Raw genomic sequence first — 48,490 nt, forward strand, 5'->3', positions numbered from 1 at the left:
GGCCATAGTGAATCAGGTCGGCGCTTCAGATGCCAGGGTTTTTCGAGCCGTCCAGATGACCCCCATGTTTCCAACCCGATTCCTCACTTAGGAGCGCATCGGGCGCAGCTTAATCGATCGGTGGCAAGTGAAACGGCACCCCACAGCTTTCTCGATGAAATTGGAACTGCGACACGTGAAATAGTCCGTGCCCACATATTTGCAGTCGAGTCCGAGGCATGGGGGAGTTCGGTAGGCCCGGCAGCGCCCGAATGTTCTGACGACGGACAGGCGGCTTGTCGAATCGTGCTGTTTCGCGTACGGACTGGTTCGGATAATAGATTGAGGTGGGATGCGGATGATGACGGCTTGTTTTGCGACTTCGCGGCGGCATGAAGGCCTTACGTGGTGAGGCGGCTGGCCATCCTCGCGCTGCTTCCGCTCGGCAGCCTCGCCCTTGCCCAATCCCAGCCCCAACCGGCGCCGGCCGCCCCGCCCCCGCCGCTTGACCCCGCCCAAGCGCTGGCTGCCTTTGCGCCCGGTGAGGGCCGCGAGGTGACGGCGACCACTTGCGGCGCCTGCCATTCGCCGGTCATCATCACCAGCAAGAAGCTGGATGGCCAGGGCTGGGCCCAGATCGTCGACCAGATGATCGACAAGGGCGCGCAGGTGCAGGACCAGGATTACAACACCATCGTCACCTACCTTGCGAAAAGCTACGGGCCCTGAACCGGTGCGGCGGGGCGAACCGCTCGCCCCGCCTTCGCGCCGCTAGTGGATTGATTTTGACATTTGCATCCCGCCATCCGGATAGCACGGCCGCAAATGTCGAAATCGTAAAATCCACTAGAATCATAAAGTTGCTAGTGGTCCGAAAAGATTCTGACATTTGCGCGCCACCTAGCCGATAGGGATGCAAATGTCAGAATCGGACCACTAGGTGCAGAACGGGGCGGCGCCCATGACCGACTTGATCGCGCCCACGAGCATGGCCTGGAATTCGGCCGCGCCGGGCTGTCCGTTCTTCTCGAACGCCTTGGCATCGTGGCCGAGCGTGGTCGCCCAGACCTTGCCGCCATCGTAATACTGGCACCATGCCACGGGATGGAAGGTGCCGTGGCCCGGGCTGCGCCCCACCACTGATGGATAGCGCGACATCGGCGGGAGGTTGGGCGGACTCGGTCCCGACGGAGGTGGCCCATCGCCTTCGCGCCGGTCCTGCGCCGGATCCCACGACTTTTCGTCGATCGTGGCGAGGAAGCGCACCTGGGTGGGAAAGGGGACAAGGTTGTACCACTCGTCATGGAACCGCCATCGACGCGGCAGGGTGCTGGTCGAGGCATCCTTGCCGTCTACCACCACCACGTCGCCATCGCGCGCCGGGCCGTGATCGAAGAAATTGGCGTTGCCCAGCAGGCCTTCGTAGTAGGGCCAGTTGTACAGCGTGCCGAAGGCGTTGTGGACCGCGACGAAGCCGCCGCCCGCGCGCATGTATTGGCGCAGCGCGGTCTTGCCGCCATCGTCCAGCGCCTCGCGCGAGGTGGAGATGAAGATCACGGCGTTGTAGCCGCTCAGGTTCAGCATCTGGGCCGGGTCTTCGGTGTAGTCGATCGCCCAGCCGTTTTCCTGAGCGATTCGTAGCATCTCGCGCTGCACGACGTTGCTTTCGGCCAGCGCGGGGTCGAGGCCGGGCCCCAGCGGCGTGCCGAGGTTGGCATGCCGGGGGCCGGCGGTGCGGGTATATAGCAGCACGCGGTATTGCTTCACCTGCGCGCGGGGCCAGGCATGGAAGCAGCGCGGGTCGGTGCCGCGGCAGACGCCGTAATCGGGATTGCCCAGGCGATCGTTGATCGCGCCGCCCGGATTGCCGACTTGCGCCAGCGCCGTTCCGCCCGCGGCGAGCAGCGCCAAAAACAGGGCTTTCTTCATCGGCGGCCTCCTTGTTCAAGGGTATAGACGATCAGGCTGTCGCTGCTCACCGGCGAGCCGAGGAAACTGCCGCCGGTGGCCACGATCGCCACGTACTGACTGCCCCTGGCGGCATAGGTTATCGGAACGGCATGCGCCGCCGCCGGCAATTTATCCGACCACAGCTCCTTGCCGGTGCGTGTATCGAACGCGCGCAGGCGCGCATCGTCCGTCCCGGCAATGAAGGTGACGCCGCCGGCTGTCACGGTCGGTCCGCCGGCCGATGGCCGGCCGGTCAGCTGGAGCCGGGCCGGCAGGCTGTCGGTCACGCCGAGCCGGCTGCGCCAGGCGATCTTGCCGGTGTTGATGTCGACCGCGACCAGATCGCCCCACGATCCTTCCTGGCAGAGCATCCGGTTCTTCGGATCCCAGAACCGGCCGTTGAGCGGGCCGTTGTTGATGAAGCCGCCGCTGCCATTGGGGCTGATCTGCTGGATCTGGCCGAGCGGGGTGGTGTTGACGATGTAGAGCCCGCGCACCGGATCGACCGCACCGCCGAACAGCGCCCCGATCGTGCCGGGCATGTAGACCATCGGGCGATTGAAGGTGGGCGGATTGTAGGGGCCGCCCAGGCTGAGATTGTTGTCGGCCACCAGCTTGCGGCAGAACTCGGCGTGTTCCGGGGTGATCGTGGACAGTTCGGCCGCGCTCATCGACATCCTCGCCAGGGGCTGCGGCAGGACCGGGAACGGCTGGGTGGGCGAGGTGATCTCGCCCGGGACCTCGCTTTTCGGGACCGGGCGTTCCTCGACGCCGAATATCGGCTTGCCGGTCACCCGGTCGAGCACGAACAGCAGCTGGTTCTTGGATTCGATGCCGACGGCGGGGATGAGCTTTCCGCCCTTCCGGACGTTGAACAGCGTGGGCGGCGTTTCGGCGTCGGTATCCCAGATATCGTGGTGGACCACCTGGAAATGCCAAAGGTAGCGCCCGGTCTTCGCGTTCACCGCGACGACCGAGGTTCCGTAGAGATTGTTGCCGGGGCGGTCCACGCCGACCCGGTCGTCCGCCGGGGCGCCGAAGGGCAGGTAGACGATGCCGCGCTGCACGTCGGCGGTCATCATGCCCCACACGTTCACGCCCGACCGGTTGTGATCGCTGCCCGCGGCCCAGGTGCCGGTATTGGGTTCGCCGGCGCGGGGCACGGAATGGAAGGTCCACGCCAGCTTGCCGCTGCGCACGTCCCAGGCGCGTACGTCGCCGGTGGCGCCGCCGATCGATTCGCCTACAGCCGCACCAGTGATGACGAGGTTGCCCACCACGAGCGGGGGCGAGGACATCGAATAAAGCTTGCTCTGCCCGGTCACCATGACGTCCGGGGTCTTGAGGTTTATCGAGCCGTTCTCGCCGAAGCCGGGCGATGGCTGGCCATCGGCCAGGCGGACCGAGTAGAGTCGGCCGTCGCTGCCGCCGAACAGGAGCGCGGCGCCCTTGCCGCCCACGCCCGCCCAGTAATCCATCCCGCGCCGCGCGGGCTGCACGCCCTTGGGCAGGTCGCGCGTCCAGATCCTGCGCCCGGTCGCCCCGTCGAGCGCGACGACCTGGTTGTAGGGCGTTGCCACGTACATCACGCCGCCGATGACCAGGGGGGTGGTTTCCGAGGCGCTGAACCGGTTGCTGCGGAAGAAGTTGGGGAACCGCGGCGCGGCCGCCGGCCCGGCGCCCGGTACGCCAGCAGGCCCGGCCCCCGGCGCGCCAGCAGGTGGGCCGGCCTGCTCTGCGGCGGCCTGCGCGCGCTCGGCCTCGCTCGGCTGCGCGGGGGGCGCCTCGGCTGGCGGCTTCATGTGGAATACCCAGGCCTGCTTCAGCCGGTTGGCATTTGCGGGAGTGATCTGCGCCTGGGTGGAATAGCGCATGCCGCCGGCATCGCCGTTGGGTCGCGCCCAATCGCCGTCCGGCGCCGCCAGCGCCACCGTTGCCCCGGTCATGAACAGCGCACTGGCACCGCCCAGCAAGACCCGCTTCATCCTGTTCTCCCGCAAGGTTGGCCCGGGCGCGGCGCGCCGGGCGATCTGGTTTTCCGGTTCAGTCTTCAAGTTCGAGACGCTTCACTTCGCCGATGACGAAGACGTAAGAGGCTGCGCCCAGCAGCGCCACACCGCCGATATAGAGCAAGGCGCCGCGGAACGATCCGCTGGCCTGCACCACCACGCCGATCACCATCGGAGTGACGATGCCGGCCATGTTCGCGCAGAGGTTGAAGATGCCGCTGGTGAGGCCGACCTCCCCTTCCGGCGCCACGTCGGCCACCAGCGTCCAGCCCAGGTTGCAGATTCCCTGCCCGAAGGCGGCGACCGACATGACGGCGATCAGCACGGTGTTGTCGGTAATCCCGGTCAGCGCCACGATGGTGGAGATCAACAGCAGGCCGGCAACCACCGGCGCCTTGCGCCCGATCGTGGCCGAGCCAGTGCGCCGAACCAGCCAATCGGAAATCACGCCCCCCGAAAGGACCCCCGCCGAAGCCGCGATATAAGGCAGGGCGACGTAGAAGCCGGACTTGAGGAAATCCATGTGCCGCTCGGCCGACAGGTAGGTCGGAAACCAGGTGATCAGGAAGACCAGCGCGGAATTGCTGCAGAACTGGCCGAGCGATGCCCCCCAGATCTGGCGGCGGCGCAGCAGGCGGGCAATCTTGGCCCAGAAAAACCGGGTGGGCGGCTTGGCGGCCATGCCGCCGCCGGCCGCTATCAGGGCAAGCTCCGCCGCGTTGGCGCGGGTGCTGTCCTGCGGATCGCGGTAGACCGCATGCCAGCACAGCCCGAAGGCGATGCCGATCACCCCCATCAGGATGAACAGCGACCGCCAGCCCCAGGCCGAAACGATCCAGAACAGGACCGGGCTGAGAAAGGCGAGGCCGAAATACTGGCCGATCGAATAGACCCCCGTGGCCCGCGCCCGCTCGCCCTGCGGAAACCAGGTGGCCAGGATGCGGCTGTTGCACGGATAGCAGGGCGCCTCGGCCACGCCGAGGCCCATGCGCAGGCAGATCAGCGTGGCGATATTGGCAGCAAAGCCGTGAAGCAGGGTGAACCCCGACCACAGCGTGAGCGACAGCGCATAGGTGAAACGCGTGCCCAGCCGGTCGAGCAGCAGGCCGCCGGGGATTTGCGTGACCGCGTAGGTCCATGAAAAGGCGGAGAAGATCGCGCCGAGCATGACCGGGGAGAGGTGCAGCTCGCTGCTCATCGGCGCGGCTGCGACGCTCATCACCGAACGGTCGAGATAGTTGAGCATGGTCGCGCCCGTCACCAGCGCGAGGACGCCGGCGCGGGCCCGCGTCGCTCCCGCCTGCGGGCCGTGGGGCCGGCCGCCCATCACCCTTCGGACCGCAGCCGCATGATGTGCCGCACGGCAAGGCCATAACCGTCCACCCCAATGCCGCTGATCATGCCCGTGACCACCTGGGTGATGATCGATTTCGACCGCCACTCCGCCTCGCGGCGGTGAATGTTGGTGATGTGCACCTCGACGATCGGGCATTCGCACATCTTCAGCGCATCGAGCATCGGATAGCCTGCATAACAGAAGGCGGCAGGGTTGATGACGATGCCCGCCGCACCCACGCGCGCCGCGTGGAGGAAATGGACCATCTCGTGCTCGGCGTCGGTCTGGCGAAACACGATCTCGAAGCCGGCCGGCTCGGCGATGGCGCGGCATTCCCGCTCCACGTCGGCCAGTGTCGCGTGCCCGTAGAGCGCCGGTTCGCGCACCCCCAGGAGGCCGAGATTGGGGCCGTTGAGTACATGAATGGTGTTCGTCATCAAAATATCCCGTCCGTCCGTTCGCAGCGCGCTGCGCATTGTTCCGGGGGCTGGACGGCGGCAGGGCAACAGGCCCGGGGCGCAGGCGGCGCCGCACAGGCCCGCCTTGATCCCGGCTCTCTCCCTTCCGCCGGACATGCCGTGGTCCGCGCGCTGCACCAGTCCTGCCTCAACCAATCTTGTCTGGCAAGATGTGATATTCACGGCGCCCACATTGTGCATTGCGGCATTATGGCAAAGGCACCGGCCCATATTCTGGAAGTTTTAGGCTCAAATCACATTTGTTTTGACATCATCGTCGCTATGTCGCAAATCTGGTCAGACAAGATTACAAAAGGGAGAGGGTAAGCATGACCAAGTTCCGCTTTGCGGCGTGCAGTTCCGTATTTGCGCTTTCACTGGCCTGCGCCACCGCCGGCCTCGCGCAGACTCAAACCACTGCCGCGACCGACGATGCCGAGTCGGAGGAAATCATCGTCACCGGTTCGAGCATCAAGGGGGTGGCTCCGGTGGGCTCCAACCTTGTCACCGTCGGGCGTCAGGACCTGGAATCGACCGGCGCGCAGACGGTCCAGCAGGTGCTCAAGAGCGTTCCTTCGGTCGTCGGCCTGCAGAGCGCCGGGCAGGGGGCGTTCGGTTCGGCCGACGGTTCGGGCACCAATGCGCCGACCATTCACGGCCTCGGCGCCTCGGCCTCGAACTCGACGCTGGTGCTGATGAACGGCCACCGCATCCCCACGAGCGGGATCAATCACGTGCTGGCCGATCCCAACATCATCGCCCCGCTGGCGCTGGAGCGAGTCGAGGTGCTGGCTGACGGGGCCTCGTCGGTCTATGGCTCGGACGCGGTCGCTGGCGTGATCAACTTCATCACCCGCCGCAATTACAACGGCGCCGAAGTGACCGCGCAGAAGGGTTTCGGCGACAGCTACAACAGCTTCACCGCGGGCGCGCTGTGGGGCCACACCTTCGATACAGGCAGCATCCTGCTGGCATACAACTATTCGAACCGGTCGGCGCTGTCCTCGGCCTCGCGCAGCTATTTCCGCTCGGACCTGCGTGCCTTCGGCGGCACCAACCAGACCCCGACGCGCTGCACCACCCTGCCGACCACGACCACCGGCACGGCCACCGGCTGCGACCCCACCGGGACCTGGGACGTGCTGCCGTCCGAACGGCGGCACAACGTCTATGCCCAGTTCACCAAGGACTTCGGCGACAAGCTGCATTTCTACAGCGACTTCGTCTATTCCAACCGCAGGAACGTCCAGAATGTGAGCCGCGGCGGCGCCTCGGGCACGATCTATGCCTTTGCCCCCAGCGGCACCGGCACCACGCCCCTGCCCGCGGGCCGTTCGGTCAACCCTTACGCGATCGCCGCGCTCGCCAGCGCCACCACCGGCGGATATACCGTGAACTGGGATGCCGACGCGATGTTCGGCCCCGGCGCCACCATCGCCGGCACTGCGGAAGACACCTATTTCCACGCCGACTTCACCTATGACCTGACCCCGGCCTGGCAGGTCAATCTCGGCGGGATCTACGGCATCGATACCTCCACCCAGACCAACCAGGGCCAGCTCAACGCCTCGACCTTCAACCTCGCGCTGAACGGCTTTGCCTCGGCGGCGATCAACGGGGCGACGCAGAGTGTGACCCAGGCCCTGACCACGGCCAATGCCATCGACCTTTATGGCAGCGGCACTTCGGCCGCGACCAAGGCGGGGCTGATCGACAATCGCCAGTTCCAATATGCCCACCAGACCATCGCCAATGCCTATGCCAAGGTTTCTGGCGACCTGGTCGAGCTGCCGGCCGGCGCGGCCAAGCTTGCCGTGGGCGGCGAGCTGGTGCGGTACCGGATGGACCAGTACAACATCCGGGCCAACAACCTCGGCCCGGCAAGCGCGGCCTCGCAGGCCTTCAACGCCAACTACAAGCGCGAAGTGCAGTCAGCCTATGCCGAGCTTTACATCCCGCTGGTCAAGGGCAGCGTGTTCGAACTGCTCGACCTCAACATCTCGGGCCGTTACGACCATTACAGCGATTTCGGCAGCACGACCAATCCCAAGATCGCAGCCAACTTCGAACCGATCCGGGGAATTCGGTTCCGCGGCAACTGGGCCAAGAGCTTCGTTGCCCCTGCGCTGACCTCGATCGGCTCGAATGCCTCGGGCCTGACCGGCGAATCCGGTTTTTCGGGGATCGTGCCGGCCGGCATCCCGGGCGGCTCGCCCACCATCCTGATCGCCAACTTCCCGGCGATCACTCAGCTTGCCGCCCTTGGCGTGGCAAGCTGCGGGACGACCAGTTGCACGCTCAAGTCGTCAACCAACGGCGTGCTCGTCCAAGGCGGCAACAGCCAACTCAAGCCGCAGCGTGGCACGGCCTGGAGCGTGGGGGTCGACATCACGCCGGTCCAGGTTCCGGGGCTGCGCCTCAGCGCGACGTACTGGAACAACAAGCTGCGCGGGGGCATCACCGCTCCGCAGGCGCCGCTGGCGCTGGGTTCTGCCGACCTGTCGTACCTGCTCCAGCTTTACCCGGCGGGCGCCACCGGCGCCCAGATCGCGGCGCTGGGCGCCGGGCTGCCGCAGACCGGGGTGATCAATTCGCCGGTCTATTTCAGCTACAACTTCCAGCAGCAGAACATCCTCAACCTCGATGTCGCCGGCCTCGACGTTTCGGCCAATTACCGGTTCGATACCGGGATCGGCCGCTTCAACCTGGGCGGTTCGTTCACCCGCAAGCTGAAGTTCGACCAGTTCTTCGGCGCCAACGGCACCAAGTTCTCGGTGCTCGGCACGTCGGGCTTCAACACCACATTCCCGAGCGTGAAGTTCGAAGGCCGCTTCAACGTGGGCTTCGAGAGCGGCGGCTTCTCGGGCGATGTGTTCGTCAACCACCTCGGCAGCTACAAGTACTGGGGCTCCTCGGTGGTCAACGCACTGGTTCGCACCAACGGCGTGCCAACCAGCGGCGGCGATGACGTGAAGGCTTTCACCACAGTGGACCTCCACCTTGGCTATACCTTCAAGAACCTTGCCGGCCTGAACGAGGCGCAGGTCTATGTCGACGCGACCAACATGTTCGACAAGGCGCCGCCCTTCGTGAACGTGTTCAACGTCAATGGGTCGGTTGGCTACGACAACCTGAACGCCAATCCGCTCGGCCGGATCGTCAACATCGGCCTGCGCACCAAGTTCTGAGCAAGATCATGCTGCCCGCCTCGGCCAGGCCCGGGACGGGCAGCATTCCTTCGGCAGCCGCACGGATGCGGACTTGCCGATGAAGCCGAATGGCCCGGACTTGCCGGCGATACCGTCCAAACGGGACAAGCGCCTTGATCGCGCGCTCAATCTGTCGAACATAGCCAGCATGGACGACACCGACGATTTCGCCGAACTTCCCCGCACCGAGCACGGCGGCAGCGCCGAACTGCTCCACGCCACGGTTGCGCGCGAACTGGGGATCGCGATCATCCAGGGCCGCCACGTGGCCGGCGAATTGCTGCCCAGCGAATTGACCGCGATCCAGACGCTCAAGATCTCCCGACCCGCCTACCGCGAGGGCATCCGCATGCTGGCCGCGAAGAACCTGGTGGAAATCCGCCCCAAGTCGGGCACGCGGGTCCTGCCGCGCAGCCAGTGGAACCTGCTCGACCCCGACGTGCTGGGCTGGATCCTGCAGAACAACCCGCCTGAGGTGTTCCAGACCGCCCTGTTCGACGTGCGCATGATCATCGAGCCGGCGGCCGCCGCGCTGGCCGCCCAGCGCCGCACCCAGAGCCATCTCGACCAGATGGCCGAGGCGCTCGAAGTGATGCGAAATCAACACCATGACAGCCCCGAAGGACAGGCCGCCGACGAGATGTTTCACCGGGTGCTGCTCGACGCGGCCGATAACGAAATACTCTCCAAACTCGCCTCGCTGATCGGTGCGTCGGTGACCTACATCGCCGAATACAAGCGCGCGCGCGAGGTGCGCCGCGATCCGACCCCCGACCACGAGGCGCTGTTCCGTGCGATCGCCGCGCGGCGCAGCGAGGCGGCAAGACTGGTCGTGTCCAACCTGATCGAACACGCCCGGCAGGATACCGAAGGGCTGTTCGGCGAAGGCGCCGCAGCGGGCGAGTAAGGCTGTCACCCGGCCCGCAGGCCGGGCGCGCTTGCACAATGGCGGCGCGGGCGTTGCTTTCTGCATCATCGCCATGCATCGGGCGCCATCTGCGCCATCGCCGCCGTCATTTTGACTTCGGGCACGGGCAGATGCGCAGGATCGGACGCGAAAGCAACCTCCTGGCCCAACAGGCCAATCAACGCTCCGAAGAGCATGAGCAAGGAGAAGAACCGTTTCACTGTCGTACCGAATATCTCAACTGCCCCATCGCATCCATATCCGTCTATTCCCTAACCCCAACCCGCTGATCCAAACGGGATGCACAGCCCCGCAATTTGTCCAGTGAATGGCAGTTACGCTTTCGCAAGACCTTGAATGCAACAGGTCAAGATGGCCCATTTCCGTGGGTTTCGACCCTTAATGATCATACAGCGCCGATTTCGCAGTTACCGGGACCAGACCGTCCGCTTCCTCATATGGTTTGCGGCGAGGCCTCGCCTGGAGAGTCCATGACCCAGCGCAGGTGGGTTCGCCGGAACGCTTTCGCCACGCATTAAAAGCTGTAACTCTAAGTCGCCCGGCCCCTTCGCGCCCGCCATAAATACAACCACCGAAACTCCACTCGTCAGCGCACGATAAAGTAATGAATCCGGTTCCCGGCCGGAATCTTTTCGCCTACGCCCACGAAAACATGCCGCGTCAGCCAGTCATGCTTGCCAACCTGCACCTCGAACTTGGGCGAAACGCGCATGTAATAGTCTTCAAATGGCACCTCCTCCCGCCGCGCCTGCTTCGCCATCGCCTCTTGCGAGGCCCAACGGTAGCCCCGGTTCTGCATGTAGACGATGGCACCGTCATCAAGTTCGAGCATGTATCGGGCATCGAAGTCGATGGTCCCGTCAGGGCGAAGCTGCGCCCAATCGCCGCCGGTCATCGGCAGGACGCGACCATTGAGCAATGGTCCCTCGATCCTGCCCTCGCGGATGTAGACGGCAACGCGCGAATAGCCGGTGGGCGAAGGTTCTACCCGGATGGACGGGTCGAGGGTGATCTCGATCGAGAAGGCGTGTTCAAGGCTGGGCAGGAAAGGGTGCGGCGCATCGGCCATCGTCGAGTTCCTCATGCTGAAGCGTTCGGCGTTTCCGCCAGGATGTCGTCGCGGATATGGCGGCCCGCCAGATAGAAATGGATGGCAGACCAGAAGTAGGCCACGGCGGTCGTGATGATGGCCAGCCGCACGCCCATCTGGGTGGCGGCCGAACAGGCATCGACGACCATCTGTGTGGCACCGGGTAGTGCCCCTCCGCCCGGACAGGTGACGGCATAAGATCCCGCCGTGAAGGCGCGTTGGGCATAGAAGTCGTTCAAGAAGCCCACGAAGACCGGGCCCAGCCCCGTTCCGAACAGGTTGAAGATCACCGAGAGGATCGCGGCTGCAGAAGCGCGCATCCGCGCGGTAACCATGTTCTGCAACGCGCCGTTCAGAGCCGGCGACCAGCTATAGAAGAACATGCTGGACACCAGCATCAGCAGGAATCCGCCCAGCCAGTTTGGCAAGGCCACCCCGATCATGAAGAACGGCGCCCCCACCAGCAGGCCGATCGCGGGCAGCCACAGGGTCCAGCGACGGTCCCGGCGTCCCGCGCGGTCCGTGCCGAAGCCGCCGACGAATGTCCCGACCACTCCGGCAAGCCCTGTCAAAAGACCGAACAGAAGGCCGGATGTCGCGATGTCGAGGTGATGCACGCCTGAGAAGAAGCTGGGCAGGAACAGGTTGTTACCAAAGTTGGCAAAGCTGGTCAGCGAAGCTGCCATCGCGATGTGGCGAAACGAGCGCTTGGCCCACAGCAATTTGAGCACGACCATCAGTGAGGGCGTTTCGCCGCCCCGCAGGTGGCGAGGGTCCGAAGCGCCGCGCGGTGGTTCGCGCAAGGTTATCCACGCGATCAACGCCAGCGCGATCCCCGGCAGGCCGAGGACATAGAACGCCGCCCGCCACCCGTGCTCACGCGCAAACCAACCGCCGATGGTGGCGCCGAGGAACGAGCCGAGGGGAATGCCGAGGAGGAAGATCGACAAAGCGGAAGCACGCCGGCGCGCCGGGAAATAGTCCGAGATCAGCGAATAGGCAGGCGGAGTCAGGCCGGCCTCCCCCACGCCTACGCCCACACGAAAGAGCAGCAAATGGCCGAAGTTGGCGGCCGTGCCGCAAAGCGCAGTCATCGCCGACCAGATAGCCGTGGCTGCCGCGATAATAGCCACGCGGCTGCGCCTCTCCGCCAGCCGGGCGATCGGGATACCCAGCAAGGTATAGAATAATGCAAACGCAATGCCGCCCAGCAGGCCGAGTTGCGTCCCGCTGATCTTGAGATCCGCTCGGATCGACGGCCCCAGCGCCGCCAGAATTACGCGGTCCACGAAGTTGGATGCGTAGATCAGCAGCAACAACCCCATCGCCCAGATACGATAGCCTCGGCTGCCCCATCCTTGCGTCAGGTTATCGTCGGTGTCAGCGGCGGTTGGCAGGGACGCGTCCCCGGCGCCCGCCTTCGTCGTGCTCATGCCCCAGTCTCGTGCAGCTCGCTGCAGAAGGCATCTTGCAGATCAGCCGAATCGGCCCAGTTACCGTGCAGCGCCGGGCGCAAGCGGATCGGGACCGCGATCGTTGCCACCGGTCCGGCCGCCAGGTTCCGACCATTGAACAGCAAAAGGTTGGATCGCATTTCGACCAGCAGGTTCTCCACCACGACGAGCCAGCCGTCACCTTCTTCCATGGACCCGGGACGCGGAATAAAACAGGGTTCCTGGAGCGAGCTGGTCGGCCCGGTCCACCAGACATCCGTATCGCCGGTTTCCAGATCGACATGGGCCAGGGTGTTCATCACCATCCCCGTAGCACTCTTGGCATCGCCGACTTCGAAGGGCTTTTCACGATCCTGCACCAGCAGATATCCGTGCCGGTACGGCAGCCCGGCGAAGCGATCGTCGATGCGGGGGAATTCACCGACCAGGTCGGTCAGCGGCATCGCCTCAATGACATCCGTGTTCGCCTGCATGTCGACGGTCCAGCGGGTCATGCGCGGCTGGGCCGCCACCGGATCAAACGGTGCATCATGAATGTCCGGGAAAAAGGGGAACATGTTGCCCTTCGCCGCCGGCGTGTCGAAATGAATTTTTGAGCCGACATTATAGGCATTCATGACGTGGCTGGCGAACTGGTTGGGGCCGCGGAACCAGCGCAGCTCCTCTACCTTGCCGCGACGTGGTAGCACGCCCAGATAGATATCGCGGTCGGTATCGAAGCCGAAATGCGGCTTGCGCTTTTCCAGGCGATCCCAATCGGACGTGATCGGCACCACATGGAACACGACATAGTCTTCGGTCATGCCGAAATCGTGCATCATGCAGTAATACGGTAATTCGAACCAGACTTCGTGCACGACCCGTCCATCCCGGCCGATGACGTAATAGGCCATGTCGCGCGTCAACAGCCCCTTTGCGGCGTAGCCGAAGGCCAATAATTCACCGGTCGCTGCATCAATCTTGGGATGCGCGGTGAAAGTCGGGCTCTTCATCGTACCGTAAAAGTCCCAATTGCCGATCGTCTCAAGAGTCACCGGGTCCATGGCGACCGGCGGGCTGTCCTCCTTGAGCGCTAGCAGCTTCCCTGCATGCACGATGACATTGGTGTTCGCGGTTCCACGATAGACGCCTTCGACTTCCGGTTCGTCGGTCAATGGGTTGCGATAAGCACCGAACAAAGCGCGCCCGGCGGCGCTTTCCAGCTTGAACTTGTCGGTATGCACCCATCGCTGACGCATATCGACGCGACCATCGTGAAAGCTGAAGGCCGTCACCATCCCATCGCCGTTGAACCAGATGTCGTCCTGCGCCTTGGGAGGGAAATGCGGATCGGGTGCGACGCGGTGGAAGATGCCGTCCAGTTCGGCGGGAATCGCGCCATCCAGTAGTTCAAGATCCCGGATGTCGGCTTCCACCCGCGACGGGGCGAAATAGCCGGTGAAATTGCGGGTCTTGGGGAAGGCCTTCACGTCTCTCTCCTGATACTTCGCCGCCACCGTTCGGGGCTCCATTCGTATCCCGTCTTGTGTCAGAACCTCCAGGGTGCGAAAATTTCGAATTTTCATAGCCAGCCCAAGAGAAGTTCGATAGCGCCCCTCCACGGGAGACACAGATGGAATTGCGTCAACTCAGGGATTTCGTGACAGTGGCCAAAGCGGGTAGCTTTGCCGCCGCCAGCCGGCTCCTGAATGTGTCCCAGCCGGGATTGGGATATCAGATCAAGCAGTTGGAACTTGACCTGGGAGCGGAATTGCTGATCCGCCATTCGCGCGGCATCGAACTGACGCCGGCCGGTGCCGCCTTTCTGACAGACGCGGAGCGCATCCTGATCTCGGTCGGGGAAGCACGTGCGCGTATTCACAATCTCGTGCGGTCCGAGAAAGACGAGATCCGCGTCGGACTTTCGCCCACGCCCCAGCAACTGCTTGCCCCGTCGCTTTCTGCCTTGGAGATTGATGGACGGCCGATGCGGGTGTCTTTCCGCGATGGTCTTTCCGCCCAACTGGTGGAGGATGTGCGTGGCGGGTTGCTCGATGTCGCGATCTGTATCCTGTCGCAGAAGCTTTTCGACCTGCGCACTATTCCGCTCTATCGCGAACATCTGCACCTGGTCGGCCCAGGTCTGAACAGCGGACAGGAAGTCAGCTTTGCCGATCTTGGCAGCTATACGTTGACGGCCGGGCCGAAGGATCACCTGCCTCGCCAGATGCTCGACAGCGAGGCGGCGCGGCAGGGTATCTTCCTGAACATTGCGCAGGAACTGGAACCTGGCGGATTGCGGCGCGCACTCGTGCTGCATGGCAATTCCCAAACCGTGGCGTGTTGCGCCATGTTCATCAACGAGATCGAGGACGGCACGCTCGGCGCGTGCCGAATCGTCGAACCTTCGGTCACGCTGGAGGTGCAGATGGTGTGCTCTCCCAATCTCTCCAAAGTCCACGAGGAAGCGCTGCTGGCCCGCATCCGCACGACCATGGCGGCCCACCCCCGTGCGGTCGAGCCCCTCGCGCGCCCGGCCTCTTCCGCAAACAAATGACGTCTCACCAACGCAGGAAGGGCCGGAAGTGCCATAGCGGCACGCCGACCCTGCCTGGTGCGGGTATCAGAGCTTGAAGACAGCCTCGGCGTTGCTTTGAAAAAATCGCTTTTTATCGCCTGCCGACAGTGGAAGATCATCCATCCACCGGACTTCATCGGCCACGTACTGATAGGGATAGTCCATCGCGTAGAGTACCCGATCCATGCCCAGAACGTCCTGCGTGAAGCGCACTGCCGGCGACCACGCCATGCCGCTGGTCGTGATCCAGATGTTTTCCTTCAGGTAACCGCTGATCGGCTTCTGAAGCGGCTTCATGAAGTCATAGCGCTTCGAACGCACCGTGCCGCCGTGGATATAGTCCAGGCGATACATCCAGAACGGCAGAGCTTCCCCCAAATGCCCCAGCACCATGCGCAGGCCCGGATAGCGGTCGAAAGCACCGCTGACGATGACGCGCAGCGCATGCAGGGCCGTTTCCACTCCGAAGCCAAACAGTGCACCTTCCAGTCCCGCCTCCAGGAACGGCGCGATCATCTGGGGACTGGGCGTGTTGGGGTGGATATAAAGCGGCTGATCGCAGGCTTCGGCGGCCTCGAATATCTCGGCGTAGCGCGGCTTATCGAGATATTCGCCCAGAGTGTGCGAATTGACGATGATGCCCTTCAGGCCCAGCTTGGTTCCCCGTTCGATCTCACGCGCTGCAGCCGCCGGGTCCTGCGGCGCAATGGCGATCATGCCGGCAAAGCGGTTGGGATGGCGCTGCACCGCCTCCGCAAGCTGGTCATTGGACAGTTCCGCCAGACCCACCGCAAGGTCGCGCTCGAACACCTGCACGCCCGGCGAGGTGAGCGCAATGATCTGCGTGTCGATCCCGGTCGCGTCCATATCTGCGATACGTTGCTCCCCCAGGTCGAGCAATCGGCGCCGGACGTCGGCAGCCCGTTCGCTGGGGCTGTCGAGGAAATAGCCCATGGCGCTGACGAAGCCCGGATCGCCACTTGTCCCGGCGGCAAGCAGATCACGGTAGGCGCGCTCCACCTCGGGGGGCAGGAAGGCCTCTTCAGCGGCAATCCGGCGATAACCGGCGGCGGGAGGGATGGCATCTGTCATGTTTATGCGCCTTTCGAGTGAATCCTAGCCCTGGTGTATCGCTTTCGTGACCAGGCAGGATTCGATGCCTTCCGGCCCTTCTTCCGAGCCGTGGCCGCTTTCCTTGACCCCGCCGAACGGGGTATCCGCCCCCGCAACCATCGTCGTGTTAATACCCACCATCCCCGCCTCCAGAGCCTCTCCCACGGCGAGGGCACGATCGGCCGAACCTGTGAAGGCATAGGCGGCAAGACCGTAGGGGAGGCGATTGGCCTGAGTGATGGCGTCGTCGAAATCGCGAAAACGGGTCATTACGGCGACCGGGCCGAACGGCTCCTCGTTCATCACGGCAGCCTGCATGGGCACATCCGCCAGCACTGTCGGCTGCCAGAAGAAACCATCGCCATCGCCGCGGCTTCCGCCCGTTACCACGCGAGCGCCATGAGCGCGCGCATCTTCGACCAATCGTTCCATTGCGGGCAGGCGCCGCGCATTAGCCATCGGCCCCATGGTGGTGGCCGGGTCAAGGCCATCGCCCAGCACATGCGAGCCCGCCTTTTGCGCAAAGGCTTCCACGAAACGTTCATAGATGGCGTCCTGCACATAGAAGCGCGTCGGCGAGATGCAGACCTGCCCTGCGTTTCGATATTTGGATGCAGCGGTCATCGTCACAGCCTTTTCGAGATCCGCATCATCGAACACCAGCACGGGGGCATGGCCGCCCAGTTCGAAGGTCGTGCGCTTCATGCCGTCCGCCGCAAGCTTCATCAGGTGCTTGCCCACGGAAACCGACCCCGTGAAGGAAATCTGCCGGATCACCGGAGATGCGATAAGGTGGCGGGACAGCTTGTCCGGATCCCCGAACACGATTTGAGCAACCGCTGCGGGCAATCCCGCGTCGAGCAGCGCGCGATGGACCGCCAGCGCCGAAGCAGGCGATTCCTCAGCCGGCTTGAGAATGACCGAGCAACCTGCTCCCAGTGCGGCGGAGAATTTGCGCGCGGGGTTGTCGATCGGGAAGTTCCATGGCGCAAAGGCCGCGATGGGCCCGACGGGCTCCTTCGTGACAATCGAGCGGCGCCCCGACGGGCGCACGAGCATGCGGCCATATATACGCCGCGCCTCCTCCGCGGCCCATTCGAACGAGCCAGCAGCCATCATCACTTCGGCGCTCGCCTCTGCCACTGTCTTACCCTGCTCGTGGCTGGCGATCGCAGCGATGATGTCCTTGCGCTCGCGCAGGAGCGCCGCCGTTCGGCGCAGAACGACGCTGCGTTCCTCCACCGGCGTGGCACGCCATATCCGGAAACCACGATCAGCCGCATCAAGGGCGCGGTCGAGATCGGCGGCGCTGGCGAGCGGCAGCGAGGCAATTTCCTTGCCGGTAGCAGGCGCAAGCACCGCGCTCCGATCGTGGTCGCCACGGATGACCTCGCCGTCGATTGCCAGGTAAAGGTCGGGATAGGGGTTCATGTTCAATCCTTGTGGCCTTTGCTGCGCGGACAGGCCGTGCCAGCGAAAAAGTCGAAAATCCGTTCAAGCGCGGCGTGCCAAGTGTCACTATGCCCGCCATCCGGAACAGTCAGGAACTCGGTAGGCACCCCCGCCTGCCGAAAGCCTTCCGCCATTGCCCGCATGCTTTCGATAGGCGCGACCCGATCATTGTCGCCGTGAACGAAGAGCGCGGCGTTGAGTCGTTTGACCCGCTGGAAGGGATAGCTCGCCGGATCGACCGGACCGTCGCTGGGCGCAATCGCGCACCATCGCTTCGGCTGTTCCTGCGCAAGATGCAGCGTTCCCACTGAGCCCATCGAATTGCCCATGAGGAAGACACGGCCCTCGTCGGTCCGATAAGTCGCTTGAACGGCCTCTATCGCGGCTTCGATACTCTTGCGCGACATAGCCCGGTCCCGCGCAGAAAGTTCTTGCAGCGCTGGCGGCGGCGAGGTGATCTTGCCTGCCGGCGGCATGCGATAGGTCCCCCGGCCAACTGCCTCGGTGGCATCGGGCGGCAGCATCCGCGCGCCCCACCAGCCTTTCAGGCCGCGCGGCGAAACCAGAATGAAACCATGCGCATCGGCCGCCGCTTCCAGCTTCTCCCGAAAGCCGGGGGTCCGGTCAAAAGGGCTGTTTTCGTCCCCTCCCCCACCATGCAGGATGACGACCAACGGCCAGCGCTTCCCCGGTTTCCAGCTACGCGGGACATAAACCCGATAGGCGCTGTCGACAGCTGGAGCGAGATGCGTCTGCAGATGCAGGTCGCCGACCGCCGGTGCGTTGGGAGCCGCGGCGGTGCAGCTCATCATGACCGCCGCAAAAGCGGCCTTTACAAGAACCTGCCTCACAGGACTGCTCCCGGGGTTGCTGTGACGGAGGCGTCCATCATCGCCGTCAGATCGCGAAGCGGACGCCGACACGGTAGCTGCGACCAATGACGTCAAATAGCACCGGATTGGTGACCGTCGTGCCCGGTGAAACCGGTGGATCCTTATCGAACAGATTGTTCACCACCCCGAAGACGTGGACCTTCGCATCTTCTCCGACCGCATAGTCAAGCGAAAGGTTGGTATAGAATGCACTGGAAACGCGATTGTCGTTAATGCTGTTTACAAGTGTCGGAGAATAACCCTTGTCTTGTGGACCGACGAGGGTGACGTCATATTTTCCCTGCGGAATATAACGCATATTCGTGGAAAGCGTGAACGGCCCATCCGAATAGGTCACCGTTCCGTTCAACGTATAGCGCGGCACGCCGCCGGTTGCGCCCACTGCCAGCCCGGTTTGCCCGGCGCGATTGATCGACCCGCTGCTGTCGGTGGTGATGAGATCGATCGCGTAGTTCGCCACGACGCGAAAGCCAAGGCTGGCGTCCGACGACCCGATGATTGTCGAAAGCGGAAGGCGATAGTCGAATTCGAAATCGATCCCCCGTGTACGCACCCGATTCAGGTTGAGCTGGGCGAGCGTAATCGTCGAGATGAGGCCGTCACTTCCGCGTGCGATATATTGGCAGAATTCGCTCGCTCCAGCATTGCATCGGTCCACAAGCGTCTGCGCGCCGAGGGAGGCGATAGCTCCCTTGATGTTGACGTCGTAATAGTCCGCCGAGAAGCGCAGCCCCGGCGCGAACGCCGGTTCCAGGACAAGGCCGGCCGTGAAGGTGTCGGAGCTTTCAGGAGAAAGCCCAAGGTTGCCGGTCGTCATTGTCTGCGTCAGTCGCTGCGATCCGGTGACAGCATCAATGACCTGCGTGGTGCCGAACTGGGACCCGGTGAACAACTCCGATATGTTTGGCGCGCGGATGTCGCGAGACTTTGTGGCACGCAAGCGCACGCCGTCGACCGGTGAATATGTGCCGCCGATCTTCCACGTTGTTACGGCGCCGCTCGTGGAATAGTCGGTCCGTCGCACCGCACCATTGAGGTCCAGTGCCTTGCCGAGCGCACTGTCGCGAAGCAGTGGAATGCCCACCTCCAGATAGGCCTCCTTGACGGTGATCCTGCCGTCGATCGGCTTGGGATTGCCAAAGTTGAACCCGTTGACCTGCGAAATAGCGTCGGAATCGGCATCCACTTCGTCCCGGCGCCATTCACCGCCAAATGCCAAGGATACATCGCCCGCCCAAGTCGAGAATGGAGAACCACGAAGATTGGCGGCCGCGACCTGCTGCGTAATTCGGCGACGCGTCCATTGGGTTTCGGTGAGATAATCCTGCGCGGCAGCGCTGATCGACCCATTGCCGAACAGGTTGACCGGTACACACCCGTTGCCAGGATTGGTCAGCGTCGAGCGACATATGACGATGCCTTGCGCATTGCGAACCGCGTCATAGGCTTGCGCCCAGCGGCTCTCGACACGCACGCCATCGATCGTACTGCTGTAATTGACATGGCCGTACTGAAAATATGCGTCATAGGACCACACGGAATCGAGGTCCCCCTTCACACCGCCGACGGCACGGAGGGCGGGAGTAACCGAGCGCGCATTCGGAAAGCCCAAATCGGTGCTGAGGCGCCCCATTTTGAAGCTGGTGACCCCCGCATTATCCATCATGGTCGCCAGCTGCGGCGGCAGATAGGCATTCCCACGAAGGATCGTGATGGAGCCCTGGTCCCGCGGCTGGGGTCCATGCGACCGACCGACGGACTTGGAATAGGACAATTCTCCGAAGAGGGTCAGCGCGTCGGACACGTCAAATTCAGCATGTGTGAAGCCGTTGAAGCGCTCCACCGGGACAGAAAGGTAAATGCCCTTCAGGAATGTCTCACCGTAACCGTCGCCGCCGATCTGATACTGCGTTCCGGCCAGTGTCCCGTACTGGAAAGCGACCGGCGTGCCGTTGGGCAGAAAAGTCGTGCCTGCCAGCCGACCAGACGTGATAAGGCCGCCTTCGGCCAGCGAGGTAAAATGGGCATTGGGCGTCAGGATGCGGTTGGGCAGGCCGTTCGCCGGCCAATTCGGATTGCGGATCTGCTGCCATTCCTCGCGTCCCCAGCGGCGGCTATAGGCATCGCCGGTGCCCCGGCTTTTATAATATTCGCCACCGACGATGACGTGTCCCCGGCCACCGGCAAAGCTGAAGCCACCCGCAGCGGACGCCTTATATTCGGCGTTGTCGCCCTCATCGGAAATGCCGCTGGACAGTTCGCCCTTCAGCCCGGTGAAGCGAGAATCCATGATGAGGTTCAGTACGCCGGCCACTGCGTCGGACCCGTAAGCCGCCGAGGCGCCGCCGGTGACGACATCGGCCCGCTTGATAAGGATGGAGGGAATGACGTTGAGATCGACCTGCCCGGTCAGGGTGGTCGGCACATGGCGGCGGCCATCGACCAGAACCAGCGTACGCGCTGGCCCCAGCCCTCGCAGATCGGCGAAGATCGCGCCGATCTGCTGACTGCCGAGCTGATTGGTGGAGGGGGTCGTCGATGGGCGGAAAGCGGGATATTCCGCGATGGCCTGGCCGATCCCGGAAAGACCGCGCTTTTCCAGATCGTCCGCTCCGAGGGTCGTGACCGGAGTAGGAGCCGAGAACCCGCGCGAACCCAGTCGCGAGCCGGTAACGACGATATCGTTCGCCAATGGCGCTGGGTCGGTCGCGACCGGGCCCTTTTCCTGCGCCGAAGCATCAGCCTGCTGTGCCATCGCTCCGCCCTGTGCGAACAAGATCGCCGTCCCCGCAAGCAGAGTCATCCGCTGCATCGACATGCCCAGCGCTTGCCGTATCGCCTTCATCCTTCCCTCCCAGCCAGTTGGTCTGACGCAGATCTTCGTCCGCGGATGCCGCTGCCATAGCCTTGCGAAAGCGAGGGTCGGAATTCCTGAAGTTTTTAGGTCCGATACAAAACATGTTTATAGCGGAGGGCAGCGGCCTGGTCGGCGCAACGCCGCCTGTGACGGTGGAAAGGGCCCGCACCCGCTATGGCCCTTGCCCGGCCGATGCAGGTCGCGGCGTCGATCCGCGCGTCGGTCATCCGCAAGGCAACCTCAACAGCAAGCTTATCCTTATTGCGGAATAGTGGACTTCCACGCTGCCGCCCGGGCTGGCTTGGAAGCCCCGGCCCAAGAGCCGCAACCAGAAGTGCATCGATAACGATTGACATATATTCTTTTTAAGAATAATTCTTATTACAGAACTAAAATTACCTGTGGAGACAGGTCGGTGGAGGGGGATGCATGAAAAGGGAAGACGTGCGAACGAGCCTGGTGGCACTAACCAGCGCAGGCGTGACAGCCATTGCTCTGGCGAGTGCCGGGGTGCAGGCGCAAACGGCGCTGCCAAAGGTCGCGGAAACGCCGGCGCTTGACCAGCAGGCCGAGGCCGCCCGGCAATCTGCCGGTGACATCGTCGTCACCGCATCGCGCGCCGGTGTTTCGGGGGCACAGGCTCCCACGCCAACCACTGTGCTGGGCGCCGCAGCGCTAGAACAACGGCAGGTGACCAATGTAGCGCAGATCCTGAACGAAGTGCCCGCCTTCCGCGCCACCACTTCACCCGCCGCCAATGCTATCCGCACCCAGACGCCGGGCGCATCGACCGCCGACCTTCGCGGCCTGGGCGCGGCACGCACGCTGGTGTTGGTGAACGGCGCCCGCATTCCTCCACTTGCACCGGCCAGCAACGGCACGGGCACGATCCCGACCGCCCCCGACCTCAACACGGTGCCGACGCTGCTCATCCAGCGCGTGGAAGTCGTGACTGGCGGCGCTTCGGCCCAATGGGGGTCGGACGCGGTGGCGGGCGTGGTCAACATCCTGTTCAAGAACCAGTTTGAAGGCCTGGAACTGCGCGGCCAGACCAGCATCAGCTCACGCGGGGACGCGGGCAATTACCGCTTCGGCGTGCTTGCCGGCACCGGCTTTGGCGAAGGCGGTCACATCGTCTTCGGGATGGATTATGTAAAGAATGATCAGGTCGGCGACGTCTACACCCGTGGCTGGGGACGCAATGAATATGGCCGCGTCGCCAACGCCGCTTTCGCGACCAACGGGCAGCCGGCCAGCATCATCGCGACCGGAGTTCATGCGGCGACCTCGCCCGGTGGCCTGATCACGGGGCCGGCGACCTTTGCCCTGCGCAATTACGAATTCACCTCGGCAACGACCGTCTCCCGCTTCGACACTGGCGGCATCCGCAACGCGACCTTGCAGATCGGCGGACAGGGGCAATCGCTCGCCCGCGGCGTGTCGCTCGCGCCCGGCGTCGAACGCTTCAACCCCTATCTTCGCGCCGAATATGTGTTCAGCGACGCGCTCACCATCTTTGCCGAAGCGAGCTATTCGGTCACCAATTCCGACCTCGCCACCCTGCCCCCGCGCGACGCGGCGATCAGCATCTCGCGCGAAAATCCGTTCATCCCCGCGCCCGTGCTCGCCGCGCTAGGCGCGCTGCCCGGCTTCACCATGTCGCGCGTAGACTATGACCTTGGCAATGCGCTGGTTCATGTCGAAAACCGCACGCCCTCTGTCCGGGCGGGCGCATCCGGCGCGCTGGGCGGCGGCTGGAAGTGGGACGCGGTCGTCGGTTGGGGCGAGAACCGCTACCGCAACGAGGTATCCAACAACCGCAACCTGCGCAAATTCGCCTTCGCCACCGATGCAGTGTCCAGCGGCGGGCAGGTCGTCTGCCGCGCTACCCTGCCCGGGGCGGGCTTCAATCCGGCGGCGGAAGGATGCGTGCCCATCAACCTGTTCGGCAACGGCACGCCATCGGCCGCCGCCATCGCCTATGTCACCGACCCGTCCTGGATTGCCGCCCGCTACAAGCAGAAGATCGCCGCCCTCAATATCAGCGGCGAACCCTTCTCCACCTGGGCCGGGCCGGTCGCCGTCGCGCTCGGCGTTGAATATCGGGATGAACGGCAGCGCGTGACCGCTGATGCGGTCGCCGCGGCAGGCGGGTTCGAAACCTCCAACGCCATACCCTTCGCCGGCAAGTTCAACGTGAAGGAAGGCTATCTGGAAGCAGTCGTGCCCCTGGCGCGCGACGCCCCCCTGCTCCAGTCGTTGGACGTCAACGGCGCCGTCCGTGTCGCCGACTACAGCACCGTGGGCACGCAGACGACATGGAAGGTCGGCGCCACCTGGGAACCCTTTGACGGCGTGCGTTTCCGCGCCAGCCGGTCGCGCGACATCCGCGCGCCAGCCATCTTTGAACTATACAGCAACGGCGCGGTCACAAACCTGCCCGTGATCGTGAATGGCGTGTCGGCCAGCGTTCCGCAAAATTCCACCATCGGCAATGCGGCGCTCGATCCCGAACGCGCCGACACATGGACGGTCGGCGTCGTGCTTCAACCGCGCGGCATTCCGGGCCTGTCACTCAGCGTCGATTATTTCAACATCAACCTGAAGGACGCGATCACCACCGTCGCGGGCGCCACAGCCGGGCCGCTGTGCAGTTTGGGGCAGAGCTATTTCTGCTCGCTCTTCACCTTCTCCGGCACCACGCCCACATCCTTCCGGTCCAACTACATCAATGCCGCCGCGATCCACACCAAAGGCATCGATATCGCCGGCAGTTACAGGCTGCCTCTGGACCAGCTGAATGACGGCTGGGGCGGATCGCTGACATTCTCGTTCTCCGGCACCTATACGCCGCATTTCTACAGCAATCTGGGCAATGGGTCGTCGACCATCGACTATGCCGGCGACAACAGCAATGTGGGCGTCGCCAAATTCCGGTCGAACAGTTCCGTGACCTATGAACGGGGCGGCTTCTCCCTCACCGGGCAAGTGACGACACTGTCGGCAGGTAAGATCGACAAGACGGCAGGCCTCAGCTCCTCGACCTCGATCAACAACAATCGCGTGCCGGCGGTCGCTTATGTCAATCTTCAGGCCAGCCAGGACATTGGCGAGCGGTTCCGCATCTTCGCCGGTATCAACAACCTGCTGGACAAGGCGCCGCCCGCCCTTCCTTCGGCTACGCTCTTCACCCTTACCAACGGCGCCTATTACGATACGATCGGCCGCACCTTTACCATCGGCGCGAATGTGAAGTTCTGACATGGCACGCCATGATCCTCATCGGGCGATTGTCGACCGGCGCGGTTTCATGGGGGCGGCAGCGGCGGGCGCGGCACTGGCGGCCGGCCCCGCCGCCACTCAGGTCCCCGCCACTCAGGGGATCGCTTCCGCCGCGCTCTCGCCCAAGGCAGGCAAGCCCGCGCCCAGCGATCCCGATGGCAGCGTCAGCGGCTTGCTCGCCCGCCATATCACCGGGGCCCGCTTCGCCGATCTGGACCCCGTCACGGTAGAGGCAGCGAAGCTGCGGCTCCTCGACCTTGTCGGTTGCGCCATTGGCGGCCTGCGGGGCGAAGGCTCCGCCGCCATGGCGCGCGTTGTCGCGGGAGGACAGGACGGCCCCGCCAGCGTGCTTGGCACCGGCCGCCGCAGCAGCGCGCGCGAAGCGGCCATGGCGAATGCCATATTGGCGCGCGCCTATGATTTCGAAGTGATGACCGTCGCGGTGGACGGGATGCTGATCCCGTCCCATCACGCGCCGACGACGGTGATGACCGCGCTGGCGCTGGCGGAACAGCAACATGCCAGCGGCGCCGACTTCCTGACCGCCCTGTCGGTCGGCGACGACCTGTCGGCCCGTACGCTGGCGGCGGCGGGGATCGACTTTAAGGATGGCTGGGACGGCGTGCCACTGCACGCGACCATGGGCGCGGCCGCCATCGCCTCCCGGCTTCTGGGCCTTGACGCGGGCGCGGCGCGCCACGCGCTCGGCATGGCGGTGGACCAGATCGGCGGCACGGTGCAAAGCATCTGGGACGGCGCCGCCGCATGGAAGATCCAGCAGGGCACGGCCGCTCGCAACGGCATCTTCGCGGCCGAGCTTGCGCGGGGTGGCTGGACCGGCATGGCCGACCCGCTGCTATCGCCGCGCGGCTTTTACGCCCAGTTTACGCCCGGCTGCGCGCGCCCGGCGCTGCTCGCGCAGGAACTGGGCCGCGTTTGGCATGGGGAGGTCTATTACAAGCCCTGGCCGTCTTGCGCGGCCAATCACCCGACCATCGAATGCGCGCTGACACTGCGCGACCGCGCCCGGCTGGACCCGGCCCGGATCGGATCAGTGCGCATCCTCGTCGCGCCATCCGTGCTGGACCTCTTCATCGCCAAGCCATGGGCGACCGGTCCATCGGCCCATTCGCAGGCCAATTTCAACATCCGCTTCGCCTGCGCCGCCGCGCTACTGCACGGCGCGCTGCGGCAGGAACATTATGAGCCAGCGGCGCTCACCGACCCGGCGCTCACCAGCCTGATCGCGCGCACCACTCTCGCGCCCCTGCCTCCGCGGGCGCGGGGCGTCATCGTGGAGGTGACGCTGGAAAATGGCCGAACCTTAAGCGAAGCGCTGCCCGGCCGCCCCCGCCATTATGCCGGGTCGACCCGCGCCGAGGTGGAAGCCAAGTTTCGCCAGCAGGTCGCCTTCGCCGGCAATGTTCCGGCTGCCCGCGCCGACCAGATCATGCGCCGCATCGCCTTGATCGAAAAGGAGCGCGACATGGCCGACTTCGTCCAGCTGCTCGCAGCCGCAACCCGCTTTCCTGGAGACTTGACATGACCCTAATCACCGCCACGCACGCGGACAGAGCGGCGCTTGAAGCCATCATCACCGCCTATCTCGACGCTCTGGTGGCCCATGATCCGGCGCGGCTGCCGCTCGCCTCCCACTGCCGCTTTACGGAGAATGGCGTGGCGATCCCTCTGGGGGAGGCATTGTGGACCACCATCGACCGGCTCGACCAGTATCGCGTCGACTATATCGACACAGAGGCGGGACAGGCCGCCAGCCATGTAGCTTTCATCGAAAACGGGCTTGCCGGCCTGATGGCGCTGCGGATCGCGGTCGTGGACGAGCAGATCACCGAGATCGAGACGATCCTCCACCGTGGCGCGCCCATGGCGCTCACCATGCCGCCGGTCGACCTGCTCTGGTTCGAGGCGGAGGAACCCGCCAGCCGACTCGACCGCGCCGCCCTCGCCACGGAGACGGAAAATTACCTCCGCGCCGTGTCCACCAGCGATGGCAGCAAGGTGAAGTTCAACAAGCAATCGGCACTGCGCCTTGAAAACGGCACGCTGATGGCGATCGGCCCCTATGACCGCTGGCCCATCCCCTTAAAACCGATCGAGGACGAGAACAGCTGGTTCTACGCCGTCCGCTCGACGCTGGGCATGGACCCGGCGGAACAGCTCAGCACCGGCATTTATTCCTTCATTACCAGCTACGACAATGCCCGCTTCCCGGTGATCGATGTAGAACGGCAGGTCGTATTCGGTGTCTGGAACTTCCGCCGCCGCGGCGATGTGAGGGGCGTGACGTTCAACGGCAAATATTATCCGCACATGGAACGCACCCAGTTCCCCAACGAAAATCTGCTGGGTCAGGCGTTCAAATATCGCGACGGCGCCATCACGCGGGTTCAGGGCGTGTTCCTCAACGCCAATGTCTATCGCGCGGGCACCGGCTGGGACGCCTGACGACCCGCGGCGCCCTTTCCCCAGATATATCGAGATTCACCTTTCATGTCGCAGACGACCGATTTTTTCGCACCCCAGGCCTTTGAAGCAGACGTCATCGACTGCCAGATCGAAGGGACCATACCGGCCGGGCTCAACGGCGCGTTCATTCGCGTGGGCGGCGACTGGGCCTATCCGCCCAAGCATCGCGACGACAGCCTGTTCAACCAGGACGGCTATGTCAGCCGCTTCCGCTTCCGCAACGGCCGCGTCGATTACAAGGGCCGCTGGATCGAGACGGAGCGCTATCGCAACAACCGCGCGGCGGGGCGGCAGCTCTATGGCTATTACCGCAATCCCCATGACTGCGAACCGCAGGTCGCACATGTCGACGAGCCGTGGCGCAACACCGTCGCCAACACCAGCGTGGAGGCCCATGCCGGACGCCTCTTCGCGCTGAAGGAAGATGCGCGGCCAGTGGAGATCGATCCGGTCACATTGGAAACGCGCGGATTCCACGATTTCGGTGGCGGCTATAACAGCCAGACCTTCACAGCCCACCCCAAGATCGATCCGCAAACGGGCGAGTTGCTGACCTTCGGCTATGAGGCGACCGGCCTCGCCACCGACGACCTCTTCTACTATGTCATCGACCGCAAGGGCGCGGTCAGCCGCGAAGTGCGGCTGAAGGTTCCCTATGTCAGCATGGTCCACGACTGGGCGATCACGCAGAGCCATGTCATTTTCCCCGTCTTCGGCTATGTGACCAGCGAGGAGCGGCTGCGCAGCGGCCAAATCCACTGGGCATGGGACAGCAATGCCCCCACCTGGTTCGGCATCCTCCCCCGCGATGGCGAGGCGAAGGATTTGCGCTGGTTCAAGGGGCCGAACCGCGCGATCGTCCACACCTTCAACGCCCGCACCGAAGGGGGCAAGGTGATATTGGAGGCGCCGATCTTCGACACGAACCCCTTCCCTTTCTTCCCCTTCGCCGACGGATCAAAATGGGACCCGGTCAAGAGCCAGTCCCTGATCCGCCGCCTCACCTTCGACCTCGCGTCGAAGGATGACGGCTATGTCGAGGAGATACTCTTCCCCGGCCTGCCCGTCATCGATCTGGGTCGCGTCGACGAGCGGTTCATGGGGCAGGACATGCGATATGCCTACACATCCTTCAACGACGGCAGCAAAGCGCTGGACCGCGACCGGGTCGGAACCGGCATCCGCCGCATCACCAACAGCTATGGCGTGTTCGACATGAAGGACCGGACCATGCGCTCCTTCTATGCGGGGCCGACTCATGCGCTTCAGGAAGTGACGTTCGTGCCGCGCCACGCCGATGCGGAGGAAGGCGACGGCTGGCTGATCGGAACGGCCAACAATTATGCGGACATGCGCACCGAACTGGTGGTGGTGGACGCCAGCCACCCGGAAGACGGGGCGCTGGGCCGCGTCATCCTGCCCTTCAGGTCGAATGTACAGGTGCATGGCCGCTGGTATAGCGACGAACAACTCAATTTCGGGCGAGAGGCATGAACAGGGTCGATACCGCACCGACGCACGCATCGGCGGTCGCCGATGGCAGCTGGACCCCCATATCCATCTACACGCTGGTGGTCGTCACCATCATCTATGCGCTCAACTTCCTCGACCGCACGATCCTGAGCATCGTCCTGCCGCTGATCAAGCAGGACCTGCATCTGTCCGACACGATGCTGGGCCTCATCACCGGTTTTGCCTTCGTGCTGCTCTATTCCGGCCTTGCCGTGCCAATAGCGCGGCTGGCCGACCGCTCCAACCGCCGCAACATACTGGCGGTGGGCTGCACCGCCTGGAGCCTGATGACGGTGGCGACCGGCATGGTCACCAATGTCGCCCAACTGGCCTTCACCCGCTTCCTCATGGGCGCGGGAGAGGCGGCGGGGATCGCACCGAGCACAGCGCTGCTGTCCGACCGCTTCACGTCCCGCAACCGGCCACTTGCCCTGTCGATCATGACGTCCGGATCGGGCATAGCGGCGCTGGTGATGTTGCCCGTCGCGGGGCTGATCGCGCAGCATCATGGCTGGCGCGTCACCTATTTCATCGCGGGCGCAGTTGGCCTGCTGATGGCGACGCTGCTGTTCCTGACCGTGCCCGAACCAGCGCGGCGGGGGGCGGTCGTGGTCCGCCTGCCGCTGGCTCAGATATGGGCGCATCTGCGTACCCGTCGCAGCTTCGGCTGGATCTGCTTCGCAGGCGCGCTGCTCGCCATCAACGCCTATGCCGTGCTCACCTGGACCCCGACCTTCCTGATGCGCGTCCATGGCTTCGACCCGGCTCAGGCCGGCGCCAGCTTCGGCCCGATCAAGGGCTTCGCCAATATTGCGGGCGTCATCTTCGGCGGCGCCATCACCAGCTGGGCCGCGCGCAAGGACAAGCGCTGGCTGCTCATCATCCCGGCCATCGGCGCGGCCATCGCCATGCCCGCCGAACTCATCTTCCTGCTGTCGGACAATCTGCCGCTGGCCTTCACCGGCCTTGCCGTCGCGTCCTTCGCCGGGGTGATTCATTTCGGGCCGGTCTATGCGGCACTGGCCGAAATCGTGCCCCCCTCCATGCGGGCGACCACCACCGCGCTGTTCCTGTTCTGCGTCAACATGGTGGGGCAGATCGTCGGCCCGCTGGCGATCGGCTGGCTGAACGACCGTTGGGCAGTGACCTACGGCGCCGACGCGATCCGTTACTCCATGATCTTGGGCGGGGCCTGCGCCTTCGTCGCCGCCTTCATCCTGGCATGGGCGGCCCGCCACATCCGCAGCGACATGACCCATGCAGGGGCACAGATATGAGCGAATTTGCAAAGCTCCACTCCATTGCGGACCGGTATCGGGCCGCCTATGTCGCGCACGATCCGGCCGCCGCGCCCATCTCTCCACGCATCCGCTTCAGTGAGAATAACGTCGCCCTCCCCTTCCCCGACGGCAGCTGGGACACGGTGGCGGAGGAGGTCGGGCCCGCCCTCACGCTGGTGGATGTGACGGGCGGAACGATCGGCATCTTCACCGCCATCCGCACGCTTGATGTGCCCGGTTTCCTTGCCGTCCGGCTGCGGGTAGAGGATGGCCTCATCACCGAAGCCGAACATATCCTCTCGACGCGCCGCAACCTGTCCGGTCCACCCACGCCGATCGGCGCGGTGGAGGATTTCGCGCATGATCCCGACCTGGTCGAACTGGTCGAAGTGGACCAGCGCATGACCCGCGCCGACCTCGTCTCCATCGCGAACGGCTACTGGTCGACGCTGGAAAACAACACCGGCGAAATCCGCGACACCGCCTTCTCGCCCGACTGCACCCGTTTCGAAAACGGCATGGCCTTCCCGGATGTGGAGCATCTCTTCCGCCTTGGCCGCTACCGTTTCAACGAACGGGTACGCGACCGGGATTTCATGGTGGTGGATGAGGAGCGCGGACTGGTGATGAGCCGCGCCTTCATCGACCATAAGGGCGTATTGGACAGCTACACCCTGACAGATGGCGCCGAAATGAAGTCGATCTTCCGCGAACCGCACAGCTGGAGCGTGCTGGAACTGTTCAAGATCAAGGCTGGCCGCATCACCGCGATCGAGGCCACTTTCATCGCCATCCCCTATTATATGCCCTCGCCCTGGACGCCGTCCACGCGCTGGCCCGCCTGACTTTACGGAGTTTTGATCCATGCCTTTCATCACCAGCAATGGTTGCCGTCTCCACGTCGTCGTGGAGGGGCCGGATGACGATGTGCCTGTCATGCTGTCCCACTATCTCGGCGGCAGGCTGGAGACATTCGACGGCCAGATGCCGCTGCTTGCCGGACGGCGCGTCATCCGCTTCGACACGCGCGGCCATGGCCTCAGCGAAGCGCCCGAGGGCGACTATTCGGTCGAGATGCTCGGCCGGGACGCGCTCGCAATCCTCGACGCGCTAGGGCTGGATCGGGTGGACTTCGTCGGCGTGTCGCAGGGCGGCATGACCGGCATGTGGCTGGCATCGCAGCACCCTGCCCGGATCGGCCGGCTGGTGCTGGCGAACACCACGCCTTTCATACCCAACAAGCCGGTCTGGGACGAACTGGCCGCCAAGGCGCGGTCAGAGGGCATGGCGGACATTGCGCATGCCACGATCAGCAGTTGGCTGAGCGATGGCTTCCGCTCGGCCCATCCTGATCGAGTGGCCGCGCTAGTCAACCATATGGCAGGCATGCCGATCTCCGGCTATGTCGGCAATACGCACGTGCTGCGCGACGTGGACCTGCGCGATGCACTGGCTCGGATCAAGGCCCCTACCCTCGTTATCGGGGGCGCCGAAGATGGTCCGCGCGGCGCATCGTTGCCAGTCATAACGGCGAGCGTCCAGAATGGCCGCAGCGCCATACTGCCCCAAGCCGCGCATCTGTCGCACATTGAAAATGCCCCAGCGTTCAACGCCGAATTGGCGCAGCATCTCGCTCTCTAGTTCTTTGTTATCGCATCGTTTCAAGCGCAAAATCGGTTCCCACTTTTGCGCCATCTGCCGGATCAGGTGCCAACCCGGCTCAACCGCAATAGGACTGCAACAGTTGGAGGAGCTTCACCTGCTCCTTCGCGCCCAGACGAGCCCTGATGCGGGCGCGAATTTCCTCATGTTTCTCCGCAAGCAACTCCGCGAACGCCTCACCCTCCGGCGTGAGGCGCAGATGCTTGACCCGGCGATCCTTGCTGCCCTCCACGCGCCGCACATAGCCGCGTGAAACAAGTCCATCGATATGGGGCACCAGATTGTTGGGCGTGATGTTGAGCAGCGCCGACAGGGCGGACGACTGACATTCGGGATTGCTCCTGATCGACATGATGATGGCATAATGCTGCGTCGTAATATTCAACGCAGAAAAAACCTCGGCAAACAATGTGTCCGCGACGCTAACCGCGCGCCGTAGCCAAAAACCGACAGCCTGATCCAGCTCATCCGCCAGATTAAGCTCCAATGCGTTCGCCAACGCGCGATCTTTGCTAGCGACCGATCGGTGCGATATCTTATCAGGCACTACACCCTCCACACCTCCGTCCTTCTGCGCAAATTTCATGTCATTACTATCTTCTGTCTCATTCATAACCTTCATAGGCGCGGTCACGCACCGGCGCAACGCACAGGAGCGAAGGGGTCAAGAATAGGGGGCTCGCAGCGCCACCGGCGACGCCATTGCCATATTGATGCCGGCTTGGATAGCTGAGCGCTTCCTCGAAGGTTTCGGTACGCAGTATCTGGAGAACGGGAGTAGGCATTCGGTGAGGGCCGCGGATCAGGCGGCTTCGCGTTGATCTTCGACGGTGCGCCAGTTCCAGGGCAGCAGTTCTTGGAGACGGTTTTGGGGATGTCGGCGATCCGCGCGAGGACGTCCGCGAGCTAGGCCTGCGGATCGATGTCGTTGAGCTTTGCCGTGCCGATAAGGCTCTCTGTCGTCGACATCAAACCGGAAATATACGCGACCAATCATCCCGAGGCACAACCCTCCTCCCGGTAGGCGGCCGGATTGGCGATCCAGCGATTGACGGCGGATTCGTGCCAGCCCGCGCCTGGAACCTGATCGGTATCTGCTTGGGGAACGTCCCCTCCGCGATCTTGCGATAAAGGGTGGAGCGGAAAAGCCCGGTGCGGGCCAGAACGGTCTTCATGCGGATGATACGATCAGGATTGTTCATGGGGCAGTTCTTTCAAGTTCATGCTGTTGCACACGCCCCAAAAGGTCAGCATCGGGCGGCTCCGCTCCCTCGGCAAGAGGGCTGAATGACTGACCGGCTGTAAGTGAGCAGATTGTCCTTGGCGAAGATCGTTTCCCTGCGATCCATCCCGGTCATCACTTCACGCTCGCCGGGAGGCGGAAAGGATCGTCGAGCAGTCGAGGCAGATCAAGTGCAACTCGTGGCGATCGATGAAAGGATCGACCGCGAACTCTGCATCCTCGTCATCCGGCACCAAATCCATAATGATGTATTCGGTATGGCGGACAAGCTTTCCCGCCCAGGGTCGCTTACGATTGTTCGAGCGACGCAGAATGTCTACGCGGTCGCGTCCGCAGGCTGGGCACCGCCAGTCGGGTGGCGCGGCCTGCCATAGATCGGAAGCGCCACCGCCATCATAGGCCGCAATTTCGGCTTCGATCGGCCGGATGACGGTGCGGGGCTTCTTGCGTTCCGCCGTCGCCACGCCGTCGCGTGATACTGAACGAGCCTCGAAGGCTTCGACATCCTTCAAGACCGTGGTGTGCTGCTCGGGACATTCGCGCAGAAACCAGTTGTGGAGATGGCGGTACATTCCCATCGGATTGCCCCCCAGAATAGATGGGGCTCGAGCGTCATCTCGCCGGCCAGCGTCATCGCGGCCAGTATTGCGATGAGGCCGAGCCTGCGCTCGAAATCGAGACGCGCTTCGGCGAAGATCGCGCGGGCGGCCTCAACGTCGATCTGATGCTCGGCGTTGGGACGCACGGTTATGAAGCGGCGAATCTCACTAGGCCGGAAACTGAAGCTCCGAGGGATTTCCCGCAGCTTCGCCTTCACAGCACCGTCGGCGCCGTTGCAGTCCAGGCAGACCGTGCACGGCTCGAAGCGGGCGACAAGCCTCGCGCCGAGTTTTTCGAGATGGGCTGTGTCTGGCGGGATGACGGCGCGCCATTGCGGCCCTAGCTTGGCATGCAGGATCGATTTGAAATGGTCGGTTAGATGGTCGTGATGGACATCTAGTGGTCCGATTCTGACATTTGATACCGTGCTATCCGGATGGCGGGACGCAAATGTCAAAATCAATCCACTAGGTCGATCTGACACAGAGTGATGCTCAGCAGCAACGCGATCCAAAGCGTGATGGCTACCAAGAATTTGGAAGGCGACTTTGACGCCGAACCGAACCGGCCATGATGTAAGGGGCCGTGACGGGGAGAAGGCTACTGCTTTTACAGCTAAGCCTTTTTCGTTTCGTGATTGGTGATACGATACGGCGCGGAGGGGGCGACTTGGCAAAAGAATTTGATCCGGGAAATCTTGTGATCGTCGGTGCTGGCTTCTCCTTCAGTGCCGGCCTTCCGCTCGCTGGTGGTTTCACCAAAGAACTGTTGAGTTTGGGACGCGTGGTCGCTGATGGCCCCAGCGCACGGCAAATCGCGTTCATTAAAAGCTTTGCTGACCAGGTTTTTGGCGAGGGCGCATCCCGCAACCCGGACGACTGGCCTGATCTCGAGGACATTTTCACGCTCGTCGATCTGTCCGCCAATACCGGCCATCATCTTGGTCCGCATTATTCAGCGGCCGATCTGCGCGTGGTTCGTCGTGCAATCATCGTGCGGATGATTCGGATGCTTTCTCAAGCGTATAAGCGCAGGCAGCGTTCGCCTGATGCCGGCTGGAGAGCGCTAGAGACATTCTTCGACGGATTCAGAGCCGATATCAGCGCGGTTCTGAGCATGAACTGGGACACGGTGTTCGAGCGTGGCATGGCACGCGCCCAAACGCTTCGGCGCGTGGACTATGGATGTCATGCGCGGGCTGTCATGTTCGATGGCAACAATCTGATCGATCGTCCGCTCGCAGGCGACACGCTGCACATTCTCAAGCCGCACGGATCGGTGAACTGGCTCTACTGCGATGCGTGTCGAGAAACCTTCTGGGTGCCGCCGAGCGATACCGATCAGGTGGCACAGACCCTGTTCCGTCGGCAGGACTGGGCGGTACTGCCGAAGCCAAAGTCCAAGCTTCCTGCGATCCGGACCCCTGCTTGCCCCCATTGCGATACGCAGAGCCTAGGCACGCGGTTTGCAACCTTCAGCTATCGCAAGGCGCTTGATTTTCCGATGCACTCGGCCAGTTGGCGAACGGCAGAGCAATATCTGAAGGGGGCCGCCGACTGGGTCTTTATCGGCTATTCGATGCCTGCAGCCGATTTCGAGTTCAAACATCTACTGAAGCGGGTCCAACTGACAGAGGGCGATCGGCCAAATATCACCGTTATTACCGGTGGCAGAGATGCTGACGTGACGATTGATCGCTACAAGAAGTTTTTCGGTGACGTGAAGGGCAAGCGCTTTTTCTTCAGAAACGGGCTGGACGCCAAAGCTCTTCTACATCTCAAGGATATCAAGGTGCTGCGGGCGTAGCGGGAAACGCGCTGCTAAATCCCGATGCCTTTGCTGGGCTGGCTAAGGATATCGGCTTCACAGGCTCCGTAGATGGAAAGGCGCACCGTCTGCACGTGAGGATGAAAATTTGCCCTCTGAATGGTAGGGGCGCGGTTCGCCGCTCCCTATTTCATGACGCTACCACCGGAAATGGGCGCGATCACCGACTGGTGGGATGCGGTTTGCCAGGTCAATGGCACCGCGTCCCGCTATGCCTGATCGTCTTTCTCAATAGACGTCCCTGACATAGCGCCGGTCCTATAGATTTTGTCGGCCTGATCGCGGGAGAAGGCTAGGCTCAGCCGGTCGAGATGGCCGCTCCGCCGCCAGCCGTCGATCTCGTCGCGATAGGAGAAATCGCTCGCCTCATGCTGCTCCCCGAAGAACAGCCAGTTGGAGCCACTCGCGCCATGGACCTGACGGTCGTGAAGGAAACCACGGAAAGGCGCGATGCCGGTGCCGGGGCCGACCATGATCATGGCGCGCGTCATATCGCTGGGTGGATGGAAATGGGTCGAGGGCTGGAGGAACAGGCCGGGCTGCTCCGCCGTCGTTTGATCCGCCATGAAGCCCGAACAAACCCCCTTGCGCCGCCGCCCATCGCAATCATAGGTCATGAACAGGATCAGCGCTGTCGAGGGTTCCCCCTGGGCCACGGCGCCCAGCACGCGTAACGCTTCGGACAGGGATGCGCCGCGCGCCATGTTCGATCGGAACGGTGAGGCTGATCAGCCCCTCCCGCCCCAGCGGGTCGAAATTGGCGCGGGGAAATTCCGCGCTCCGATCATAGCTTTCTGCCGTTTCCGCCAGCTGCCGGGTGATCCGATCCAGATGGTCGGCTCCGATCGGGACAGGGAGCGGGGCTTCGGGAGCAAGGGCCTGGCTGGCCATGATTTTCAACCTCTTTTCGGAATGGATGGATTGAAGCGCGCGTCCCAGAGGGGCCGCACATCGACCGCCCTGGGCAGCAGCTTCTGCGCGAAGAAGAGGTCCGCCACCTGCTGCTGCGAAGCGATGGCCGCATCGGTCACGGGGCGCAGCTCATAGCTGGCGCTCTTGCGCCGGAACTGGTCCACCACATGATCGCGGGGCACGCCGATATCCTGGGCGATGATGCCCGCCCATTCATCCTGGTTCGCCGCCGCCCAGCCATAGGCCTGCTGCACCAGCACCAGATACTCACCGATGATCTCCGCCAGTTCCGGATCGGCCAGCGCATCGACATGAGCGGACACCAGATAATTGCCCGACAATATGCCATGGGCGGTGCGCAGGATGCGGGCGCCCTCGGTCGCTATCGCGCGCTGGATCGGAAAGCCGTAAATCGCCCAGCCATCCAATGCCCCTTGTGAAAAGGCGGCCGCGCCATCTGACACGCCCATCGCGACGGGCGTAATGTCATCCCATCGCAGCCCGGCCTCCTCCAGCATCCGGATCAGGAAATAGTGCGACGTGGTGGCCCGCACATAGCCCACGCGCTTGCCCTTGAGATCGCCGATGGAAAGCGCCCTGGACCCCTTCGGCACCAACACCACCTGATTGTTGACGTCGCCATGAGCGACCGCAATCTGCCGGAAACTCTGGATCGTCGATGCTGCGGCGAAGATCGGCGGAATCTCGCTCATCCCGCCATAGTCGAGGGAGCCGCCGTTCAGCGCCTCCACCACCAGATGGCCTGACTGAAATTCGCTGTAGCCCAGATCGAAACCCTTGGGTGCAATCCCGGCCGCCCTGAACAGCAGCCGCGTATCGCCTTCCCCCTTGCCGGTGATCGCGACGCGCAGGCGAGGGCGGCCATGGCGACCGGCGCTGCATCCCGCCAACAACAGACCGGATGCCGCTCCGGCGCCCAGAAATCGACGCCGCGACCAGCTTTTAGCGGCCACCGGCACTTTCCTGCTTCGGCCCAGCCCGATCGAACAGGATCAGGTCGGGGTCACGCAGAAATTCACGCCGCGCTGCACGGCGCAGGCGGCTCCAGGATTCAACCAGGGAACGTAACAGCTTCATATTTGTCCTTCCGGCATCGGTTGGGCATTTATCTATTTCATCAGTAGAGATAAGTCCCACAAGCAATGCTGAGCGAACCATTAGAAATGCTTGAGAGCATCGTGCGCAAAAGCGAACCGGTTATGCGTCTGAAACGATGCGAAAACCAAAGCTGGAGCGCAGCGTGCTCAAAATCATGTGAGCACCGGAAGCGCGAAGATTGAAGCGAGTCATGCGCCTCGCTTCAACCATCTGCAGGCCGTCAGGGCTGAATCCCCACACACCCTAGCACCCGACCGACGATCCGCCGTCCACGACCAGACCAGCGCCGGTGATGAAGCTTGCCCTGTCTGACGCCAGGAAAAGGGCTGCCTCCGCAACTTCCCCGGGCTCAGCGATGCGGCCCATCGGGCACATATTCTCAAGCGCAGCCTTGACCTCTTCGCCGACCTCCATGACGTCCTGCCCCATGCTGGTCATCGTAATCCCTGGCAGAACGGCGTTCACCCGGATGCCCCTCCTATCCGCTGCGTGTCGTGATGAGTTTGATGGGCGTACCGGAAAGTGATGAAAAGGAGCTTCTCCGCCTGACTCTGGAACTGTTCGGGGTCATGGATCCGGAATTTTCGAGAGCGAAGGGAGGCAGCCAGACGTCGACCGAAGTCGCGCAAAACTTCATGGCGGAGATTTTTGGCTATTCCCAGGGCGTGCACGCCAACCGCGTCGCCCATCCCGGCGATGATATCGCGTGCCTGGGCCAGCATCTGGCGCGGCTCGAAATGCGTCTTCTGTTCGAGGAGATTCTGCCGCACATCCGGACGCTCGAACTGGCGGGGCCGATCCGTTCGATGTGCGGATTCCAGACAAGTGGTCCCAAGACGGTACCAATACGATTTGCAATGGCCTGATGACCTCATGGAGGGACGGCTCTTCATCGCCTCAGTCACCTCCCGAAAAGGCGACGGCGCAGCAGGCCCCAGCCCGCCGCGCCGTCATGATCGCCTTCCTCTCGCGCCCCTCCCCCCGGACGGGCGCGCAATGGAACGGTCAGTTCGCCTTGCTCAGATCGACCTTCTCGACCCATTCGGGATAGAAGGTCGGCTCCCGATTCGACCAGCCCACCGCGGTCGCCGCAGCCTCGCTGATCGACTGGAGCAGCGCCCGGCGCTTTTCCGGATGCAGATGCGGCAGGCTCGCCGCCGCGCAGAACGCGCCCGGCAACCAGGGCCGCGCCCCGGCCCCCAGCAACCGCTCGTACAAGAAGCGATAGGCCGAAAAGCTGCACAGCCGGTCCTGCCCCAGATCGAAGGCCGAAATCGTCACCAGCGGCGCCATGAACGGCTCCATCTGGTCCAGGCCGCTGTCATCGGGGACGCGCGCCTTGATCTCCTCAAGCCGCCCATAAATCCGTGCCTGCGCGCGGATGCTCGCTTCCTCCACCATGTCGCGCGACCACAGCTTCATGGCGTCGCGCCGGTGGAGGCCGATATCCAGCGATCTTCGGATATAACGCTGCGTAGCGGCCGGGAAACTGGCGAATTCACGCAATTCCGCCAGAGTGATGGCCCCGTCCGCTGGTCTTGCACTCGTGCCCATGCTCTTGCCCTCCGACTTCAAGTCGTAAGCAGAACATGCGCCCGATATGGTTACTGCAAGCTTAAGCGCCGGTTCCGCCCGACATGCATATGGAATCACTTTTCTTTGTGCAGCGCAACATGTAATTTCGGGAATGCGCCCAACAGAGCATCGCTTGAAACGATGCGATAACAAAAAAACCAGAGCGGCTCATCCACCCAGATGCGTCCGCAACGTCACGCCGATGGTGCGCGGCTCGCTCGGCGTGCCGACGATCAGCCCGCTATTCCCGGCCTGCACCGTCAGATTCTGCATATAGTCCCTATCGAACAGGTTGCGCGCGAACACCGCTACTTCCCAACGCGGCGTGCGATAACCGACGCTGCCGTTGACCAGCGTATAGCCCTTGATGATGGTATAGGCCGACCCCGTCGCATCCCCGAAAACCCGCGTCCGCGTCACGGCGTCGCCCCGCAGGAACAAGTCGCCCGAACCAAGCGGCACATGATATTCGCCCCCGGCGGAACCGACCCATTTCGGCAGGCCGGGCATCCCCTGCCCCGACAGATCGCACTGTGCCGTGCCCGTGCCGGTCCTCTCGATCGGACAGGGGCCCTTGGGATAGCTCGCATATTTCCCGTCCGCATAGGCTCCCGAAGCCCGCAACGTCAGCCGCGACCCGATTCGCGCCGCCGCGTCGAATTCGATGCCCTTCACCGTCACCTTGGGAATATTGGCGAGATAGCTGCGCAGCGCCACCGTGGCCGAACTGTCCACGATATTCGCCTGAAAATCCGTCACATCGATATGATAGGCGTCGATATTGAAAGTCAGCGCATCACCGAAGAACCGCGTCTTGAACCCCGCCTCCCAGGTCGTGTTCGTCTCCGGCCGCACCACAGCCGTGGTCAGCACCGCCTGGCCGGAGGCGTTGACCGGCAGGCCCGACATGTTGATCCCGCCCGACTTCTGCCCCTTGGCGAAGCTGACATAGGTCATGATCCCATCAGTCAGGTCATAGGCGACATTCGCCCGCCCCGAAGCACTGCCATCGCCATTATGCGCGCTATAGCTCTGCGCCCGCAGGATCGACTGCTGGTCCGCCAGCAATGCCGCCGTCGGCGCCACCCCGCCAAAAGTCCGCACGTCATAGACGCCGTCCTTTTCCTCATAGGTATAGCGAAGCCCACCCGTCACCGCGAGCCGCGCCACCGGCCGCCAGGTCACTTCCCCGAAAATCCCGAAACTCTCGCTGCGGAAATCGGTCCGCCCGTCGGTCTGATAGCCGTCGAGCAGGGAAGACGTCCGCGTCGCACTGGCCGGTAGCAACCAGTAAGTCGCCAACGGCCCATAAATGCTGATCGGCCGCCCCGTGATCTTCTGGTGGAAATAATAAAGCCCGGCCACATATTCGAGCCTGCCCGGCACGTTGGAGCCGATGCGGAATTCCTGACTATACTGGTCCTGCCGCGAGGGAATATGCTGCGTCGTCTGGATATGCAGCCCGGTATAGTCGCGATCGTTCGCCGCATCCCAGTTCCAGAAGCGCCACGCGCTGATGGAGGTCAGCGTCGTCCCGCCCAGCTTCCACTCGGCCGTCGCGGACGCCCCGCCCTCATCGGTGTCGACGCCCAGCGGCGCATCATTATCCGTCACCCGATCATAGGGATTGGTGCTCGGCGGCGCATAGGCCCCGCCCGGCGCATTGGCCGCCAGCGAAGCATAGCGCTGCGCCACCGGCTTCAGCGTCGGCGCCACCCGGACGAAAACCTGCGCGCAACAATTATTCCTGAAATTCGCCCAGTCGCCGATCAGCCGCAGCGAAAAATCCGGCGAAGGCTGAAACAGCAACTGCCCGCGAATGGCGTCATTATGAAGATTATTCTGATGCTCGCCCCGCGCGACATTCCACACATAGCCATCCTGCCGCGTCACCGATCCCGACAGCCGGAACGCCAACACATCGCCCGCGATCGGCCCCGTCACCGCAGCCTTGGCCTGCACGAAATCGCGGCTGCCATAGGAAAGCTCCGCCTCCGCCCCGAAATCGAAGCCGGGCTTCTTCGTGGTGAAGCTGATGGCGCCGGCCGTGCTGTTCTTGCCGAACAGCGTGCCCTGCGGCCCGCGCAGCACCTCCACCCGCTCGACATCGGCAAAGTCGAATGCCGCCGTCGCCGGCCGCGCATGATAGACCCCGTCGACATAGAAGCCCACGCCCGGCTCCAGCCCATCATTGGCCTGGCTCACCGCCACCACGCTCGACCCCAGGCCGCGAATGGTGAAGCTGGTGTTGCGCGGATTGGCCGAGCTGTAATTGAGCGCGGGCACCCATTGGCTCAGCTGGTTGGTGTTGACCGTATAGGTACGCGTCAGTTCATCGCCGCCCACGACGCTCAGCGAAGCGGGCACCTGCTGCGGGTCCTCCTCGCGCAGCCGCGCCGTGACGATGATCGCGCCCTCCGCCGCGCCTTCAGCGTCCGGCACTTGCGCCAGCGCAACCGCCGGAAACGCCACTGAAGCCAAAGCAGCCGCCAACACCCCATGTGAACCGAATTTCATGATGCCCCCCTTTGTCGTCGGGGGAAGCCCCTACACGGGCATCACATGATTCGCTATATATATTCGTATATAGCGAATTCGGCCAAAGCAGATGCCGGGCGCGTCCTTGTCAGGCCTGTGCCGGCAACGGCTCCAACCGCACCTCCGCCGCCAGATCGGGCCAGTGCGCCGCATCCGCAATGCCCGCCGCCGCCGCCTGCATCGCCCGGTAGCGCGCCAATATCCCGACGCCATAATCGGTCAGCCGCGCGCCTTCACTCGACGTCGCGACCAGCGGCATGGCCCAGCAGCGGTTCATCACATCCACCAGCATCCAGCACCGCCGATAACTCATCTTCAGCTTGCGCCCGGCCGCCGAGATCGACCCTTCGCCGGCGATCGCATCCAGCAGGTCGGCCTTGCCCGGCCCCATGGCGATTTCCTCGCCGCAATAAATCTGGATCTTGATCTTCAGCGCTGGCCCACTCATGCCGCCGCTTATGCCACGGCCAGCGCGACGGGCCAATGCATGACGCAAGATTGCGATATAAGGCTGGGCGGAAGTTAAAGCCCCTCCCCTGAAGGGGAGGGGAAGCGCAAACATCCCCCAATGCCCATCCAGCCACAACCCAATCCCTAGCCGGCACGGCGCTCCAGCACCGCGCCGATCATGCTGCGCCACACCGTCACGTCGCCCGCCTGCGCCATTTGCGCATCAGGCTCCCGCAACGTGTGCAGGATCGCATAGGCATCGTCGACATGATCCTTCCAGCTGGCATCGACTGCGCTCGCCGCATGCGGATCGCTGCCCCCGCCATTCAGGCTGAGCTGACGCCCCGCCAGCACGCGGGCAATGCGCTCGATCGCGGGAGTGGCGGAAGTCGGCATATGAAAAGGCTCCTCTCACCTGCGGAAGGCTGCTTCACGACCGCCTTCCGAACCGATCATATCACGATTTCCCGGCCCGTCTATCGCCGGTCCTTCTTATCCTCTCCCTCCGGAAAACCGGAAGACGGCACCGGATCGCCATGATCGCCGGGCGCCGTGGCCGCTGGCGGATCGGACGCGTCCATGCTGTCCTTCAGGCCTTCGTCCAGCTTCTCTTCGGGGGTCACCGCATGATCCTGCGCATCGGTGGGGCGCGTGTCGCCCGCTTCCTCGCGGCTGTTGGGGCGGATATCGGTCTTGTCGCTCATCATGCTCTCCTCGCGGGCGCGTTGGAGGCGCCTCACCGGATCAACGGGCGGCACGCGGCGCCGGTTCCCCCATCGACCAACGCATGGAACCCTTCGACCAGCTTCAGGGGTCAGGGGCGACAACCATTCCGCCTTGGCCTAGACTTCCCCCATGAACATGAAAAATGAAGACGGCGCGCCGGGCGTGCCGCCGACGGTCGCGCTCTATTCGATACTCGGCTTCTGGTTCTTCTACGCGATGCTGGTGACCCTGCGCGCCTCGGTCATGGGCTTCGAGGCGCAGGGCACCATGGCCGCCCGCCGCGCCGTGGTGACGGCGATCGGCATCGTCGTCACCTGGGTCCTCTATCTGTGCCTGCGCCGTTTCGACCGCAAGCCGCTGATCGCGCGCATCGTCGCCACCTTCACCCTGGCCGCGCCCTTCGCGCTGGCGACGGCGGCTGCCAATTTCTACGTCTTCAACATCTACGATCCGGCCTCGCTCTTCCCGGATTCCGACTATCAGAAATATGCCAATGAACAGGGTTTCGCCCTGATGCAGATCGTGGAGGACGCGATCAGCCGCTATTTCTTCCTCGCCGCCTGGGCCGGGCTGTACCTCGCCCTCTCCTATGCCAGCGAAGCCCATCGCGTCGAACGCCGGGCCGACCGGCTGGAACGCGCCGCCCAACAGGCCGAACTGCGATCATTGCGTTATCAGGTGAACCCGCACTTCCTGTTCAACACGCTGAATTCGCTTTCCTCGCTGGTCATGAAGGACCGCCGGGACGAAGCGGAACAGATGATCCTCTCCCTCTCCAATTTCTATCGCACCAGCCTGACCGGCGACCCGCTCGAAGACGTGTCGCTGGAGGAGGAGGTCCATCTCCAGAAGCTCTATCTGGACATCGAGGCCGTGCGTTTCCCCGATCGCCTCTCGACCTGCATCCGGATTCCCGCCGGGCTGCTGAATGCCTGCGTGCCGGGCCTCATCCTGCAACCCCTGGTCGAAAATGCGATCAAATATGGCGTGTCGCGCACCTCCAGCCCGGTGACCATCACCATCGCCGCGCGGGAGGAGGATGGCATGCTCCACCTCAGCGTCACCGACAATGGGGACAAGCCGCCCAGCAAGGCCGATGCGGGCAGCGGCATTGGACTTGCCAATGTGCGCGACCGCCTGACCGCCCGCTTCGGCGATCGGGGCCGGATCGATCACGGCCCCGGAACAGGGGGTGGATTCACCGTGAACCTCACTTTGCCGATCATCCGCCGGAGCTGCTGAATGACCATCCGCACCCTGATCGTCGACGACGAACCCCTCGCTGTCGAGCGCCTTCAGATGCTCTGCGCCCGCGAGCCGCGCATTGGGCTGGTCGGCACGGCAAGCGACGGCGAGGCCGCGCTGCGGCTGATAGAGGGGCTGGAGCCGGATCTGGTGATGCTGGACATCGCCATGCCGCTGCTGGACGGCATCGGCGTGGCGCGGGCGACCTCGCGCATGGGCATCTGCCCCGCCGTGATCTTCGTGACCGCCTTCGAAGGCTTCGCGGTCGAAGCCTTCGACCTGGCCGCCGTCGACTATCTGCTGAAGCCGGTCGCCCATGAACGCCTCTCCCGCGCGATCGACCGCGTCGAACAGGCGCTCGGCAATCGCGCCCCTCCCGCCTCTGTCCCCGGCACCGAAACCGAATGGGCCGAGGAATTCTGGGTGCCTCACCGCTCCGAACTGATCCGCATCGGCGCCGCCCAGATCGACCGGATCGAGGCGGAACGCGACTATATGCGCCTGCACGTCGGCCAGAACAGCTATTTGCTGCACCAGACGATCAGCTCGCTGGAAAACCGGCTGGACCCGCAACAATTCGTCCGGCTGCATCGATCCCATATCGTGCGCCGCGGCCATATCGCCCGGCTGCGCCATGACGGCAGCGGCGTCTGGTCCGCCTGCCTTCGCGACGACACGGAAATCCGGATCGGCCGCACCTATCTCGCCAACGCCCGCGCGCTGACCGGCCGCTAGGATATGCAACGTTAAATCGGGCGCAGGTCATCATTCCCCTTCCCCGGACGCGAAAAGGCCCGGTCGCCCGGGCCTCTCCTTCATCCGATTCCAGGCGGGTTTCAGTTCCCGGCGCCGACCGGCTTCTCCTTGCCCATATCGGCATAGCGTTCCCCGCTCTGCGCCTTGGCGATCGCCAGTTCCACCGAGCTGCGCACATGGGCGGCGGCGACCTGCTGGCACTTCCTGATCGCGGCGCTGCTGTCGCTGGTCGGGCACACTTTCTCGGCGGCGCGCTTGATCCGGGCATCCAACAGGCGCTGGTCGCCCTTCTTCGACAGGTCCAGGTCATGATAGCTGACCTCGACGCTCTTCCCGTTGGACTCGAATTCGATGGCCGAAGCGCTACCGGCCGCGCCCAGGGCGGCGATGGCGGCAAAGGCGGCGGCGAACTTGATGGCGGTCATGGCAATAGTCTCCTCAACGATCTGCTTTGGCAGGTCCGGCCCCACAGGGACCTGCGGCGGACCTGAAGCGAAGAGAAGAATGGGCCCCGAAAAGAAGATCGCCCCTGCTGTCTTCGCCCGACCGGTGTACGCGGGTTGCAAATGCGTCGCTTTTCGCTTTCGACCGGCGCCCCTCCGCATCGGCCAACGACGCGCCTCTCGACAAAGTGCAGTCAGGATGGGACGAACGACAATTTTACATTAAGAAAACAAGGCTTCCGTAGCGTAAAATGACAGTCTTCCCGCAGGCGGCGCATATGAAAAGCACCCCCGGCGCAAGGGACAGGCCGGGGGTGCATCCAGGAAGCTGTCGGGCTCTCCGGGATCTCTTTTTGAAACTGTCACGCGCGAAACGGCACTGGTTAGACGATCCGCGCCCTCTGATCCCGTGCCGCCCATCGCGATTTCGCCTGCATCATAGCGCCAGAGCCGACGAACCGTTTTTGCCATTCGATGATCCGTCGACCGATCGCGCCCGGCGGCATCCACCGGCGACGAACCGCAGCCCGTCATCGACAAACGACATCAGCGCCCCTGCGCCGCCAGCTGCGCCCGCAGATTGGCAAGCGTCGCGGCATTGACGGTCGGCCGCCCCGGCGCCTCCTTCCCCTCGCGCAGCCTCCTGCGCTCCTTCTCCGGCGGCTCGACCACCCGCACCCTGACCGGCGCATGTCCTACAGCCCTGATCCCCAGCTGCTCGGCCGCCCCCCGCGACAGGTCGATGATCCGCCCCCTCCCGGCAAAGGGACCCCGATCGTTCACCCGCACCAGGATGGTCCGCCCCGTCTCCAGCGACGTCACCTCCACATAGCTTGGCAGAGGCAGGGTCGCATGCGCCGCCGTCACGGCCCGGGGCATGAAGCGCTCTCCATTGGCGGTCCGGTTCCCGCTCTCATTCCCGTACCAGCTGGCATAGCCCAGATGATCATAGCCGGGATCGACCGCAGGCACATAGGTCACGCCCCGCACCGCATAGGGCTTTCCCACCCGCACCGGCACGTCGCTGACCGGCCGGTACGTCACGCCCCCGCCGCAGCCGGCCAGCGCCACCACGGCCGCCAGCAAGCCATATCGCATCCGAACCCAATTCCCGCTCATCCCCCGGCCCTAGCCCAGCCCCGCCATGGAGAAAAGCCGCCCCCCTATCCTTTCGCCGCCATCACCCTATCTACTCGCCCGAACCCTGTCTTGCCCTTGAAGAACAAATCTGGAACAACACGCCCCATGAGTCTCACCACCATTTCCGTGCGCGGCGCGCGCGAACATAATCTCAAGGGCGTGGACGTCGACCTTCCGCGCGAGAGCCTGATCGTCATCACGGGCCTCTCCGGCTCGGGCAAATCCAGCCTCGCCTTCGACACCATCTATGCCGAGGGCCAGCGCCGCTATGTCGAGTCCCTCTCCGCCTATGCCCGCCAGTTCCTGGAGATGATGCAGAAGCCCGACGTCGAACATATTGAGGGCCTTTCCCCCGCCATCTCCATCGAACAGAAGACGACGTCCAGAAACCCCCGCTCCACCGTCGCTACGGTGACGGAGATCTACGACTATATGCGCCTCCTCTGGGCGCGCGTCGGCATCCCCTACAGCCCGGCGACCGGCCTCCCCATCAGCGCCCAGACCGTCAGCCAGATGGTCGACCGCGTGATGCAACTGCCGGAGGGCACCCGCTTCTACCTGCTCGCCCCCGTGGTGCGCGGCCGCAAGGGCGAATATCGCAAGGAACTGGCCGAATGGCAGAAGGCCGGCTTCACCCGCGTCCGCATCGACGGCGAACTCTACGCGATCGAGGACGCCCCCGCCCTCGACAAGAAATACAAGCATGACATCGAAGTCGTGGTCGATCGCCTGGCCGTCACCGAAGACATGTCCACCCGCCTGGCCGACAGCTTCGAACAAGCCCTGAAACTGGCCGACGGCCTGGCCTATGTCGACCTGGCCGATGCCACGGTCGCCGACCTCACTTCCCCCCTCCCGCAAGCGGGAGGGGCCGGGGGTGGGCCTGCGCCAACGCCCGGCAAAATGAAGAACGCTGGCGTTCCGGAAAACCGCATCGTCTTCTCCGAAAAATTCGCCTGCCCCGTCAGCGGCTTCACGATTCCGGAGATCGAACCCCGCCTCTTCTCCTTCAACGCCCCGCAAGGCGCCTGCCCCGCCTGCGACGGCCTGGGCGAACGGCAGGAGTTCGACCCCGAACTCGTCGTCCCCAACGAAGCCCTGACCCTCAAAAAAGGCGCCATCGTCCCCTGGGCGAAATCCAACCCGCCCAGCCCCTATTACATGCAGGTCCTGGGCTCCCTCGCCAAGGAATTCGGCTTCTCCCTCGAAACCCCGTGGCAAGATCTCCCTGCGGAGGTCAAGATCATCATCCTCCACGGCACCGCCGGCAAACCCGTCACCCTGCGCTTCGTCGACGGCAAGAAAAGCTATGAGGTCAGGAAACCCTTCGAAGGCGTCATCGGCAACCTCAACCGCCGCCTCCTCCAGACGGACTCCGCCTGGATGCGCGAGGAACTGAGCAAATACCAAACCGCCATGCCCTGCGAGACATGCGACGGCGCCCGCCTCAAGCCCGAAGCCCGCGCGGTCAAGATCGCCGGGGAGGACATTTCCCTCTCCACCCGCCGCAGCGTCATCGACGCGCTCCGCTTCTTCCAGACCCTCCCCACCCACCTCAACGACCAGCAGAACCAGATCGCCAAGGCCATCCTCAAGGAAATCGTCGAACGCCTCGGCTTCCTCAACAATGTCGGCCTCGATTACCTGAACCTCGACCGTACCAGCGGCACCCTGTCCGGCGGCGAGTCCCAGCGCATCCGCCTCGCCAGCCAGATCGGCAGCGGCCTCTCCGGCGTCCTCTACGTCCTCGATGAACCATCGATCGGCCTGCACCAGCGCGACAATGACCGCCTGCTCATCACCTTGAAACGCCTGCGCGACCTGGGCAACACCGTCATCGTCGTGGAGCATGACGAGGACGCGATCCGCACCGCCGACTATATCGTCGACATGGGTCCGGGCGCAGGCGTCCACGGCGGCGAGATCGTGGCGCAAGGGTCCTTGAACGAACTGCTCGCCCACCGCGACAGCCTGACCGCGGATTACTTGAACGGCACCCGCCGCATCGAAGTCCCGCCCAAGCGCCGCAAGGGATCGGCCAAGAAGCTCACCGTCCACAACGCCCGCGCCAACAACCTGCAGAACGTCACTGCCAGCATCCCGCTCGGCACCTTCACCTGCATCACCGGCGTCTCGGGCTCAGGCAAGTCCAGCTTCACCATCGACACCCTCTACGCCGCGTCCGCCCGCACCCTCAACGGCGCCCGCATAGTCGCCGGTCCCCACGACAAGGTGACGGGCCTCGAACATTGCGACAAGGTGATCGACATCGACCAGTCGCCCATCGGCCGCACCCCCCGCTCCAACCCGGCGACTTACACGGGCGCCTTCACCAACATCCGCGACTGGTTCGCCGGCCTCCCGGAGAGCCAGGCGCGCGGCTACAAGCCCGGCCGTTTTTAGTTCAA

The 48,490-nt window shown here is 63.7% G+C and carries 41 protein-coding genes and 2 pseudogenes; 18 read left to right on the forward strand and 25 right to left on the reverse strand.

From position 1 onward, the window contains the following. Positions 1–384: 384 nt before the first annotated feature. Positions 385–708, forward strand: coding sequence for a hypothetical protein (locus tag RUH75_RS12255; RefSeq protein WP_313806253.1), 324 nt, complete (start codon positions 385–387; stop codon positions 706–708). A gap of 207 nt (positions 709–915) precedes the next feature. On the opposite strand, the gene RUH75_RS12260 is transcribed toward RUH75_RS12255, so the two are convergent. The 4 genes from RUH75_RS12260 to RUH75_RS12275 are packed head-to-tail and all read right to left on the reverse strand — an operon-like array spanning position 916 to position 5,711. Continuing rightward, entirely contained in the window at positions 916–1,908 is a 993-nt protein-coding gene (locus RUH75_RS12260) for a ThuA domain-containing protein (protein ID WP_313806255.1), read from the reverse strand. Next, positions 1,905–3,983 carry a PQQ-binding-like beta-propeller repeat protein gene (locus RUH75_RS12265; protein ID WP_313806257.1) on the reverse strand — a complete coding sequence of 693 codons (2,079 nt, stop codon included), beginning with the start codon at positions 3,981–3,983 and terminating at the stop codon, positions 1,905–1,907. The genes RUH75_RS12260 and RUH75_RS12265 overlap by 4 nt, the downstream gene beginning before the upstream one ends. After that, complete coding sequence (locus tag RUH75_RS12270) at positions 3,973–5,265, reverse strand: MFS transporter (protein WP_313806259.1); 1,293 nt, start codon at positions 5,263–5,265, stop codon at positions 3,973–3,975. The genes RUH75_RS12265 and RUH75_RS12270 overlap by 11 nt, the downstream gene beginning before the upstream one ends. Further along, entirely contained in the window at positions 5,265–5,711 is a 447-nt protein-coding gene (locus RUH75_RS12275) for a type II 3-dehydroquinate dehydratase (RefSeq protein WP_313806261.1), read from the reverse strand. The genes RUH75_RS12270 and RUH75_RS12275 overlap by 1 nt, the downstream gene beginning before the upstream one ends. A gap of 350 nt (positions 5,712–6,061) precedes the next feature. Here RUH75_RS12275 and RUH75_RS12280 point away from each other — a divergent pair, with 350 nt between their 5' ends. Beyond that, the gene (locus tag RUH75_RS12280; protein WP_313806263.1) at positions 6,062–8,920 is read left to right on the forward strand and encodes a TonB-dependent receptor plug domain-containing protein; all 2,859 of its coding nucleotides are present in this window, start codon (positions 6,062–6,064) and stop codon (positions 8,918–8,920) included. Between the two features lie 79 nt (positions 8,921–8,999). Next, the gene (locus RUH75_RS12285) at positions 9,000–9,848 is read left to right on the forward strand and encodes a FadR/GntR family transcriptional regulator (protein WP_313806265.1); all 849 of its coding nucleotides are present in this window, start codon (positions 9,000–9,002) and stop codon (positions 9,846–9,848) included. Positions 9,849–10,455: 607 nt separating this feature from the next. Here RUH75_RS12285 and RUH75_RS12290 read toward each other — a convergent pair. The 3 genes from RUH75_RS12290 to RUH75_RS12300 are packed head-to-tail and all read right to left on the reverse strand — an operon-like array spanning position 10,456 to position 14,014. Then, a complete protein-coding gene (locus RUH75_RS12290; protein ID WP_313806267.1) occupies positions 10,456–10,938 on the reverse strand; it encodes a DUF3237 domain-containing protein in 483 nt (160 codons plus the stop codon). A gap of 11 nt (positions 10,939–10,949) precedes the next feature. After that, complete coding sequence (locus tag RUH75_RS12295) at positions 10,950–12,392, reverse strand: MFS transporter (RefSeq protein ID WP_313806269.1); 1,443 nt, start codon at positions 12,390–12,392, stop codon at positions 10,950–10,952. Continuing rightward, a complete protein-coding gene (locus tag RUH75_RS12300; protein ID WP_313806271.1) occupies positions 12,389–14,014 on the reverse strand; it encodes a carotenoid oxygenase family protein in 1,626 nt (541 codons plus the stop codon). Before RUH75_RS12300 ends, RUH75_RS12295 begins: the two co-directional genes overlap by 4 nt. An 11-nt stretch (positions 14,015–14,025) precedes the next feature. Here RUH75_RS12300 and RUH75_RS12305 point away from each other — a divergent pair, with 11 nt between their 5' ends. Next, positions 14,026–14,949, forward strand: coding sequence for a LysR family transcriptional regulator (locus RUH75_RS12305; RefSeq protein WP_313806273.1), 924 nt, complete (start codon positions 14,026–14,028; stop codon positions 14,947–14,949). Positions 14,950–15,015: 66 nt separating this feature from the next. Here RUH75_RS12305 and RUH75_RS12310 read toward each other — a convergent pair whose 3' ends face one another. From RUH75_RS12310 to RUH75_RS12325, 4 genes are read right to left on the reverse strand one after another with little or no spacing between them, the layout of a single operon-like run. Beyond that, positions 15,016–16,062, reverse strand: coding sequence for an amidohydrolase family protein (locus RUH75_RS12310; RefSeq protein WP_313806275.1), 1,047 nt, complete (start codon positions 16,060–16,062; stop codon positions 15,016–15,018). Positions 16,063–16,086: 24 nt separating this feature from the next. Next, positions 16,087–17,514, reverse strand: coding sequence for an NAD-dependent succinate-semialdehyde dehydrogenase (locus tag RUH75_RS12315; RefSeq protein ID WP_313806277.1), 1,428 nt, complete (start codon positions 17,512–17,514; stop codon positions 16,087–16,089). 2 nt (positions 17,515–17,516) lie between these two features. After that, complete coding sequence (locus RUH75_RS12320; RefSeq protein WP_313806279.1) at positions 17,517–18,386, reverse strand: dienelactone hydrolase family protein; 870 nt, start codon at positions 18,384–18,386, stop codon at positions 17,517–17,519. Between the two features lie 46 nt (positions 18,387–18,432). Then, positions 18,433–21,273 (reverse strand): TonB-dependent receptor domain-containing protein, encoded by a 2,841-nt coding sequence (locus RUH75_RS12325; protein WP_313806281.1) that lies wholly within the window; start codon positions 21,271–21,273, stop codon positions 18,433–18,435. Positions 21,274–21,386: 113 nt separating this feature from the next. Between RUH75_RS12325 and RUH75_RS12330 the strand changes: the two genes are divergently transcribed. From RUH75_RS12330 to RUH75_RS12365, 8 genes are all read left to right on the forward strand, one after another. Beyond that, positions 21,387–21,557, forward strand: coding sequence for a hypothetical protein (locus RUH75_RS12330; protein WP_313806283.1), 171 nt, complete (start codon positions 21,387–21,389; stop codon positions 21,555–21,557). Positions 21,558–21,714: 157 nt separating this feature from the next. Continuing rightward, complete coding sequence (locus RUH75_RS12335; protein WP_313806285.1) at positions 21,715–24,546, forward strand: TonB-dependent receptor; 2,832 nt, start codon at positions 21,715–21,717, stop codon at positions 24,544–24,546. Between the two features lies 1 nt (position 24,547). Beyond that, positions 24,548–26,113, forward strand: coding sequence for an MmgE/PrpD family protein (locus RUH75_RS12340; RefSeq protein WP_313806288.1), 1,566 nt, complete (start codon positions 24,548–24,550; stop codon positions 26,111–26,113). Further along, positions 26,110–27,033, forward strand: coding sequence for a hypothetical protein (locus RUH75_RS12345; protein ID WP_313806290.1), 924 nt, complete (start codon positions 26,110–26,112; stop codon positions 27,031–27,033). Before RUH75_RS12340 ends, RUH75_RS12345 begins: the two co-directional genes overlap by 4 nt. A gap of 45 nt (positions 27,034–27,078) precedes the next feature. Then, positions 27,079–28,548 carry a carotenoid oxygenase family protein gene (locus RUH75_RS12350; RefSeq protein ID WP_313806293.1) on the forward strand — a complete coding sequence of 490 codons (1,470 nt, stop codon included), beginning with the start codon at positions 27,079–27,081 and terminating at the stop codon, positions 28,546–28,548. Then, entirely contained in the window at positions 28,545–29,843 is a 1,299-nt protein-coding gene (locus tag RUH75_RS12355; protein WP_313806295.1) for an MFS transporter, read from the forward strand. The genes RUH75_RS12350 and RUH75_RS12355 overlap by 4 nt, the downstream gene beginning before the upstream one ends. Continuing rightward, entirely contained in the window at positions 29,840–30,691 is an 852-nt protein-coding gene (locus RUH75_RS12360; protein WP_313806297.1) for a hypothetical protein, read from the forward strand. The genes RUH75_RS12355 and RUH75_RS12360 overlap by 4 nt, the downstream gene beginning before the upstream one ends. 19 nt (positions 30,692–30,710) lie before the next feature. Next, the gene (locus RUH75_RS12365; protein WP_313806299.1) at positions 30,711–31,487 is read left to right on the forward strand and encodes an alpha/beta hydrolase; all 777 of its coding nucleotides are present in this window, start codon (positions 30,711–30,713) and stop codon (positions 31,485–31,487) included. 79 nt (positions 31,488–31,566) lie between these two features. Here the strand turns inward: RUH75_RS12365 and RUH75_RS12370 are convergent, their stop codons facing one another. The 4 genes and pseudogenes from RUH75_RS12370 to RUH75_RS12385 all read right to left on the reverse strand — a co-directional run bounded on the left by RUH75_RS12370 (position 31,567) and on the right by RUH75_RS12385 (position 33,323). Further along, the gene (locus RUH75_RS12370) at positions 31,567–32,142 is read right to left on the reverse strand and encodes a MarR family transcriptional regulator (protein WP_313806301.1); all 576 of its coding nucleotides are present in this window, start codon (positions 32,140–32,142) and stop codon (positions 31,567–31,569) included. Beyond that, complete coding sequence (locus tag RUH75_RS12375) at positions 32,114–32,293, reverse strand: hypothetical protein (protein ID WP_313806346.1); 180 nt, start codon at positions 32,291–32,293, stop codon at positions 32,114–32,116. Before RUH75_RS12375 ends, RUH75_RS12370 begins: the two co-directional genes overlap by 29 nt. A gap of 208 nt (positions 32,294–32,501) precedes the next feature. Next, positions 32,502–32,710, reverse strand: a pseudogene (locus tag RUH75_RS12380) (helix-turn-helix transcriptional regulator). A 160-nt stretch (positions 32,711–32,870) separates the two neighbouring features. Then, the gene (locus RUH75_RS12385; protein WP_313806303.1) at positions 32,871–33,323 is read right to left on the reverse strand and encodes a hypothetical protein; all 453 of its coding nucleotides are present in this window, start codon (positions 33,321–33,323) and stop codon (positions 32,871–32,873) included. 26 nt (positions 33,324–33,349) lie between these two features. Here RUH75_RS12385 and RUH75_RS12390 point away from each other — a divergent pair, with 26 nt between their 5' ends. Continuing rightward, on the forward strand, positions 33,350–33,694 hold the full coding sequence (locus tag RUH75_RS12390; RefSeq protein WP_313806306.1) for a hypothetical protein: 345 nt from the start codon (positions 33,350–33,352) through the stop codon (positions 33,692–33,694). A gap of 326 nt (positions 33,695–34,020) precedes the next feature. Further along, entirely contained in the window at positions 34,021–35,157 is a 1,137-nt protein-coding gene (locus RUH75_RS12395) for a hypothetical protein (RefSeq protein WP_313806308.1), read from the forward strand. A 230-nt stretch (positions 35,158–35,387) separates the two neighbouring features. Here the strand turns inward: RUH75_RS12395 and RUH75_RS12400 are convergent, their stop codons facing one another. From RUH75_RS12400 to RUH75_RS12410, 3 genes are all read right to left on the reverse strand, one after another. Then, the gene (locus RUH75_RS12400) at positions 35,388–35,882 is read right to left on the reverse strand and encodes a hypothetical protein (RefSeq protein ID WP_313806310.1); all 495 of its coding nucleotides are present in this window, start codon (positions 35,880–35,882) and stop codon (positions 35,388–35,390) included. A 192-nt stretch (positions 35,883–36,074) separates the two neighbouring features. Next, entirely contained in the window at positions 36,075–37,064 is a 990-nt protein-coding gene (locus tag RUH75_RS12405; protein ID WP_313806312.1) for an ABC transporter substrate-binding protein, read from the reverse strand. Positions 37,065–37,452: 388 nt separating this feature from the next. Further along, complete coding sequence (locus RUH75_RS12410; protein WP_313806343.1) at positions 37,453–37,680, reverse strand: SDR family oxidoreductase; 228 nt, start codon at positions 37,678–37,680, stop codon at positions 37,453–37,455. Between the two features lie 26 nt (positions 37,681–37,706). Here RUH75_RS12410 and RUH75_RS12415 point away from each other — a divergent pair, with 26 nt between their 5' ends. Next, positions 37,707–38,075, forward strand: coding sequence for a hypothetical protein (locus RUH75_RS12415; RefSeq protein ID WP_313806314.1), 369 nt, complete (start codon positions 37,707–37,709; stop codon positions 38,073–38,075). A 139-nt stretch (positions 38,076–38,214) separates the two neighbouring features. Here the strand turns inward: RUH75_RS12415 and RUH75_RS12420 are convergent, their stop codons facing one another. The 5 genes from RUH75_RS12420 to RUH75_RS12440 all read right to left on the reverse strand — a co-directional run bounded on the left by RUH75_RS12420 (position 38,215) and on the right by RUH75_RS12440 (position 42,476). After that, on the reverse strand, positions 38,215–38,763 hold the full coding sequence (locus RUH75_RS12420) for a hypothetical protein (RefSeq protein WP_176596128.1): 549 nt from the start codon (positions 38,761–38,763) through the stop codon (positions 38,215–38,217). 189 nt (positions 38,764–38,952) lie between these two features. Next, positions 38,953–41,301: a TonB-dependent receptor gene (locus RUH75_RS12425; RefSeq protein WP_313806316.1), complete on the reverse strand. Its 2,349-nt coding sequence runs from the start codon at positions 41,299–41,301 to the stop codon at positions 38,953–38,955. Positions 41,302–41,410: 109 nt separating this feature from the next. Next, positions 41,411–41,770 (reverse strand): LysR family transcriptional regulator, encoded by a 360-nt coding sequence (locus tag RUH75_RS12430; RefSeq protein ID WP_313806318.1) that lies wholly within the window; start codon positions 41,768–41,770, stop codon positions 41,411–41,413. Positions 41,771–41,916: 146 nt separating this feature from the next. Next, positions 41,917–42,168 (reverse strand): hypothetical protein, encoded by a 252-nt coding sequence (locus RUH75_RS12435; protein WP_313806320.1) that lies wholly within the window; start codon positions 42,166–42,168, stop codon positions 41,917–41,919. A gap of 80 nt (positions 42,169–42,248) precedes the next feature. After that, positions 42,249–42,476, reverse strand: a complete 228-nt coding sequence (locus tag RUH75_RS12440; protein WP_313806323.1) for a hypothetical protein — start codon at positions 42,474–42,476, stop codon at positions 42,249–42,251. 151 nt (positions 42,477–42,627) lie between these two features. Between RUH75_RS12440 and RUH75_RS12445 the strand changes: the two genes are divergently transcribed. Together RUH75_RS12445 and RUH75_RS12450 are read left to right on the forward strand one after the other, a co-directional pair. Next, entirely contained in the window at positions 42,628–43,740 is a 1,113-nt protein-coding gene (locus RUH75_RS12445; protein WP_313806325.1) for a histidine kinase, read from the forward strand. Next, complete coding sequence (locus RUH75_RS12450; protein WP_313806327.1) at positions 43,741–44,478, forward strand: LytTR family DNA-binding domain-containing protein; 738 nt, start codon at positions 43,741–43,743, stop codon at positions 44,476–44,478. 101 nt (positions 44,479–44,579) lie between these two features. On the opposite strand, the gene RUH75_RS12455 is transcribed toward RUH75_RS12450, so the two are convergent. Next, entirely contained in the window at positions 44,580–44,924 is a 345-nt protein-coding gene (locus RUH75_RS12455; protein WP_313806329.1) for a UrcA family protein, read from the reverse strand. A 564-nt stretch (positions 44,925–45,488) separates the two neighbouring features. Beyond that, the gene (locus RUH75_RS12460; protein ID WP_313806331.1) at positions 45,489–46,061 is read right to left on the reverse strand and encodes a septal ring lytic transglycosylase RlpA family protein; all 573 of its coding nucleotides are present in this window, start codon (positions 46,059–46,061) and stop codon (positions 45,489–45,491) included. A gap of 126 nt (positions 46,062–46,187) precedes the next feature. Between RUH75_RS12460 and uvrA the strand changes: the two are divergent. Continuing rightward, positions 46,188–48,482: pseudogene (uvrA, locus tag RUH75_RS12465) on the forward strand (excinuclease ABC subunit UvrA); the annotation flags it as partial. Between the last annotated feature and the right edge of the window lie 8 nt (positions 48,483–48,490).

The organism is Sphingobium sp. (assembly GCF_032153725.1).
Taxonomy (GTDB): Bacteria; Pseudomonadota; Alphaproteobacteria; order Sphingomonadales; family Sphingomonadaceae; genus Sphingobium.

What these genes read in the sequence shown, in the direction of transcription:
- RUH75_RS12445 (WP_313806325.1), top strand. Translation starts at nt 42,628, where the DNA reads ATGAACATGAAAAATGAAGACGGCGCGCCGGGCGTGCCGCCGACGGTC.
- RUH75_RS12430 (WP_313806318.1), bottom strand. Translation starts at nt 41,770, where the DNA reads ATGAGTGGGCCAGCGCTGAAGATCAAGATCCAGATTTATTGCGGCGAG.
- RUH75_RS12310 (WP_313806275.1), bottom strand. Translation starts at nt 16,062, where the DNA reads ATGACAGATGCCATCCCTCCCGCCGCCGGTTATCGCCGGATTGCCGCT.
- RUH75_RS12400 (WP_313806310.1), bottom strand. Translation starts at nt 35,882, where the DNA reads ATGGCGCGCGGCGCATCCCTGTCCGAAGCGTTACGCGTGCTGGGCGCC.
- RUH75_RS12385 (WP_313806303.1), bottom strand. Translation starts at nt 33,323, where the DNA reads ATGTACCGCCATCTCCACAACTGGTTTCTGCGCGAATGTCCCGAGCAG.
- RUH75_RS12435 (WP_313806320.1), bottom strand. Translation starts at nt 42,168, where the DNA reads ATGCCGACTTCCGCCACTCCCGCGATCGAGCGCATTGCCCGCGTGCTG.
- RUH75_RS12330 (WP_313806283.1), top strand. Translation starts at nt 21,387, where the DNA reads ATGTTTATAGCGGAGGGCAGCGGCCTGGTCGGCGCAACGCCGCCTGTG.
- RUH75_RS12460 (WP_313806331.1), bottom strand. Translation starts at nt 46,061, where the DNA reads ATGAGCGGGAATTGGGTTCGGATGCGATATGGCTTGCTGGCGGCCGTG.
- RUH75_RS12340 (WP_313806288.1), top strand. Translation starts at nt 24,548, where the DNA reads ATGGCACGCCATGATCCTCATCGGGCGATTGTCGACCGGCGCGGTTTC.
- RUH75_RS12275 (WP_313806261.1), bottom strand. Translation starts at nt 5,711, where the DNA reads ATGACGAACACCATTCATGTACTCAACGGCCCCAATCTCGGCCTCCTG.
- RUH75_RS12355 (WP_313806295.1), top strand. Translation starts at nt 28,545, where the DNA reads ATGAACAGGGTCGATACCGCACCGACGCACGCATCGGCGGTCGCCGAT.
- RUH75_RS12375 (WP_313806346.1), bottom strand. Translation starts at nt 32,293, where the DNA reads ATGCCTACTCCCGTTCTCCAGATACTGCGTACCGAAACCTTCGAGGAA.
- RUH75_RS12350 (WP_313806293.1), top strand. Translation starts at nt 27,079, where the DNA reads ATGTCGCAGACGACCGATTTTTTCGCACCCCAGGCCTTTGAAGCAGAC.
- RUH75_RS12420 (WP_176596128.1), bottom strand. Translation starts at nt 38,763, where the DNA reads ATGGGCACGAGTGCAAGACCAGCGGACGGGGCCATCACTCTGGCGGAA.
- RUH75_RS12335 (WP_313806285.1), top strand. Translation starts at nt 21,715, where the DNA reads ATGAAAAGGGAAGACGTGCGAACGAGCCTGGTGGCACTAACCAGCGCA.
- RUH75_RS12425 (WP_313806316.1), bottom strand. Translation starts at nt 41,301, where the DNA reads ATGAAATTCGGTTCACATGGGGTGTTGGCGGCTGCTTTGGCTTCAGTG.
- RUH75_RS12450 (WP_313806327.1), top strand. Translation starts at nt 43,741, where the DNA reads ATGACCATCCGCACCCTGATCGTCGACGACGAACCCCTCGCTGTCGAG.
- RUH75_RS12360 (WP_313806297.1), top strand. Translation starts at nt 29,840, where the DNA reads ATGAGCGAATTTGCAAAGCTCCACTCCATTGCGGACCGGTATCGGGCC.
- RUH75_RS12315 (WP_313806277.1), bottom strand. Translation starts at nt 17,514, where the DNA reads ATGAACCCCTATCCCGACCTTTACCTGGCAATCGACGGCGAGGTCATC.
- RUH75_RS12295 (WP_313806269.1), bottom strand. Translation starts at nt 12,392, where the DNA reads ATGAGCACGACGAAGGCGGGCGCCGGGGACGCGTCCCTGCCAACCGCC.
- RUH75_RS12440 (WP_313806323.1), bottom strand. Translation starts at nt 42,476, where the DNA reads ATGAGCGACAAGACCGATATCCGCCCCAACAGCCGCGAGGAAGCGGGC.
- RUH75_RS12455 (WP_313806329.1), bottom strand. Translation starts at nt 44,924, where the DNA reads ATGACCGCCATCAAGTTCGCCGCCGCCTTTGCCGCCATCGCCGCCCTG.
- RUH75_RS12290 (WP_313806267.1), bottom strand. Translation starts at nt 10,938, where the DNA reads ATGGCCGATGCGCCGCACCCTTTCCTGCCCAGCCTTGAACACGCCTTC.
- RUH75_RS12260 (WP_313806255.1), bottom strand. Translation starts at nt 1,908, where the DNA reads ATGAAGAAAGCCCTGTTTTTGGCGCTGCTCGCCGCGGGCGGAACGGCG.
- RUH75_RS12415 (WP_313806314.1), top strand. Translation starts at nt 37,707, where the DNA reads ATGAGTTTGATGGGCGTACCGGAAAGTGATGAAAAGGAGCTTCTCCGC.
- RUH75_RS12390 (WP_313806306.1), top strand. Translation starts at nt 33,350, where the DNA reads ATGGGGCTCGAGCGTCATCTCGCCGGCCAGCGTCATCGCGGCCAGTAT.
- RUH75_RS12280 (WP_313806263.1), top strand. Translation starts at nt 6,062, where the DNA reads ATGACCAAGTTCCGCTTTGCGGCGTGCAGTTCCGTATTTGCGCTTTCA.
- RUH75_RS12345 (WP_313806290.1), top strand. Translation starts at nt 26,110, where the DNA reads ATGACCCTAATCACCGCCACGCACGCGGACAGAGCGGCGCTTGAAGCC.
- RUH75_RS12305 (WP_313806273.1), top strand. Translation starts at nt 14,026, where the DNA reads ATGGAATTGCGTCAACTCAGGGATTTCGTGACAGTGGCCAAAGCGGGT.
- RUH75_RS12365 (WP_313806299.1), top strand. Translation starts at nt 30,711, where the DNA reads ATGCCTTTCATCACCAGCAATGGTTGCCGTCTCCACGTCGTCGTGGAG.
- RUH75_RS12285 (WP_313806265.1), top strand. Translation starts at nt 9,000, where the DNA reads ATGAAGCCGAATGGCCCGGACTTGCCGGCGATACCGTCCAAACGGGAC.
- RUH75_RS12270 (WP_313806259.1), bottom strand. Translation starts at nt 5,265, where the DNA reads ATGGGCGGCCGGCCCCACGGCCCGCAGGCGGGAGCGACGCGGGCCCGC.
- RUH75_RS12325 (WP_313806281.1), bottom strand. Translation starts at nt 21,273, where the DNA reads ATGAAGGCGATACGGCAAGCGCTGGGCATGTCGATGCAGCGGATGACT.